This is a genomic window from Deinococcus sp. KSM4-11, assembly GCF_004801415.1.
In the GTDB taxonomy this organism is placed as follows: domain Bacteria; phylum Deinococcota; class Deinococci; order Deinococcales; family Deinococcaceae; genus Deinococcus.
The window spans coordinates 171,591-229,261 of record NZ_SSNX01000006.1 but is presented as its reverse complement, the minus strand read 5'-3'; the positions used below and the strand labels follow the sequence as shown (position 1 = coordinate 229,261).

The 57,671-nt window shown below is 67.7% G+C and carries 50 protein-coding genes (2 of these 50 cut by a window edge); 18 read left to right on the top strand and 32 right to left on the bottom strand.

Annotated elements, in window-relative coordinates:
* Positions 1–616, top strand: a protein-coding gene (locus tag E7T09_RS16695; RefSeq protein WP_205747041.1) for an IS630 family transposase; it begins 502 nt to the left of the window's first position. Within the gene, positions 1–616 belong to an annotated coding region that runs on past the window's edge; the region does not span the whole gene.
* 54 nt (positions 617–670) lie between these two features.
* Here the strand turns inward: E7T09_RS16695 and E7T09_RS16690 are convergent.
* Complete coding sequence (locus E7T09_RS16690; RefSeq protein WP_168734900.1) at positions 671–1,354, bottom strand: 4'-phosphopantetheinyl transferase superfamily protein; 684 nt, start codon at positions 1,352–1,354, stop codon at positions 671–673.
* Positions 1,355–1,601: 247 nt separating this feature from the next.
* Between E7T09_RS16690 and E7T09_RS16685 the strand changes: the two genes are divergently transcribed.
* The gene (locus E7T09_RS16685; RefSeq protein ID WP_136390321.1) at positions 1,602–2,351 is read left to right on the top strand and encodes a DeoR/GlpR family DNA-binding transcription regulator; all 750 of its coding nucleotides are present in this window, start codon (positions 1,602–1,604) and stop codon (positions 2,349–2,351) included.
* A 72-nt stretch (positions 2,352–2,423) separates the two neighbouring features.
* Here the strand turns inward: E7T09_RS16685 and E7T09_RS16680 are convergent, their stop codons facing one another.
* The 20 genes from E7T09_RS16680 to E7T09_RS16585 form a co-directional block, all read right to left on the bottom strand.
* Complete coding sequence (locus tag E7T09_RS16680; protein ID WP_136390320.1) at positions 2,424–3,395, bottom strand: ABC transporter permease; 972 nt, start codon at positions 3,393–3,395, stop codon at positions 2,424–2,426.
* Entirely contained in the window at positions 3,370–4,869 is a 1,500-nt protein-coding gene (locus E7T09_RS16675; protein ID WP_136390319.1) for a sugar ABC transporter ATP-binding protein, read from the bottom strand. The genes E7T09_RS16680 and E7T09_RS16675 overlap by 26 nt, the downstream gene beginning before the upstream one ends.
* Positions 4,870–4,944: 75 nt before the next feature.
* On the bottom strand, positions 4,945–5,937 hold the full coding sequence (locus E7T09_RS16670; RefSeq protein WP_136390318.1) for a substrate-binding domain-containing protein: 993 nt from the start codon (positions 5,935–5,937) through the stop codon (positions 4,945–4,947).
* A gap of 59 nt (positions 5,938–5,996) precedes the next feature.
* A complete protein-coding gene (locus E7T09_RS16665) occupies positions 5,997–6,863 on the bottom strand; it encodes a PfkB family carbohydrate kinase (RefSeq protein ID WP_136390317.1) in 867 nt (288 codons plus the stop codon).
* Positions 6,856–7,821 carry a sugar phosphate isomerase/epimerase family protein gene (locus tag E7T09_RS16660; RefSeq protein WP_136390316.1) on the bottom strand — a complete coding sequence of 322 codons (966 nt, stop codon included), beginning with the start codon at positions 7,819–7,821 and terminating at the stop codon, positions 6,856–6,858. The genes E7T09_RS16665 and E7T09_RS16660 overlap by 8 nt, the downstream gene beginning before the upstream one ends.
* Before the next feature lie 446 nt (positions 7,822–8,267).
* Positions 8,268–8,747: a cytochrome c gene (locus E7T09_RS16655; protein WP_136390315.1), complete on the bottom strand. Its 480-nt coding sequence runs from the start codon at positions 8,745–8,747 to the stop codon at positions 8,268–8,270.
* 281 nt (positions 8,748–9,028) lie between these two features.
* Positions 9,029–10,783, bottom strand: a complete 1,755-nt coding sequence (locus E7T09_RS16650) for a GMC family oxidoreductase (RefSeq protein ID WP_136390314.1) — start codon at positions 10,781–10,783, stop codon at positions 9,029–9,031.
* Between the two features lie 33 nt (positions 10,784–10,816).
* Complete coding sequence (locus E7T09_RS16645) at positions 10,817–11,569, bottom strand: gluconate 2-dehydrogenase subunit 3 family protein (RefSeq protein WP_136390357.1); 753 nt, start codon at positions 11,567–11,569, stop codon at positions 10,817–10,819.
* Between the two features lie 463 nt (positions 11,570–12,032).
* On the bottom strand, positions 12,033–12,224 hold the full coding sequence (locus tag E7T09_RS16640; RefSeq protein ID WP_168734899.1) for a fibronectin type III-like domain-contianing protein: 192 nt from the start codon (positions 12,222–12,224) through the stop codon (positions 12,033–12,035).
* Positions 12,225–12,253: 29 nt separating this feature from the next.
* On the bottom strand, positions 12,254–12,448 hold the full coding sequence (locus E7T09_RS16635; RefSeq protein WP_136390312.1) for a hypothetical protein: 195 nt from the start codon (positions 12,446–12,448) through the stop codon (positions 12,254–12,256).
* Positions 12,441–14,324, bottom strand: coding sequence for a glycogen debranching N-terminal domain-containing protein (locus E7T09_RS16630; RefSeq protein ID WP_136390311.1), 1,884 nt, complete (start codon positions 14,322–14,324; stop codon positions 12,441–12,443). Before E7T09_RS16630 ends, E7T09_RS16635 begins: the two co-directional genes overlap by 8 nt.
* Positions 14,325–14,473: 149 nt before the next feature.
* Positions 14,474–16,015, bottom strand: coding sequence for a carbohydrate ABC transporter permease (locus E7T09_RS16625; protein WP_240741845.1), 1,542 nt, complete (start codon positions 16,013–16,015; stop codon positions 14,474–14,476).
* Positions 16,012–17,109, bottom strand: coding sequence for a carbohydrate ABC transporter permease (locus E7T09_RS16620; protein WP_136390310.1), 1,098 nt, complete (start codon positions 17,107–17,109; stop codon positions 16,012–16,014). Before E7T09_RS16620 ends, E7T09_RS16625 begins: the two co-directional genes overlap by 4 nt.
* Before the next feature lie 88 nt (positions 17,110–17,197).
* Complete coding sequence (locus E7T09_RS16615; protein WP_136390309.1) at positions 17,198–18,430, bottom strand: extracellular solute-binding protein; 1,233 nt, start codon at positions 18,428–18,430, stop codon at positions 17,198–17,200.
* Between the two features lie 59 nt (positions 18,431–18,489).
* Entirely contained in the window at positions 18,490–19,443 is a 954-nt protein-coding gene (locus E7T09_RS16610) for a LacI family DNA-binding transcriptional regulator (protein WP_136390308.1), read from the bottom strand.
* Between the two features lie 524 nt (positions 19,444–19,967).
* Positions 19,968–20,744: an ABC transporter permease gene (locus E7T09_RS16605; RefSeq protein ID WP_136390307.1), complete on the bottom strand. Its 777-nt coding sequence runs from the start codon at positions 20,742–20,744 to the stop codon at positions 19,968–19,970.
* A 58-nt stretch (positions 20,745–20,802) separates the two neighbouring features.
* Entirely contained in the window at positions 20,803–21,003 is a 201-nt protein-coding gene (locus E7T09_RS16600) for a hypothetical protein (protein WP_136390306.1), read from the bottom strand.
* A 1-nt stretch (position 21,004) separates the two neighbouring features.
* The gene (locus tag E7T09_RS16595; RefSeq protein WP_136390305.1) at positions 21,005–21,214 is read right to left on the bottom strand and encodes a molybdopterin-binding protein; all 210 of its coding nucleotides are present in this window, start codon (positions 21,212–21,214) and stop codon (positions 21,005–21,007) included.
* 41 nt (positions 21,215–21,255) lie between these two features.
* Positions 21,256–22,017: a molybdate ABC transporter substrate-binding protein gene (gene modA, locus E7T09_RS16590; RefSeq protein ID WP_136390304.1), complete on the bottom strand. Its 762-nt coding sequence runs from the start codon at positions 22,015–22,017 to the stop codon at positions 21,256–21,258.
* Between the two features lie 41 nt (positions 22,018–22,058).
* Complete coding sequence (locus tag E7T09_RS16585; RefSeq protein WP_136390303.1) at positions 22,059–23,201, bottom strand: substrate-binding domain-containing protein; 1,143 nt, start codon at positions 23,199–23,201, stop codon at positions 22,059–22,061.
* A gap of 270 nt (positions 23,202–23,471) precedes the next feature.
* Between E7T09_RS16585 and E7T09_RS16580 the strand changes: the two genes are divergently transcribed.
* Positions 23,472–24,227 carry a C39 family peptidase gene (locus tag E7T09_RS16580; RefSeq protein ID WP_136390302.1) on the top strand — a complete coding sequence of 252 codons (756 nt, stop codon included), beginning with the start codon at positions 23,472–23,474 and terminating at the stop codon, positions 24,225–24,227.
* Here the strand turns inward: E7T09_RS16580 and E7T09_RS16575 are convergent.
* Positions 24,219–24,677, bottom strand: coding sequence for an anthrone oxygenase family protein (locus E7T09_RS16575; RefSeq protein WP_136390301.1), 459 nt, complete (start codon positions 24,675–24,677; stop codon positions 24,219–24,221). The two genes, E7T09_RS16580 and E7T09_RS16575, sit on opposite strands and share 9 nt — an antisense overlap.
* Before the next feature lie 92 nt (positions 24,678–24,769).
* On the opposite strand from E7T09_RS16575, the gene E7T09_RS16570 reads away from it, so the two are divergent.
* Positions 24,770–25,345 carry a TetR/AcrR family transcriptional regulator gene (locus E7T09_RS16570; RefSeq protein WP_136390300.1) on the top strand — a complete coding sequence of 192 codons (576 nt, stop codon included), beginning with the start codon at positions 24,770–24,772 and terminating at the stop codon, positions 25,343–25,345.
* Positions 25,346–25,426: 81 nt separating this feature from the next.
* Here E7T09_RS16570 and E7T09_RS22485 read toward each other — a convergent pair whose 3' ends face one another.
* Positions 25,427–25,552: a hypothetical protein gene (locus tag E7T09_RS22485; protein WP_255578442.1), complete on the bottom strand. Its 126-nt coding sequence runs from the start codon at positions 25,550–25,552 to the stop codon at positions 25,427–25,429.
* Between the two features lie 473 nt (positions 25,553–26,025).
* Between E7T09_RS22485 and E7T09_RS16565 the strand changes: the two genes are divergently transcribed.
* Together E7T09_RS16565 and E7T09_RS16560 are read left to right on the top strand one after the other, a co-directional pair.
* Positions 26,026–27,297 (top strand): FAD-binding protein, encoded by a 1,272-nt coding sequence (locus E7T09_RS16565; RefSeq protein ID WP_255578446.1) that lies wholly within the window; start codon positions 26,026–26,028, stop codon positions 27,295–27,297.
* A gap of 1,486 nt (positions 27,298–28,783) precedes the next feature.
* Positions 28,784–31,030, top strand: a complete 2,247-nt coding sequence (locus E7T09_RS16560) for a 3'-5' exonuclease (RefSeq protein ID WP_136390299.1) — start codon at positions 28,784–28,786, stop codon at positions 31,028–31,030.
* Positions 31,031–31,322: 292 nt separating this feature from the next.
* Here the strand turns inward: E7T09_RS16560 and E7T09_RS16555 are convergent, their stop codons facing one another.
* The 4 genes from E7T09_RS16555 to E7T09_RS16540 form a co-directional block, all read right to left on the bottom strand.
* Positions 31,323–31,979, bottom strand: coding sequence for an alpha/beta hydrolase (locus tag E7T09_RS16555; RefSeq protein WP_136390298.1), 657 nt, complete (start codon positions 31,977–31,979; stop codon positions 31,323–31,325).
* Positions 31,976–32,848, bottom strand: coding sequence for a VOC family protein (locus E7T09_RS16550; protein WP_136390297.1), 873 nt, complete (start codon positions 32,846–32,848; stop codon positions 31,976–31,978). The genes E7T09_RS16555 and E7T09_RS16550 overlap by 4 nt, the downstream gene beginning before the upstream one ends.
* A 59-nt stretch (positions 32,849–32,907) precedes the next feature.
* Positions 32,908–33,552 carry an NADPH-dependent F420 reductase gene (locus tag E7T09_RS16545; protein WP_136390296.1) on the bottom strand — a complete coding sequence of 215 codons (645 nt, stop codon included), beginning with the start codon at positions 33,550–33,552 and terminating at the stop codon, positions 32,908–32,910.
* Between the two features lie 225 nt (positions 33,553–33,777).
* Positions 33,778–34,230, bottom strand: a complete 453-nt coding sequence (locus E7T09_RS16540) for a MarR family winged helix-turn-helix transcriptional regulator (protein WP_136390295.1) — start codon at positions 34,228–34,230, stop codon at positions 33,778–33,780.
* Positions 34,231–34,929: 699 nt separating this feature from the next.
* Here E7T09_RS16540 and E7T09_RS16535 point away from each other — a divergent pair.
* Both E7T09_RS16535 and E7T09_RS16530 read left to right on the top strand, forming a co-directional pair.
* Positions 34,930–37,029 (top strand): NPCBM/NEW2 domain-containing protein, encoded by a 2,100-nt coding sequence (locus tag E7T09_RS16535; RefSeq protein ID WP_136390294.1) that lies wholly within the window; start codon positions 34,930–34,932, stop codon positions 37,027–37,029.
* 324 nt (positions 37,030–37,353) lie between these two features.
* Positions 37,354–38,223, top strand: coding sequence for a helix-turn-helix domain-containing protein (locus tag E7T09_RS16530; RefSeq protein WP_136390293.1), 870 nt, complete (start codon positions 37,354–37,356; stop codon positions 38,221–38,223).
* 69 nt (positions 38,224–38,292) lie between these two features.
* Here E7T09_RS16530 and E7T09_RS16525 read toward each other — a convergent pair whose 3' ends face one another.
* The 4 genes from E7T09_RS16525 to E7T09_RS16510 all read right to left on the bottom strand — a co-directional run bounded on the left by E7T09_RS16525 (position 38,293) and on the right by E7T09_RS16510 (position 44,289).
* A complete protein-coding gene (locus E7T09_RS16525) occupies positions 38,293–38,589 on the bottom strand; it encodes a DUF4242 domain-containing protein (RefSeq protein ID WP_136390292.1) in 297 nt (98 codons plus the stop codon).
* A 177-nt stretch (positions 38,590–38,766) separates the two neighbouring features.
* Positions 38,767–41,361 carry an AAA family ATPase gene (locus tag E7T09_RS16520; RefSeq protein WP_136390291.1) on the bottom strand — a complete coding sequence of 865 codons (2,595 nt, stop codon included), beginning with the start codon at positions 41,359–41,361 and terminating at the stop codon, positions 38,767–38,769.
* Between the two features lie 138 nt (positions 41,362–41,499).
* Positions 41,500–42,858 (bottom strand): diguanylate cyclase domain-containing protein, encoded by a 1,359-nt coding sequence (locus tag E7T09_RS16515; protein WP_136390290.1) that lies wholly within the window; start codon positions 42,856–42,858, stop codon positions 41,500–41,502.
* Positions 42,859–43,257: 399 nt separating this feature from the next.
* The gene (locus E7T09_RS16510; protein WP_136390289.1) at positions 43,258–44,289 is read right to left on the bottom strand and encodes a site-specific integrase; all 1,032 of its coding nucleotides are present in this window, start codon (positions 44,287–44,289) and stop codon (positions 43,258–43,260) included.
* 282 nt (positions 44,290–44,571) lie between these two features.
* On the opposite strand from E7T09_RS16510, the gene E7T09_RS16505 reads away from it, so the two are divergent.
* Genes E7T09_RS16505 through E7T09_RS16480 form a run of 6 tightly spaced genes read left to right on the top strand, consistent with a single transcriptional unit; the run spans position 44,572 to position 52,164 of the window.
* On the top strand, positions 44,572–45,765 hold the full coding sequence (locus E7T09_RS16505; protein ID WP_136390288.1) for an ROK family transcriptional regulator: 1,194 nt from the start codon (positions 44,572–44,574) through the stop codon (positions 45,763–45,765).
* Positions 45,747–46,619: a carbohydrate ABC transporter permease gene (locus E7T09_RS16500; RefSeq protein ID WP_136390287.1), complete on the top strand. Its 873-nt coding sequence runs from the start codon at positions 45,747–45,749 to the stop codon at positions 46,617–46,619. Before E7T09_RS16505 ends, E7T09_RS16500 begins: the two co-directional genes overlap by 19 nt.
* Positions 46,616–47,491, top strand: coding sequence for a carbohydrate ABC transporter permease (locus E7T09_RS16495; RefSeq protein WP_136390286.1), 876 nt, complete (start codon positions 46,616–46,618; stop codon positions 47,489–47,491). Before E7T09_RS16500 ends, E7T09_RS16495 begins: the two co-directional genes overlap by 4 nt.
* 34 nt (positions 47,492–47,525) lie before the next feature.
* A complete protein-coding gene (locus E7T09_RS16490; RefSeq protein ID WP_168734898.1) occupies positions 47,526–48,731 on the top strand; it encodes a sugar ABC transporter substrate-binding protein in 1,206 nt (401 codons plus the stop codon).
* The gene (locus E7T09_RS16485; RefSeq protein ID WP_136390284.1) at positions 48,728–49,813 is read left to right on the top strand and encodes a glycoside hydrolase family 15 protein; all 1,086 of its coding nucleotides are present in this window, start codon (positions 48,728–48,730) and stop codon (positions 49,811–49,813) included. The genes E7T09_RS16490 and E7T09_RS16485 overlap by 4 nt, the downstream gene beginning before the upstream one ends.
* A complete protein-coding gene (locus E7T09_RS16480; RefSeq protein WP_136390283.1) occupies positions 49,810–52,164 on the top strand; it encodes a TIM-barrel domain-containing protein in 2,355 nt (784 codons plus the stop codon). The genes E7T09_RS16485 and E7T09_RS16480 overlap by 4 nt, the downstream gene beginning before the upstream one ends.
* 237 nt (positions 52,165–52,401) lie before the next feature.
* Here E7T09_RS16480 and E7T09_RS16475 read toward each other — a convergent pair whose 3' ends face one another.
* On the bottom strand, positions 52,402–53,361 hold the full coding sequence (locus E7T09_RS16475; protein WP_136390282.1) for a LysR family transcriptional regulator: 960 nt from the start codon (positions 53,359–53,361) through the stop codon (positions 52,402–52,404).
* 92 nt (positions 53,362–53,453) lie between these two features.
* On the opposite strand from E7T09_RS16475, the gene E7T09_RS16470 reads away from it, so the two are divergent.
* From E7T09_RS16470 to E7T09_RS16455, 4 genes are all read left to right on the top strand, one after another.
* On the top strand, positions 53,454–54,665 hold the full coding sequence (locus E7T09_RS16470; protein WP_136390281.1) for a hypothetical protein: 1,212 nt from the start codon (positions 53,454–53,456) through the stop codon (positions 54,663–54,665).
* A 138-nt stretch (positions 54,666–54,803) separates the two neighbouring features.
* Positions 54,804–56,000: a hypothetical protein gene (locus E7T09_RS16465; RefSeq protein ID WP_136390280.1), complete on the top strand. Its 1,197-nt coding sequence runs from the start codon at positions 54,804–54,806 to the stop codon at positions 55,998–56,000.
* A 144-nt stretch (positions 56,001–56,144) separates the two neighbouring features.
* Positions 56,145–57,359, top strand: a complete 1,215-nt coding sequence (locus E7T09_RS16460; protein ID WP_136390279.1) for a hypothetical protein — start codon at positions 56,145–56,147, stop codon at positions 57,357–57,359.
* 241 nt (positions 57,360–57,600) lie between these two features.
* Positions 57,601–57,671: the start of a GDSL-type esterase/lipase family protein gene (locus tag E7T09_RS16455; protein WP_136390278.1), read on the top strand. Its footprint extends 985 nt past the window's final position; 71 of the gene's 1,056 nt are visible here — the first part of the coding sequence; its start codon is at positions 57,601–57,603; its stop codon lies off the right edge, out of view.

Sequence of the window (57,671 nt, the reverse complement as noted above, 5' to 3'; positions counted from 1 at the left end):
AGATGTACTCGACCTCTACGAGCAACCTTACGACCCATTTCATCCGGTGGTGTGCTTCGATGAACGTCCTTGCCAGCTGATGGGTGACGTCCGGACTCCCCTGCCGATCAAGCCTGGCAGTGCCAGGCGGGTGGACTACGAATACGAGCGGCATGGCATGGGGAACGTGTTCGGGTACTTTGAGCCCTTACGCGGTTGGCGGGAGATGGAAGTCACCCAACGGCGCACGGCCATTGACTTCGCCCGCTGTCTCAAACGCTTAGTGGACGAGCTCTACCCAGAAGCCATAAAAATCCGCGTGGTGCTGGACAATCTGTCCAGCCATACGTTGGCCCCGCTGTACACGGTGTTCGAGCCCGCTGAAGCCCGGCGGATCGCACGCAAGCTGGAACTGCACTTCACGCCGAAGCATGGCTCGTGGCTGAATGCCGTCGAGATCGAGTTTTCTGCCCTCTCCCGGCAGTGCCTGGATTGTCGGGTCGGGAGCCTGACTATGCTGCACGACGTCGTGAGCGCGTGGACACGGGCGAGAAATCAAGAGCCCCAGGCATTGAACTGGCAGTTCCGAACCCCAGACGCGCGCGTCAAGCTCGCCCGTCTCTATCCATCAATCTGAACTGGACAGCGGACTAGGTGGCTGCGACAGGCGATTGGCACGGTTTGGGCTGGGTCATGTACCGTCCTGGCCTTCTCCGACCTCCTCCAATGCCCTCCAGCGCAGGAGTGGCCTAGAGGTGTCGTCCTTCCGCTCCGCCACCACGGCGGCATGGATCTTCGGCGCGGGGCGCAGACTCCACCCCCACCACTCCCGCCGATCGCCGGCGAGAGATTGCCTGACTTCGATCTCCTCCCCGGCAACTTCGACCGTGATATCCAGCAACGGCACCGCGAGGCCCTGCCCGCAGGCTTTCAGGTACGCTTCCTTGGCCGTCCAGAGCGAGTAGAACCGCAGTGGGCCATCCAGGGTCTGCCGCTCCGCTTCAGAAAACGCCACCTGGGCGACACCCCGCCAGTCCACCTCCGGCCTGATGCGCTCGACGTCCACGCCGACTTCACTACCCTGAACCATGGCCAGCACCAGCACATCTGCCGAATGGGCCAGGTTGAACCGCCAGTCCAGAGGGTTCTGAGCTCGGGTCACCGACGGTTTTCCTCCGGCCGTCACCTCGAAGGCCACGTCCTCGGGGGCCACGGCCAGCACCGTACTCAGAACGTGCCGCCGGAACCACACGCTGGCCTCGTACCAGCGGCGGAGGTGGGGCGTGGCGAAGGCTGCCGCGCGTGTCCGCTCGGACGTGGTGACTGCCGCTGGTGGCGTCCAGCCCGGCGGGATCTGCCAGAACCAGACGGTCACCTCGCTTGGGGAGAGTGTAGACATTCTCGTTGCACCATAAACGCCTCTCCCGCTGTCGGTGGCATCACCAGCTTCGTCCATGGCCGGGCCAGGCCACTCCGACATCCGGCACTGGCGTTCGCTGCTAACTGCTGTTCGGTGGGCAGGGCGCCAGCTAAGCAAGCTGCCTGCCGACACTTCGCCCACCATCCTCGATCAAGGAATGGTGCTGGTACAGGCTGCGCGAATGTGCGTATGATCTGTGCATATGCTTCCACTTGAGCGACAAACGCGCATTCTGGATCTAATGGACGCGCACGAGACTCTGCTCACGCAGGAGATTGCCGAGAAGGTCGGTGTTTCTGAGGCGACCATCCGGCGCGACCTTCAGGGCCTGGCCGAGCGCGGCCTGGTCTCCCGTACGCACGGCGGCGCCATGCGTCTGGAGCGGAATATCGCCCGGGAGCCCGCCTTCGCCGCGAAGTCCGTGCGGATGCCGGCCGAGAAGATGGCCATCGCGGATTACGCAGCGTCACAGGTGCCCGACGGCGCGACCGTCATCTTCGATGCCGGCACCACCATCCTCGAGGTGGCGCGCCGGCTGGCGGGCCGCCCCCTCACCGCGATCACGCTGGACCTGCCGGCGGCGCAGGCCCTCGCCATCGGGGAAACCGAGGTGCTGCTGCTGGGGGGCCGGGTGCGCAGCAACAGTTTCAGCATCACCGGTCCGTGGACGGAGGAGCATCTGCGCAATCTGCGCGCCGACCTGTTCCTGATGGGCGCGCACGCCGTGGACGAGCGTGGGATCTCGAATGCCGTGATCGAGGAGGCGGTGGTCAAGCGCCTCGCGGTCGAGGCCAGTCACGCGACGATGCTGCTGGCGGATCATACCAAGTTCGGCTGGCGCGCCATGACGCAGGTCTGCGCCCTCGACCGCATTGGGCGCGTGATCAGCGACCGCCGGACGAAGAAATATGACTGGTTGCGGGAGGCGGGTGTCACGCTGAACGTGGTGTGAGCGCCGCTCAATGATCAGAACGGCGCACCTGGGATCAGCGCTGCTGCCAGCGACCGTGTTCTTGTGAACGAATTACGGCCCGCGGGTATACCGGTCGATGACCATCGCGCCGATGATGATCAGTCCAGTCGCCAGGAGCTGGTAGAAGGCCTGCACGCCCAGCAGGGTCAGGACGTTCTGCAGCATGCTCAGCAGCAGGGCGCCGAGCAGCGCCCCGACCACGTTCCCCTTGCCGCCGGCCAGGCTTGTGCCCCCCACCACGGAGGCGGCGATGGCGCTGAGTTCCCAGCCACTGCCGAGGATCGGCTCCGCGGCCCCCAGCTGCGCGATCAGCACCAGGGCAGCGAACGCGGCCAGCACGCCCGAGATGACGTAGGTGAGGGTGATGAAGCGGCCCACGTTGATGCCGCTGAGGCGCACGGCCTCCGCGTTACCGCCGATCGCGAGGATGTACTGCCCGGTCTTGGTGTAGCGCAGGATCAGCGTGAACGCGCCGACCAGCAGCAGTGCCGCGATCAGCGGAATCGGGAGGCCGAACACGTCCCCGCCCAGGGCATTCTTGAAGCCGTCGGGCAGCGACAGGATCGGCTGCCCGTTGGTGTACGACAGCGCCAGCCCCCGGTAGAAGGTCATGGTGCCGAGCGTGACGATGAACGGTGCGAGTTGCACCCTCGTGATCAGCAGGCCGTTCACGAGGCCAGCCAGGGCACCCACGCCCAGAGCGACCACCACCGCCAGCAGGGGCGGCAGCCCACGCTGCATGAGGTCGGCACCGATCACGGCGGACAGCGCGGCGGTCGAACCGACACTGAGGTCGATCCCACCGGTCATGATCACGTAGGTCAGACCGATGGCGACGATGGTGTTGATCGCCGCACTCAGTCCGATCCCCGTGATGGCGTTGTCGACGGAGAAGAACGAGGGAACGGTCAGGCTGAACACGACCGCGCCGAGCAGCAGGATCGCCAGGATGCCCGCCTCGCGCAGGCGTTCGATGACCGCCGCGCGGCTGGCGGCGTTAGGCGTGGACTGGATTTTCTGCATACGCATTCGCTCCGGTGGCCAGCGCCAGGATGCGCTCCTCGCTGGCGTCTTGGCGTGAGAGTTCACCAGCGACCCTGCCCTCCCGCATCACCAGGACGCGGTCGCTGAGCCGGAGGACTTCCGGGAGTTCCGAGGAGACCATCAGAATCGCGACGCCCCGCGCGGCGAGATCGTCGATCAGGGTGTAGATGTCGGCCTTGCTGGCCACGTCGATGCCGCGCGTCGGTTCGTCGATCAGCAGCAGGCCGCAGCCGGCCGCGAGCCAGCGGGCCAGGATCACCTTCTGCTGGTTGCCGCCCGACAGCCGGCGGATCACCTGCTGCGGGTTGTTCGGCCGGATGCCGAGTTGCGCCATCTGTGGCTCGACCTCGCGGCGCATCTCGCCCTGCTTCACGCCTACCCGGCCCTTGGCCCAGCTGGTGAGCATCATGTTTACGCTGACCTTCGCGTCGGGCACGATGCCCTGCTGGCGGCGGTCTTCGGGAATGAAGCCGGTGCCGCGGCGCATCATGCTGGCCGGCGTGGGATGACCCACCGGCTCGCCATCGAATTCGACCTGTCCGGCGTTCGCCGCGTCTGCGCCGTAGACCGCGCGGAGCACCTCGGTTCGCCCGGAGCCGATCAGGCCCGCCAGGGTCACAACCTCGCCGGAGCGGACGCTGAAGGACACATCCTCGAAGGCGCCCGCACGGCCCAGCTGGGTCACCTTCAGGCGGACAGCACCGGGAGCACGCTCGGGTGGGGCATGCTGCGCCGCGAGTTCCCGGCCGACCATCATGGTCACGAGCTGCTCGCGGGTAACGCTGCGCTGCTCGACTGTGCCCACATACTGACCGTCGCGGAGCACCGTCACGCGGTCGGCGAGTTCTTCGATCTCGTCAAAATGATGGCTGACGTAGATGATGCCCACGCCGCTGGCCGTCAGTTCCCGCACCACGGTGTACAGCTGCTCGATCTCCTGGGTGGTCAGACTGGACGTCGGCTCGTCCATGATGATGATGCGGGCCTGCCGGGCGAGCGCGCGGGCGATCTCGACCATCTGCTGCTGGGCAATGGTGAGGCGCTTGACGGGCGTGCCCGGCGCGACCTTCAGGCCCACCCGGTCGAGATACGGCTGCACCCGGGCGTTCATCTGCGGGTAGTTCAGGCGTTCCCGGCCCTCATTGCCGAGCAGCACATTCTGCGCGACCGTCAGTTCTGGAATCAGCGCGAGTTCCTGGTGGATCATCGCGATGCCCCGGTTCTGTGCGTCACGCGGACTGTGCAGGATCACGCTCTCGCCGCTCACCGTCAGGGTGCCGCTGTCCGGCTGGTGCATTCCGAAGAGGGTCTTGAGCAGGGTGCTCTTGCCGGCCCCGTTCTCACCGAGCAGGGCGTGCACCTCACCCTCCTGCAGCGAAAAGTCGACGTCGCGCAGCACCTGGACGCCACTGAACGACTTGTTGATGTGCTGGGCGTTGAGCAGCTCTGCCACGACACCCTCCTTTGCTGGGGAATGATCAGCGGAGGCCCGGCCACAGCTGCACGGGGCCTCCGACGCGATCCGGGCTTATTTCTTGAACTGCTCGTACTTGGCCATGTTGTCTTTCATGACCAGGGCCTGTGGCGTGGCGACCACGCGCGGCAGCGTCTGGCCCCCGAGCAGCCGCACGGCGACCTCGACCGCCACCTCGCCCGTCAGAATCGGGAAGGAATCCACGGTACCCGTCAGTTCGCCCTTCTTGATGCTGTCGTAGGCGGCGTTGATGCCGTCCGTCCCGAAGACCAGCGTCTTGCCCAGGCGGCCGGACGCCTTGACGGCCTCGACCACGCCCAGCGCCATGGTGTCGTTGTTGCAGTAGAAGGCGACCAGGTTCGGGTAGCGGCGCAGCAGGTCGCGGGCCGTGGTGAAGGCCTTCTGGCGATCCCAGTCGGCGGGAACGCTCGCCACGATCTTGAGGGCCGCGTTCTTCGCCAGGGTCGTCTTGAAGCCCAGGGTGCGCTGCCGCGCGGCGTATACGCCGGCCTGGCCCTCGATCACGGCGAATTCTCCGCCTTTCGGAAAGGTCTTCAGCAGGTAGTTCGCGACGCTCACGCCGTTGTCGTATTGGCTGTTGCCCACGAAGTGCTGTGCTGAGGGCGCGACGGCGTCGTTGACGTTCACGACCAGGCTGGTCTTGCCCGCCTTCTGGATGCCGGGCAGCAGGTTCACGTCGCTCTGCGGGGAGATCAGCAGCGCCTTGTAGTCCTTGCCGAGCATGGTGTTCATCATGCTGAGCTGCCCAATCTGGTCACTCTCGTTGCTGGGCGCCTGGGCGTCCACCTTCACGCCGTACTTCTCGCCGCCCTTCAGGTATCCGCTGCGCAGCAGCTGCCAGTACTCGTTGGAGAGGGCCTTCATCACGCCGCCAAACTGGGTGCCGGCGGGCAGCTTGGGCACAGGCCCGAACTTCGCCTCCAGCTGAGAGGACTCGATGCGGCTCTTCTCGGTGTCGGGCGAGAAGGCCTGCGCGGTGGCGACGCTGGCGACGGCGAGCAGGGCGGACAGAATGGTCGTTTTCATGATGGGCCTCCTGAGGCGGGCGAAGGGGTGAGGGGACAGGGGTCGGCACGCGCCGTGGATCACGGAGCAGAGGGATGCTTGTGCAGGAGCTGGACGAAGTTGGCGGCGGAAGCCACCGCGCGCCGAAGCGCGTCCGGCAGGGACGCTCCCAGCGCCAGGTGGCCGGCCAGAACACCGACGAAATGATCACCGGCTCCGTGGGTCGAGCGGGCCTGGACGGCCGGGGCGAACAGGTCTGTGGTGAGCAGACCATCCGAGTAGTGCAGAACGCCGCTTCCACCGAGGGTGACCACGACGCTGGAATGACCGAAAGGAAGGTGCGTGGCCCTGACCAGTGGATCGGTGCCGATCCACGCCAGCGCCTCCACGGCGTTCACGACCACGTGATCCGCCAGGGCCAGCGTCGCGTGGTAGGCGGGATCCGCGTGCCAGGGGGCGGCATTGAGCAGGGTCGGGATGCCCGCCTGCCTCGCGCTTTCCAGCAGGCGGTGAAGGGTCGGGGCGGCGGTTTCCCACTGGCAGACCAGCAGTTGTGGCGGTGACGCCCTGAACGTGGAAGCCACCCCGTCGACCTGCAGGTCGATGTTCGCTCCCGGCAGCACCACGCCGACGTTCTCGCCGGCGGCGTCGAGCAGGGCCACGCTCGACCCCGTGGCGAGCGTCGCGCTGACCTGCAGCGCAGGCAGCACGCCCAGGCCGGTCAGGGTTGCCGTGGCCCGGCGCCCATCCGCATCGTCGCCGACACAGGCTGCCAGCGTGGTACGGGCATAGGGTGCGGCCGCGACCGCCTGGTTGGTGGCCTTGCCTCCGAGTTGAGACCAGCTGCCCGTGGCGATGACCGTCTCGCCGGGCACCGGCAACTGCTCGACCTGCACCATGTGGTCGACGTGCAGACTGCCCACCACGAGCACGGCCGGCTCAGACATGCACGCGCTCGGGGAAGAGCAGCTTCTCGACGACGGAGGTGACGTTGAAGGCGTCGTGTCCCGCGCCGATGCGGGAATCGGCGGCAATGTCCTTGGCCAGGGTGAGTAGGCGCTGGGTGACGCGGATGTTCCACTCGCACTCGCGCACCGGATCCTCGCGGACCGGGAAGGTGTCGAAGTAGATGGTGCCCGGATAGCCGCCGCGTTCGACCAGCACGAGCAGTTCCAGGGTGGTGACGAGGCTGGCAGTACCGACCATCAGGCCGTCGTCCTGACGGCCGTACCCGTCGTTCAGGTGGACGCCGAACAGCTTCTGATGCCGGAGCGCCAGCGCGGCCGCCTTCGGGGCGTGTTCGTTGGCCATCTGGGCGTGGCAGTAGTCGAGCACGACGCCAAGGTTGTCGGCACCCACCTCCTGCACGACCAGGAGCGCCTCGCCCATGTTGCCGATCAGCGAGTATTTGCGCGGCTCCCAGGGCTTGTACTCCAGCCCCACGCGCATGGCTGGGTCATGCGCGGCCAGCTGCGCGAATCCCTCGACGGTATGCGCGAACATCCGCTCGTAACTGTCCTGAAAGGGGTAGTCGAACCCGTCGAAGCCTGGCCAGACGATGACGTGGTTGCCGCCTAGGGCGGCGCAGGCGTCCAGCGCCTGGCAGCTCAGGTCGATGGCCTGCTGGCGGACGGCCGCGTTCGGATGGGTGAAGCCGCCGTCTCCGAAGGTGTCGGCCGGATAGCGGATGTTGAGGCTGTCGACGCTGAGGCCCAGCGCCTCGATGGTGTCGCGGGTCGCGCGCAGGGTCGCTGACGTGAAGTGCTCGGGGAAGTTGAGGCTCAGGGAGTTCAGGCCCTGGATGTGGGCCGCCCGCCTAAGAAGGTCGTCCGTGCCGACCGATCCAGGTTCGAAGAACAGTTCCGGCCTCGACTTGAGTGAATTGAGACGCGTGGCAAACAGCATCCAGACCTCCTGAGTCAGACGCCTGCGCGTCTGTGCGTGTTTTAAATTTCGACTCTGCCAGTATGCGCAGATACAGCCTGTTCTGTCAAGCGTTTGTGATCATATGAGCGTAAACGATCAATCCCGGTCGTGGGTCGGGTCTCGGTACCGCTGGTGTCATCCCGAGCCTGTCCCGCTGGACGAGCCTGAAACACCAGGACGCCAGTTCGTGGTGCAAAGGGGTGCAAGACACTCCTGCCTGTGCCGCGACAGGTGGCCGCGCAGGTTCGGTCGCCTCGTTGTTGCGCAGGCTAGGGTCAGGTGCAGACTGGCCGGGAGCTCAGGTACTGGCCTCGTCGTGTGGCGGCACAGAACTGCAGGCGGCCTGAGATTCAGGCCGCCTGCAGTTCTGGATTGTTCCTGCTTTACAGATGCCAGCTGCTCGCCATGAGCTTGCTTCAGCCGGACTATTTCAACGTGGCTGGTCTGAGATCGTGCACCTGCTCGGTTGTCTTTTTGGCGGCGCGTTCTGCTTTCACTTCGTCGGCCGTGTAGGGCTTTTGCTTATCGGGCAACGCGTTCTTCCAGCTGGTCGAGACCTCGTTGAGCACCGCCGCGATCTCGGCGTCACTCAACTGTGCGAACCCCGGCATGACGCCGTTGTACGTCTTGCCATTGACCTTGATGGCGCCGTTCAAGCCGTTGAGGACCACGTTGATCGTGTACTTCCGTCCATCGGCTGCCAGAATCTCCGAGAAGTGTCCAGCGAGTGGTGGAAAGGCTCCGGGAACGCCCTTGCCTGTCGCCTGGTGGCAGGCTGCGCAATTGGCCGTGTAGAGGCTTTTGCCATTCGGGGCCGCCGCCGGAGCGGTTGGGGCCGCCGAGAGCGCGTGGGGAGCTGCCGTGAGGGCGAGACTGGCGATGAAGGTCGGGAGCAGATATTTCATGGCTTCTCCAGTGCGGAGGGCTAGGACGGGTCGGGTGCGCGACTGCTGACTATCGGCATTATGGAACAGAGCCAGGGCTTTCGAACTACAGATGCCTCGCTGAACACACTGTCTCCGTCCACCTCAAGTCGTGTGGCGCTGCTCGCGCGGCGGATCGACAGGGCGTGGACGTTGGCCCCTGACTTCCGGGAGGTTCGCAACGGTGGCAAGCCGGCCACCGGAGCTGGCAGCAGGGGAACCAACGCTCCGACTTCAGATCAATCGGATGCCACCGGCGGGGATCACATCAGAGAACCGGGCTTTTTGACATACCGGTTGACGATGGCGTCGGCCAGGCGGTAGGTGACCGCCCCGACCGTTCCAGTCGGGTTAAACCCGCTGTTGTGCGGGAACGAGCTGGCCCCCACCACGAACAGATTGGACACCTGATGGTGCTGCATGTAGGGATTGACGACACTGGTCGAGGGATCCAAGCCCATGATGGCCCCGCCCTGGTTGTGGGTGCTCTGGTAGGGCACGATGCTGTAATGCTCGGGAAGGGCGCGCCCGGTGACATTTTTGGCACCCATCTCGGTGAGGATCTTGGTGGTGATGCCCGTCAGGTAGGCGCTGCGTTTGCTCTCGTTCCCCCGATAGTCGAAGGTCATCCGCACGAGGGGAAGGCCGTAGGCGTCGCGGTAGGTCGGATCGAGGTCGAGATGGTTCTCGCGGAAGGGCAGCGAGGACACCTGCGCGCCGATGCCCACCGACGTGTTGTAGGCGGCGGCGGCGGCGTGTTTCCAGGCGCTGCCCCAGGCCGACCCACCAGGATTGCTCTGAATGGGTCGCGCTCCACTGGACGACGCCGAAATGGAGCCGCCGTGAAGGAAACCCAGTCCGGTATGGTCGAAGTGATCCCCGTTGAAGTCGTCGATCACCACGCTCTCTGCGCCTGCTCCGGCGAACACCTTGAGATCCTTGCCAGTGATGGTGCCGCCCGCTCCGGCACTCAGCTGATAGGTGTAATTCTTCCCGACGGTGCCTTTGTTGGTGGTGGGATTGTAGATCTCACCGATCCCGGACACCATCAACAGCTTGACGTTGCCGAACGTGAAGCTGGTCAGGAAGATCATTTCGGCGGGCTGCTCGATCTCCTCACCGGTGATCAGATCGATGTAGGTCACGCTGACCGCCCGCTTGCCACTGCTGTCCATATTGACCCGCACCACATTGGCATCGTGGCGGATCTCAAACTTATTGGTCGCCAGCGCGGTGGGCAAGACGGTGTTGTTGGGACTGGCCTTGGCGTTGTAATCGCAGCCGAAGCGCTCACAGAAGCCGCAGTACATGCACGCCCCGAGCGCCTGGCCATCGGGGTTGGTATACGCCTGGGTCATGTTGGCCGATGGGCCAGGAAACGGGTGGTACCCCAGACTCTGGGTGGCGGTCTGGAACAGGTCGCCAAGTTGCGAGCGCTTCATCGGCGGGTTGGGGTACGCGCGGGCCCGTGGCCCTTCGAAGGGATTGCCCCCGGGCTGTACCTTGCCCTGCAGGTTGCCCGCGGTGCCGCCGATCCCCGCGGTGTACTCGAAGCGGTCGAAGAAGGGCTCCAGCTCCTGGTAGGTCAGGCCCCAGTCCTGAATCTGCATCCCGTCGTCGATGGCACCCTTGCCATACCGACTGACGGTCTGGCTGTAGATTTCAAAATCGTAGGGCGTCCATCGCCAGGTCTGGCCGTTCCAGTGGGCGCCCGCGCCGCCCGTGCCGTCGCCGAGCAGGAACGAACCCAGCTGGCGCATGGGCAGCGCCGTCTGCTCCGCGCTGTTGCGGAAGGTCAGGGTATCCCGGCTGACATCCTGCGCCAGACCGAAGCGGATGCCGTATTTGAGCTCGTCGCGAATCCGCGGGAACGCGAAGGCCACATTCGAATCACGGTACTGGCCGCGCTCCAGGCCGACGACCGACAGCCCCGCCTTGGTCAACTCGGCAGCCAGAATCCCGCCGGTCCAGCCCACTCCGACCATCACCGCATCTACCGAAGGAAGCTTTTTTGCCATTTCAATTCTCCTTGAAGGGATGCAACCTCGGTATCAATGCGAGTGGGACAGATCATCGGTAAAGCTGGCGATGCTGGTGGGCGGCGCGGTGAACGGCGTGTTGTACTGGTCAATGACCTGACTGTAGGAGGGCTGGACGCCGGGGTAGCCGATGAGCTTCCAGCCGACCATCTGGGCGTTGCCGCCGTAGGTGGGATCGGCGAAGAAGCCTTCCTTGGTGTTCTGGAGCAGAAATGCGAAGAAGGTGCGGGCGGGCAGGCGGCCCAGGTCGATCTCGCCCTTTTCCAGTCCCGACAGCACCTTGTCCTGCTGGTCGGCGGTCAGATCGGCGAAGTCGGCCTTGTACTGCTTCTGGGTCGCGGCATTGACGAGTGGAATGCCTGTGCGGTAGATCTCGCTGGGTTTGAGTGGCAGCTGGTAGCCCTGCTGCGGCGTTCCCTGGAGCCAGGGCCCCTGCCAGTACCAGCGTCCCGCCTCTCCATACCAGCCCGCCAGCTGCCCATCGATGTAGTACGAGACGCCCGCCTCCAGCGCTCCTGGCCCAAGGTCATCCTTGGGAATGAGCCGCGCCACGGCCGCCTCGACGAACGCAATCTCGGCGGAGTTGAAAAAGACGTAGGTGTAGGCCGTGGCGCTGTCTGTGGCGGCGGGCATCGCCGGCATGGGAGGCGTGGCGGGCGGGGTCGTCTGCGCCTGGGCGACCGAAGCGGGTGTGCCCAGACCCACCGTGACCGCCACAAGACCGAGGCCCTTGAGAAAGTTCCGCCGTTCGTTCGTATCTGACATGAGGCCTCCTGCGAGGGACAACACTGAGGACAGACCAGAAGAGAACGCTGAATTGTGTATCGAGCTGGTCACCACAGCACAACCATGCCTGGGTCAGCCTCAATTCAGCGGAATTCCAAATGGTGTTATCGACCTGAAACGATGCAGCTCCACGAAAAACCTGGCCCGGCTTTGTTGGAATGCTTAAAATGTACGCAGACAGGGAAATTTCTTGAACCTTACGACTCTGATGAAAGCTTGTCAACGTCGCGTGATAGGTAGATACCTTTGTCTCCGACACTCTGGGGGACGTTCCACCCGATCAGGGACAGCGCTCAGGGACAGGGAGAAGCCAGGGCGGCTTTCCAGTCCAGCGAGGTCGGGGAGAATACGCTGGCACGGAGGCTTTCTCAGACAAGCAGAATTAGTCCTCAGGCCGCACGGTGAAGGTGGCCGCGATCATGGCGCGACTATCGCTGCCCGCTCACAGCAGAACATCGCCCGGCTCCAATCGGGGCTGGCCCTGATTGTCGTAGAAGGTCAAGTCCGTCGGGCCGAGCCGGAAGGTCACCCTGGATGCGGGCGACGCATCCAGGGTGATCGGATCGAAGCCCTTCAATTCGCGTATTGGGCGGGTTCGGCTGGCCTGAAGATCACAAAGGTACAGCCGAACCACCACCTCGCCGCGATTCGCTGCAGCGCGTTCTATTCGGCCGCGCGCACCCGTTCCGGACGGGCGTTGCCCGCTGTGGCGCTGGTGGCGACGATGGCGGTGCCCACCCGCACCTCGTCGTGGTCGGCCCGTCCCAGCCCGTGCGCCTGGTGGAGCTGCCCGACTTTCTCCGTGAGCGTCATCTGCGCCAGCAGGGCCTCGACCTGTGGCGTGGTGGGATCAGTCACGCGGTGCGGGGGGATTCTGGCGCACCGGCGAGGCCAGCAGGTGGGCCAGCGCGAGGGGAATCGCGGCGTCCCAGCCCTGCGGGTGGCACGCGGCAGGGTAGGGCACGGGGGGTGTACCAGGCTCGCGTCCAAAGCCGGCGAACAACTCGCTCAGGCGCGCGTCAGGAGCCGCTCGGGCCGCGTCGAAGAGCGCCCGGGCCACCTGTGTTGCCTCGGCGTGCAGGCCGTAGCGCTGCATGCCCAGGGCCGCGGCGGCCGTGTCGTGCGGCCACACCGAGCCGTTGTGGTAGGACACCGGGTTGTAGCGGATCTCGTGGGTGCCCAGGGTGCGGATCCCCCAGCCGCTCCACAGTTCGGGCCCGAGCGCCGTGCGGGCGACCGCCGCGGCGTACTCTGGCGGAATGATACCGGTCCACAGTGTGTGGGCCGGGTTGCTGACCAGCACCCGCAGGGGCTTCTTGTCACCGTTCAGGCCGTGCACGTAATAGCTGCGTTCGGGCCACCAGAACGCCGCATGGAACTGTGTGCGCAGCTGTGCCGCGCGCGCTTCCCACGCGGGCGCTTCGTGCGCCTCGCCCAGCGCGCGGTACAGCTCGGCGGCCGCGAGGTAGGCGGCGTAGGCGTAGCCCTGCACCTCCGCCACGGCGACGTGCCCGCTGACGTCCACGCTGTCCTCGGTGAACGTCGAGTCGCCCGAGTCTTTCCATACGGCGTTGGTGATGCCACCGGGATCCGGGGTGTACTCGATGAAGCCGTCACCATCCGGGTCGCCGTCGGTCGCGCACCACCGCAGCGCGGCTTCCCAGTGCGGGCGCAGTTCATGAACGAGTGCCGGGTGCGTCCGGCTCAACTCACCCACCAGCCACACGAACAGTGGCGTGGCGTCGGCCGTGGCGTAGTACGGACGGTGAGGGGTTCGTCCGGTGCGGGTCAGTTCGCCGACCCGCAGCTCGTGCGGGATCTTCCCTGGCTGTTCCAGGGTCACGGGGTCGTAGCGCTGGCCCTGATGGGCAGCGAGGTAGCGCGCAACCGTGACGGCCAGGTCTGGCAGGTGCTCCCGCACCATCAGGGCGATGATCATCGAGTCGCGGCCAAAGGGCGCCACGAACCAGGGCAGGCCCGCGGCGGGAAACGGCCCGGCCTCGGTGTGGAACGACAGGCTGCGCAGATCCGAGACGCTCTGCTCCAGCACGCGCTGGTCGAGTGGATCGGGGAGCTGCTGCGCGCCGCGCACGCGGGCCACCAGCGCGTCGTACTCGGCCGCCAGGGCCGTGGGATCGCCGTCTACGGGCTCCTCGTCGCCCTCGAGCAGGGAGACCGCCACATCGATGACCGTGACGTCCCCGTTGAGTGTCCATTCCAGGTGGGTGCCAGTCCAGGTGGGCGCGGGTGTGGCGCGCAGCACTGCCCGGCTCCGCAGGCCGTCGAGGGCAGTGTAGGCGAAGGTCACACCGCGCTCAGTGGGCTGCACGTCCACGTTCCTCTCACCCAGGCCACTGGGCCACCCGCGCACCTCGAACATGTCCAGGAAATCGGCGGCGACCTCCAGAGCCAGTCGATGCACGTCCTCACTGCCATAGCGGGTGACCGTGAGGTGGTCGTGCAGGCCGCCGGCGTGCACCTGCAGGTCGCGGCGGAGGCCGAGCTTCATGGTGTAGCCCACGTCCCGGTTCGCGGCCTGCTCGTGCAGCCAGAAGGGGTAGGGCGCGTGCAGCAGCAGGGCCTGGGGAGCATCGCCGTCGAGCGTCCACGCGTAGCGGGACAGAAAGCGGGTATCGCGCCGGTACACGCCGGCCTCTGCGCTGCCGATGCGGTACTCGGCATCGGCGACCAGGTAGATGTCATTCTCCTTAAGAACGGTTCGGGTGCTGAGCATGGCTGATCCTTGGTTTGACGCCCGCGCCAGGGGGCGGGCAGGAGCGGATATGGGCCGGCGTGGATTCCGGATCATGGGGATGGAGCCGACGGGCCGTACAGCGACCGCAGGGCCACCTGTATTGCTGTGGTTCTCGCAGGGCCAGCGCCTCAGCCCTTCACGGCGCTGTCGGCTCCGGTATCCACAAAGTAGCGCTGGAACACCACGAAGACGATGATGACCGGGATGGCGCTGAGCACCGCGCCGGCCAGGATCAGGCCGTAGTCGCCCTGTCCACCATACGCGGAGCGGAAGTTCGACAGCCCCACCGTCAGCGTGAAGTCGGTGTTCTGCCGCAGCAGCACCACCGGCCAGAAGAAGTCGTTCCATGCCCCTTGGAACTGCGTGATGGCGAGCGCAATCAGGGCCGGGCCAGCCTGCGGCAGCATGACCCGCCAGAAGGTCGTGAACGGGCCGGCACCATCGATGCTGGCGGATTCCTCCAGCTCACGCGGCATGCCCTCGAAGAACTGTTTCATCAGGAACACGCCGCCGGCCGCGACCAGGCCCTGGAGCCACAGGCCCCAGATGTTCAGCAGGTGCAGGTCGCGCAGCAGCACGTAGTTGCTGACAAGGTTGACCTGACCGGGCACCATTTGCACGAACAGCACACCCACCACGAAGATCACGTTCTTGCCGGGAAAGTCGAGCCGCGCCAGGGCATAGCCCGCCAGCGAGCAGAACAGAATGGCGGCCAGCACGCGCAGGGCCGCGTACAGGAAGGAGTTGCCCACCCAGCGCAGGAACAGGCTCTGCCCCGTCTGTGGGTTGGTCGTCTCGTCGAAGGCCCGGCGGTAGTTGTTGAAGGTGTAGCCCAGCACGCCGGGCGTGATGTTGCGGTAGGCGAACGAGCGGTCGAAGTTCTGCTGGTCGCTGGGCGGCAGCGTGCTGGCGGTGATGCGCTGGCCGCGCTGCACGTCCACCTGCAGCGGCGTGCGCTGGAAGACCGGCCCGAGCAGCAGGTATTTGCCGCCGGATTTCACCAGTTCCACCGGCTGGGTTTCCGAGAGGTCGTACTGGTGAGACTGTGCCTGTGGCGTGTCGAGCGTCACATCCACGCTCTGCCCGCCGGGCAGCAGGGCCGTGAGGTGGTCGCTGACTGGGCCGAGTTTGGCTTGCACGACCTCGCCCGTCTGTGTGGTCAGGGGCGGATACGTGACAGTGGTGCGGTAGGTGTGGACGGTGCCGCTCACGCCGGTCTGCTCGGTCTTGACCTGCGCGTAGTCGCGGGCCTGGGCCTGCTTGGCCAGCGCGACCAGGCTGGTCGGCTGGTAGGTGAACAGCGCGACCGACGGCGGGGCCTGGGGCGCGCCCTGCGGCGAATCCACGCTGACGTCGAAGGTCACGCTGCGGCCCGGACGCAGACCGCCGTTCCAGCCGTCGCCGGCACCCTGCACGCCCTGTGTCCACGCGCGGGAAATGGAAGCGGGGCTGAACTGCGGGATGATCAGGCGGGGCGGGTACTCGTTCGGGTTGTCCTTCACGCTGCTGAGCACGCCCATCAGGAAGGGCCCCAGGAAGAAGAAGCTCATCACGATCATGAAGGTGTACAGCCAGCCCGCCCGCGCCCAGCGGCGGCGGGCCAGCCAGCGTTCCTGATCCTGCGGCGAGGTGAAGCGCGCGCCGCTGCGGGGCAGGGCCGGGGCGCTCACACGGCCTCCGGCGCGACGAAGAAGCGGCGTTGCAGGTAGACCATCAGCAGGATGATCAGCGCCAGGAGGATGGCGGCGGCCGAGGCCATGTTCACGGGAGCCGCGCCGGACTTGAAGGTGTTGGTATACACGTAGTACGCCATGGTGATCAGGGTCTCCTGGGGAGCGGCCGAGCCGATCACGGCCACCTGGTCGAACATCTGCATGGTGCCAATCAACGAGACCGTCAGGACGTAGAAGGTCACTGGGCGCAGCATCGGCACGGTCACGCCGAGCAGCTTCTGAACCGGCGTGGCCCCGTCGATGTCGGCGGCCTCATACAGCGTCCCCGGAATGTTCTGGAGGCCTGCCAGGAAGAACAGCATCAGGGTGGGAATGGTCGTGAAGGTGTTCATCACGATCACCACCAGCAGCGGCATGCTCAGGAGCCGCACGTTGCCGATATGCACCCAGGTGTCCGAGAAGTACTGGAAGTCGAAGGGCTGCACGGCGCGGGGGTGGAGCACGCCGAGGACGGCCAGGCCAGCTGTGACGGCCAGCGCGACCAGCGCGCTCGCGGCGGCCAGGGCCGGATCGAACCAGCCCGCCGGCAGCCTTCGGGCCCGTTCGAACATGACCTGCACGACCTGCGCGGCGATCAGCACACCCAGGAAGGTCAGGATCAGGGGCTGATAGGCCTGCCACTGCGTGATCAAGTAGTTCGCTACGCCCCGGCGCTGGAACAGCCACAGGAAGATCAGGGTGATGACCACGGAACTGGTGATGCTCGGCATGTACCACGCCGAACGGAAGAATGCCTGGCCCTTGATCTTGTTGTTCAGCGCGACTGCCATGAGCAGCGAGCCCACGGTTTGCAGGATCGTCACGGTGATCGCGAAGACCAGGGTATTGGCCAGGGCGCGGCGGAACAGCGAGTCGCCCAGCACGTCGAAATAGGGCTTGAAGCCGATCAGGTGCGGAGTGTTGAACAGGTTGTAGTCGGTGAACGAGTAATACACGGCCCGCGCGAAGGCATAGAAGAAGAACACCACGATGGTGATCAGGAACGGGGCCAGGAACAGATACGCCGTGGCCGATTGACCTTTTCTGTGCATGGCAGCCTCCCGCCGGTGGGCGTCAGGGTGAAGGGCGCCGGGGATGGAGGGGCAGTACTCTGACCCCTCCATCCCCGAGCCCGGTGACTCAGCGGCTTTGCAGGGTGTTCATGTCCGCCTGTGCCTTCTTCAGGGCGTCAGCGGCGCTCATCTGTCCGCTCAGCACGGCCGCCAGGGCGGTGTTGATCGGCTTGGCCCAGTCGGGGCCCTTGGGGCCGAAGGCGTAGCCGTACACGGTGCCGTCGGACGCCCCCTGGAACACGGCGGCCGAGTTCTGCGCGCCGGCGTCGGTCTTCTTGAAGAACGCGTTGTTGCTCAGGGCCGAGCGGCTGGGAATGGCGAGGCCCTGTTCGAGCACGTACTGCTGCACCTGCGGACTGGTGAGCAGGTTCAGCACCTTCAGGGCCGCGTTCTTGTTCTTGGTGTTCGCGTTGATGGCCCAGCCGACGGTGTACAGGAAGTTGCCGCGCTTGCCGGTCTTGTCGTTCTTCGGCATCAGGGCGGTGCCATACTTCAGGTTCGGGGCGTTGTCCTTGAGGAAGCCGACGATCCAGTTGCCCTCGATGGCCACGGCCACCTTGCCCGTCTTCAGGCACCCGCCGGACCAGTCCTGCGAGATCTCGCTGGGCTGGATGCCGACCTTGTCCTTGGCCAGGCCCGTGAAGAAGTTAAAGGCACTCTGGAAGTTCGGGTCGAGCAGGTTCGTCTTGCCCTTGGCGTCGAAGGCCTTCCAGCCAGCCGAGAAGGCCAACTGGCCCATGCGGGCGTAGTCGGGCGCCAGGCAGATGCCGTAGTAATCATTGCCGAGCGCCTTTTTCACGCCCGCCAGTTTGGTCTGCAGGCTGGTCCAGGTGTCGTTGTTGTCGGGGTAGGCGACCTTGGCCTCATCGAAGAGGTCTTTGTTGTACACCAGGGTCAGGGTGTTGAAATCCTTGGAGATGGCGTACAGGCGGCCGTTGCGGGTGAAGGTCGTGTTCAGCGTCTTGATGAAGGGGCTGGTATTCACCAGACCGTTGAGCGGCAGGATCTTGCCGGTGGCCACATAGGTATCGAGGGTTTCGGCAGGCAGGTAGAACACGTCACCGGCGGTTCCCGACGCGAGCTGGGTGGTCAGCTGCTGGTTGTAGTCGCCCTGGAGCGGCTCGTAGGTCACCGTGATCTTGTCCTTGGCGAGGGCGGGTTTCACGAAGCGGTTGATCAGGTCTCCCACGATGGCCGGATCCTGGCCGGCGTAGCCGTTGATCTTGATGGTGGTCTGCGCCAGGGCAGACTGGCCGAGAAGCGTGAGGGCGAGCACGGACAGACAGGTGGTGCGTTTCATAGAACCTCCGAATACGGGGTGAAAGGGCCTGAATTGGACGGAACAACGCCGATATGGCGCTATGGTGGCCGCGCCACCGTCTGACCCGGCTGCAGGCGCACGGGCACGTACTCGCCGCGGGGTGGCTCACCGGCCAGCGCCTCCTGTACGAGGCCCAGCGCCACCTCCGCGATGCGGTCGATGTCCTGGGAGACGGTGGTGAGGGGAACAGGCAGCGGCAGCTCGGGCAGGCCGTCAAAGCCCACCACCGACACCTGGCCCGGCACGTCCAGCCCGAGGTCTTCGAGCGCCGCGACCACACCGACTGCCTGCTCGTCGGTCTCGGCGAAGCAGCCGGTGAAGCGCAGCCCCTGTTCCCACGCGCGGCGTACCGTCCGGTACCCGTCAAGGGCGGTGTACCCGCCGGGCAGGGTCGCCACGGCCGCGTTCACCGCGCGGGCGGCCTGCAAGAAGCCCTCCTCGCGGTCGCGGGCCACCTGGCTCTCGCCCGCCCCCACGAACAGGAGCTGGCGGTGTCCGGCCTCCGTGAGCTGGCGGGTGGCGAGGGCGGCGCCGGCGCGGTCATCCGGCGCGACCCAGCTGTGCCGCTCATGGTGCCCGATCATGACCAGGGGCACCCCCCGTTCCTCCAGCAGCGTCAGGCGCGCGTCGCCGTCCTTGATGTGCATCAGTACCACAGCGGACGGGAGCCGGCCCAGCGGCAGGTCGCCGTGCAGGTCGATGAGCTGCACCCCGGCGGGCGAAGTACGCGCCTCCAGTGAGCGGCGAAAAAGCACCTGGTAGGGACTCAGCAGCGGATCTCCCGCCATGGTCGACAGGCCGACCGTGTGCCCCGTCCTCCAGGACAGCTGGCGGGCAGCTGGATCCGGCGCATAGTCCATGGCGCGCATGACCTGCTCCACCTGCTGGCGGGTGCGTACGGCCACGGTGTTGTGTCCATTGATCACCCGGCTGACCGTGCCCGTGCTGACGCCCGCCAGCCGCGCAATGTCATGAATGGTGGGACGGGACATACGCGACCTCCGGGCAGACACGCAGTTTGTAACCGTTTACAAAACATGCGGGCGTAGGGTTCTGACCTGGGCCAGAATGTGAGCGGTTACAAACCTGAGGTCTGAAGAATCGCACCCTGGCTTCTGAGTGTCAAGAACGCGAAGTTGGGCTGTTGTTCATTGAACGTGAAGGGTGCGCAGGCATGAAGCTGGGCGAAGTATGGGCCACAAGGCTGCTGAGAGGGGCGGGAAGACAGGCTGAACCGTCGTGAGCATGGCCTCCCGTGGCGCCCTGAAGGGCTGTGGAATGGCTTGGCCACTCTCCCGCTTTTCGGCAGGCAATACCGGCATTTCCACCATCGCCACATCGCGCCGCAGCTTGTCGAAACTGCTGAACCCCAAGGGCAGATGGTCATTACAGTCTGATGGGCAGGGACACCGGCACGGCGTTCCTCTGAACCTTCGTCGCTTTGCGGCGCGCAGCCAGACTCGACTGGGCCGCCTCCAGGCCCTCGCCTGCCATGTGTTGGGCTGACTGATCCGGGTCAGGCCATTTCAGCGCGGCGGGCGGCAAGCAGGCGCACCGCCAGCAGCACCGCGAACGAGAGCAGCACCATCACGGCCGACAGCACCAGCGCCGGGGCCAGATCGGACTCCAGCGCGCCGTAGATGGCCAGGGTGATCGTCCGGGTGTTGCCCTGGAGCGAACCGGCGAACAGGATGGTGGCTCCGAACTCGCCCAGCGCCCGCGCCCAGGTCAGCACCAGACCCTCGAGCAGGAACGGGAAGGCCAGCGGCCACGTGATGAAGCGGAACACGGCCCAGGCGTCGGCACCATCGGTGCGGGCCGCCGCCTCCACCTCACGGTCGACCGAGCCGAAGCCTGCCTTCGCAGTGCGCAGGTAGAACGGAGCTGACGTGAACAGTTGTGCCATCACCACGGCGGCCGGCGAGAACGCGATGCTGATCCCGGCCAGTTCGAGGGGCGGGCCGAGCAGTCCGCTGCGCCCGAAGGTCAACAGCAACCCCACGCCCGCCACGACCGGGGGCAGGACGATCGGCAGGTCGAGCAGCGTGTCCAGCACCGTGCGGCCGGGAAAGCGGGAACGGGCCAGCAGATAGGCCACCGGCGTGACCAGCGTGAGGGTTAGCAGCAGCGTGATTCCAGTGGTGAGCAGGCTCACCCGCAGGGCGTCGGTGACGGCCGGGCTGCCCAGCGTGGGCAAGAAGTCCGCCGTGAGCCCACGCGTGAGGAGCACCAGGGTCGGCAGCAGCAGAAAAGCGGCCATCAGCAGGCTGAGCAGCAGTGGCAGCGGTGCCATCTGCTGCTGGCGAGCGCGCCTCAAGAGCGGTGGTCCGCCGGAAGCCGCCGGATCACCCTCACTGGCCGCTGGGTGCTAGGAGCACCTGCAGGCTAATCAGGTTGCTCACGCAACGGCCTCCTTTGAGATCGCCCGTATAGGTCAAGCTCTGGCCGGCTGCCGTGTAGGTCGTGACCGGTTCCGGGGCCGGCGGTGTCTGGGCCAGCGTCGCGCCACTGACCAGGGCCACCAGTGCCGGGGCGGTCAGGAAGTGGCGCAAGTCACTCCACCCCGATCATCACGTCGCTGGACTTGACGATCGCGGAGGCAGGCTGGCCGACCGCGAGGCCCAGCCGCTCGGCAGAGTGGCGGGTGATGGTCGAGGTCAGCTCCACGCCGCCCGGAAGTTCCAGGACAATCTCGGCATTGACGTTCCCGAGGGTGATGGATTTGACAGTGCCGGATAGGGTGTTGCGGGCGCTGATCTGCATGGTGGAACTCCTTGGAAGGCGTATGGCTCAGGTGGAGCAGATCACTGCGGGCTGAGGAAGCCCCACTTCTTGAGAATCTTCTGGCCGGCGGCGGACTGCACGAAGGTCACGAACGCTTGGGCCGCCACGGGGCTGGCAGAGCCCTTGAGCACCCCGATGGGATACGAGGCACTCTGGTTGAAGCGGCTGGGCAGGGCGATCACGCGCACGAGCGGCTTCAGGATGGGTGTCACGTCTGTGGTGTACACGACGGCCGCGTCGGCCTCGCCGAGCTGCACCTTGAGGGCCACCTGACGCACGTTGGTTTCCTCGCTCACCACGTTCTTCAGGGTGCGGGCCGAGAAGTCCTTGCCGTAGGTGCCCGACTTGTCGATGGCCGCCAGCATGCGCCGGGTGTAATCGCCTACCGGCACGGTCTTGTCGGCGATGACCAGTTTCAGGCCCGGTTTGCTCAGGTCGTTCAGGGTCTGGAGGGCGAGGTTGTTCCTCGGCGCGATCAGGGTGAGCTTGTTCCGCACGAAGGGCTGCCCGGCCGCGATCAGCCCCTTGGTGACCAGTGGGGTGAACTGGGCGTCATTGGCGCTGGCATAGATGTCGGCCTTCGCACCGTTCTCGAGCTGGGTGCGCAGCGCCTGAGAGCCGGCAAACTGGAAGGTGGTCGTGTTGCCGCTCTGGGCGTCGAAGGCCTTTCCGAGTTCGGTAAAGGCGTCGGTCAGCGACGCGGCGGCGAACACCGTGAGGTTGGCGGCGGCGGCGGCGCTGGCAGTCAGGAGGACGGCGGTGAGGGCAACGGTCTTGAGCATGGGGACTCCAGGGGGAGGAGGCGAGCGCAGTGGGGTTCGGCTTAGCTGGTCGTCTGCCAGTGTTCTCCGGCGTGGGATGGGTCGTAGCCGCCCAGGGACGCGATCTCGGCACGGAAGGTGGGGTGCTGCACGACGCTGAGCAGCGCAGCGATGGCAGGGTGGGTGAGATGTTCGTCCGGGACGGCCAGATCGAAGCGCTCGGTCTGCAGGGAAATGAAGTCCAGCCCCAGTGCCTGAGCCGCCGAGCGTGGGCCGGGGGCCACGTGGGCGTGGCCGGACGCCACCTGAGCGGCCGCGTCCAGGTGGCTCTGGGCTTCGTCGTGATACCCGGGCAGGCGGCGGCGCGCCATGGGCGGGAGCTCGAGTTCCGCCAGCCACGCGTCGAGCAGCACCCGGCTGCCCGAGCCGCGCTCCCGGTTCACCATCCGCAGTTCGGGTCGCTGCAGGTCCTTGATGCCGGTGATCCCGTGGGGATTGCCCCGGGCGACCAGCAGGCCCTGCTCCCATGACCACAACGTGTAGAGGTGAACCCGCCGGCCAGGGAGTTCCTGCTGGACGAACGGCAGGTTGGACACGCCAGACCGGGCGTCCCAGAGGTGGATGCCCGCCGCGTGTGCCTCGCCGCGGGCGAGCGCCTTGAGGGCCTGCAGGCTCGACGCTGACTGCCACAACAGCCGGGTGTCCGGATGCTGGCGGCCCACGTGGCTCGACGCGACCCCTAATGAAGGATCACACCCGATCAAGACGGCCGTTCTCCGGGCCAGCCCCTGCTCGGTGAACAGCTGGACGGACACGTGCCCGGCTGGCAGGCCCGGCGGCGTGGAGATCGTGCCGTCTGCCGGATGGCCCCAGCCGGCCTCACCGGACACCGGGAACGCCAGCAGGCGTTCGCCCACCCACGCGAGCTGCACCCGGCTGCCGTCCAGGGGCGGGGGCTTGAGGACCTGGGCGGTGACCTGATCCTCGACCAGCGTGAAGAGGTCTTCGACCCGGCACGACAGCGCCTGGGCAAGCCGCAGGGAGACGACCGTGTTCGGCGCGTAGACGCCCGTTTCGATGGAATGCAGCGCCTGACGCGTGATTCCGCACTGCGCCGCCAGCTCGCCGGATCGCAGGTGCAGCGCTTCGCGCCGGGCGCGAACCTGGCAATGCAGTGGCACGGCGCTCTGAACCGGGGAGGGCATGCCCGAGGGTAAATCAGGGGTTACGGGACGTCAAGGCAGCGCGACCACCCGATCCGTCGATTTCCGAAGTGAATCACCTCGCCTATGCGAAGTGGGTAGAGCAGCTCACGTGTTCGTGCCCACCGTCTGGAATGAGAACCAGGTGCCCTGGTTGGATTGTCCCTCCGGAGCATTGCCGGAAGGAGCAAGTCCGGGCAGACCTGCGGGCCACCGGCACTCACTCCATACGACTGCGTCCCAGGGCCTCACGACCCTTTATGATTCACCTGCATGCCTCATTCCAGTGTGTCCTGCGGCCAGCCCGCCATGATGGCGATCCACGTGTGGGGCCGGCGCAGTGCGGCGCTCTGTCTGCTCGGCTGCGTCATGATGGCGTCCGCGCGGTCGAACACCGGCCTTGTCCTGCCGCGTCCTGATCCGACCGGCGTCTCGGGCCCCGTGGCGTGGAGTTCACCCCCCGCGGCCACCGTGGCCAGTTTCATCGGCTGGGTGCCCCTCAGTGAGTGGCTGCCGGTCGGCGACGCCCTTCCGGTGAGAACCTATCTGCAGGGCCTGAGCTTCGATTTCCAGACCTACAACAACTGCGGGCCCAGCGCCCTGTCCTCGGTTCTGGGTTTCTACCGTGTTCACATCGGTCAGGACGTCATCCAGCGCACCACCCGCACCGGTGACGCGTTTATGCAGATCAGCGCCATCGCGCCTGAGCTGGCGCGCTTCAAACTCAAGACCATCGCCGTCCGGCAGGGCCAGCCAGCCCAGGTCAAGCGCCTGCTGTCGCTCGGGATTCCTGTGATCGTCCTGCAATGGTTCGATCGTCCAGGGCACATCAACCACTTCCGGGTGGTACGCGGCTATGACGATCAGGCCCGGGTGTTCTGGGTAAGTGACAGCATGGTGGGGCCCCTGGCGTATCTGAGCTATCACAGCTTTGAGGTGCTGTGGAACACGCAGGCGCGGCAGATGTTCCCGGTGTATCCCGAAGGGTACGACGCCGTAGTGCGCAAGTTGATCGGAAAGTCAGGCTGAGTGGCTGACGCCCGAAAGAACCAGCAGTGTGAACGCGATGACGAGGATGGCCACCCGGAGGACGTGAAGGCGGTCCCATCGTCCAACCTGCTCCCGCCAGTTCGCCGGGGCGCCCGTGGATGACCACTGCGCCACCTGTGAGTTGATCGGCACCAGCAGCATGACCGACAGGACGACGCTCACCACCAGCAGGGCAGCGGCCACCACCACGGTCAACGCCTCCGGACGACCCCAGGTCTGCACGGCCCACCCGACGCTGCAGAGGACGGAGCCGACGTACCAGACCGGCATCACCCGCCCCAGCACCCGGGCGCCGTCGCTGCGGGCAGCCAGGCCGCCGCCATTCGGGAGCCGGTCAAAGGTCGGATTCACGAAGGCCGCGACGCAGACCTCCACGCCCACCATCAGGCCCACCAGAACAAGGGTGACAACCGCCAGTCCTTCCTGCATCCTCCACCTCCCGTAGTTTCTAGCAACGCTAGATTGCTGAGCCATGCTAGTTCTAGCGTTGCTAGTATGTCAAGCGGTGCTAGGATTTCCGCATGACTGTCCAGGAGCGCAAGGCACGTGAGCGCGCGGATCGCCACCAGTCGATCATCTCGGCGGCACGCACCCTTGCCGAGACCGAGGGCTGGGACGCCGTCACCACACGCCGACTCGCCGAACACATCGGGTACAGCCAGCCCGTGCTCTACAGCCACTTCCGCGGGAAGGACGAGATCGTCGGGGCCGTGGCCCTCGAAGGGTTCGCCGAATTGACGGCGGCCCTGCGCAGCGCCGTGTCCAACGGGACGACAGGGCGTGTTGCGATAGCCGCACTGGCCGAGACCTACGTCGCCTTCGCCGGGCGCCACCCCACCGTATACGACGCCATGTTCAGTCTCAGCAGCAGCCTTCCCTTCGCCGATACAGCCACGCCGCTGCCGCTCCTCGAGGCGTTCGCAGCGTTGCTGGACACGCTCGGTGCGGTGGCGGGTACCGCCGATCCGGAGGTCTTCACCGAAGTCGTGTGGGCGGCGTTGCACGGACTGGTCACCCTCACCCGCTCGGGTCGGCTGCCACCACAGGGCACATCACACCGGCTGGCCGTGCTGGTGGATCGACTCGTCGCTGAATGACGCCATCATGGCCGCGAAGTTCACGCTCTGATAGCTCTGCGATGCGAGCCGCCTGCCCGCGTATCGGCGGAAGTGCGGCCGTCATGGCGAGGCGCTGAGGCCCTGTACGATCAGGCTCACGAGCAGAAGCAGCGCCACCACGATGAGGACGATCAGCAGCCACGTGGGCGCGTCACCGAAGGGCGGTGGACGCGGATCCTTCGACATTAACGGATCGTGCCATGCGAGTCCTGACTTGACCAACGAGATCCATGAGGGCCGACGAGGAATTCCGCCTGCATTCTCACCCACGTCAGTGGCCACAGCACGGCAGTTCCCAGGTTCTCCAGGAGGTGATGGTCGACGGGTGGTGCCGCAGAACCTCCAGCGGTGCGATCACCTGATCAGCCTTCAATGCCCCGTAGCTCAGGCGCCAGCCGGGCACGGCGAGGAGATCCGGCCACCTGTGTCGGGTCAGTCTCACGGACACCACCTGACGAGACTTGTGAATGGATGGGCACGCCCAAGCATCGAGACCGGCTGAGGTGTGACACCGGGCTTTGGCTGCCTTGACGTCTGATTTCAAAAGAAGGAGGCTGACCTATGGTTCGACCGCACGCCCGTAGCGACCTCCTCAATGGAGCCCCCTGCATGACGTGGGCGTACCCCTCGCCCGTCCGTTGGGTGGCCGGGATGCCCGGGTGACCCTGCGGCCGGAGCGGCAGGTCTCCGAAACCAACTGGGGCGGCAACGTCACGTACGGCGCGGAGCGGGTTCATCGGCCAGGCACCGTCGTGGAACTGCAGGCGATCCTCGAGCAGTCCGTGCGGGTCAAGGCACTCGGCACCCGGCACACGTTCAACCGGCTGTCCGACACCGTCGGCGACCTGGTCTCCATGGAGCGGTTCAACAACGTTGGAGAGGTGAACACTGCGGATCACACCGTCCGGATCGAGGGTGGGGTGCGCTACGGCGAACTGGGTGCGTCGCTGCATGCCCAGGGCTTCGCGCTGCCCAACCTCGCATCCCTGCCGCAGCTCTCGGTGGCGGGAGCATGCGCGACGGGCACGCACGGCTCCGGCACGACTGCGGCAGTGCTCGCCTCGGCGGTGACACGCCTGGAATTGCTGACCGCCAGCGGGGATCTCAGCATCCTGTCGCTTGAACACACTCCCGAACTGTTTCCCGGCGTGGTGGTGTCGCTGGGGGCGCTCGGTATCGTGACCGCACTCACCCTGGCCGTCGAGCCGACCTACGAGGTGCGCCAGGACGTCTACGAGCGCCTGGCGCTGGCAGAGGTGGCCGAACACTTTGACGCCATGATGACGGCGGCGGACAGCGTCAGTCTGTTCACCACCTGGCAGGACGACACTTTTCATCAGGCGTGGCTGAAACGGCGCATTGACGGAACGGGGCGCCCCGCGCCGCGGACGTGGTTCGGAGCCGCTCTGGCAGAGCACGATGTCCATCCGGTACCGGGGCTGTCGGCGACACCGTGCACCCCACAGGGGGGCGTGCCGGGCCCCTGGTTCGAGCGCTGGCCGCACTTTCGTATGGGCCACACGCCGAGCAGTGGGGAAGAGGTTCAGAGTGAATATCTGATTCCCAGGCAGCATGCCCCCGCCGCGCTGCGCGCCCTCTTCGCGCTGGGATCGCGCCTCGCGCCGCTGCTGCTCGTCTCGGAAGTCCGAACCGTGGCCGCCGACACCTTCTGGCTCAGTCCATGTTTCGGACGGGACTGCGCCGCGGTGCATTTCACATGGCGACGGGATGAACAGGCCGTCAGGGAAGTCCTTCCAGCGATCGAGGCGGCGCTGGCTCCGTTCGGGGCCCGTTCCCACTGGGGGAAAGTGTTCGTCGCGCCGCCAGACCTGCCCAGACTGCCGGACTTTCGCGACCTGATGCAGACGTTCGATCCCGGCGGGAAGTTTCGGAACGCGTTTCTGGACACACACCTCATCGGCTCGGCCTGAAGCACTGGCGGCGTTCCTCTGCGCAAAGGTGAGGTGCAACGGTCATGGCACCCCCGCTGCATTGGCGCCACCTCAAGGTCAGGCGGGGTTGGCGCTGACAGGCAGGCTTTCGTTGCCCAATGCCCTGGGATACGATGCGCGCAGGAACAGCCGTCAGGCCCGCCATGGCGCTCTTGCGCGCCCTGACCTGGCCCCATGAGGAGGTGAGCGGTGCGCTGGAACAACACGCTGGTGATCTACCCGGTGGCCGTGGCGGTCGCGCTCGCCGTCGTGCTGCCCGATGCCGTCCGGGCCCGGTGGAGCGGCGGTGATGCTGGCCTGCACCACGCGCCTCCAGACAACCGCGCGGCCGCACCGGAAGCCACCCAAGAACCGGGCGGGGTGCCCGGGATTCCCGCGCCGCTGTTCCAGGTGAGGCACCACCCGGCTCCACCGATTCCCGCCGCTCCGTCGCCGCGGCCATCCGTCGCCAGCCGCGCGCCGGCCCTCCCCACACCTCAGATCGGCGTGATCCGTCCGGTGAGTTCCGTGCCGCCGCGCACGGCGACGGTTCGTACCCCTCAACCTGCGCCGTCCAGTGCGGCGAACCGGGCGGCGCGTGTGGTGCCGGCACCCAGCCTCCCGGTTCCGGTGGTCGCCGTGCTGCGGCCCCGCAGGCTGGTCGCGGTTCGCTCCACCCACGCTGCAGAGGTTCATCCACAAGCCCTACAGACTGCGGTGGTGCCACCACCGGTTCACACTCCCGCCGCCGCAATACCACGCGCCCCGTCGGTGGCACAGCCCGTGGCCGGACACAGGGTGGTGGGCCACGTCACAGCACAGGTTCCCGTCAGACCTCCTGTGCCGGTGTCCCGCCCGGTCACCGTCGCAGTGCCGGCGTCCCCTCGGATATCTGCGGCCGTCCCAGTGGTGGTCGCGACCCCCCGTTCCACGCCGCCTGCCGCCCAGCCCCCGCCAGCCGAGGTCGCGCACTCCGAGTGGGTGGTCGCCATCGCCGCGCCCTCCGTGGAACCCCACGACCCGGAAGGCGTGGAGCCAAGGCCCATGCCGCCCGTCCCCCCCAGCCCGGCACCGTCACCGCTTCCCGTGCCGGAGCCTGCGCCCACCCCGGAGCCACCGCCAGCGCCCGACCCAGTGCCCACCCCTGCCCCCGCGCCCCAACCGGCGCCTGCACCTGTGCCCCAACCGGCTCCTGTGCCTCAGCCCAGCCCGGCGCCCCGGCCCGATCCTGCTCCGGCTCCCACGCCAGCGCCGCCACCCCCGGTGCAGCCTGGAAAAAAAGACCCGCCAGGCCAGGCCAACACGCCCCCCCCGCACGATGACCGGGGGAAGGGCAAGGGGAAGGGCAAAGGCAAAGACAAGTAGACCGCGCGGCAACCAGAGCAGGGCGGTACCCATGAACATCAGACTTGTCCCGTGATGGCCGACGTAAAGACGCAGCTGAACCTTCGTCGTCACGCGCTCCCTTCTACACTGGGCACCACACATGCCGGCCCCAGACCCACTGCTGTACGGACACCACCCCACGCCGGGCATCGTGTCCGTCCACGCCGACCTCTCGGGACGCGCCCTGGTCTGGCGCCGGGTGGACGGGCAGGTCACCCTGGAGCGGGTTCAGTTCCGGCCGTGGCTGTACGCGCGAGACCTTGCAGACGTCGAACACCTCGGATCCCGGCTCGCGTACGACGATGCGGGGGCGGCCTTCAGCGTGCAGGAATTCCCAGGCCCTGCCGGCAGCCTGCGATACCTGCTCACCGGCGCGGACGGGCGTGCCCTGAGGGAAGCGGTGTTGAGTGGCGCGTCCCGGCGGCTGGGGCGGCGCGTCACCAGCCTGCATGACCTGCGCGGCTACTACGCGGTCGGGGCAACCGAACAGTACCTGATGGCGTCCGGACGCACCTCCTTCGGCGGGATGGGATTCGACGACCCGCACCGCCTGCAGTTCGACCTGGAAACGACCAGCCTGAGCCCCGACACCGGGCGCATCTTCATGATCGCCGTGCGTGACAACCAGGGCTTTCAGACGGTGCTGGAGGCGCGGCGGGCGGCGCAGGAACCGGCGCTGATCCAGCACCTGCTGACGGTCATCCAGGAGCGCGATCCGGACATCATCGAGAACCACAACATCATGGGCTTCGACCTGCCGTTCCTGCTCGGTCGCGCGCAGGTTCACGGCTTGGCGGTGAACTTCAGTCGCCCAGGTGGCCCGCCTGGGCTCTGGCGGGTGCAGGATGGCCGCAGCGCCCCGCACTGGGCCTGCGCGGGACGGGAGATCGTGGACACCATCGACGCGGTGCGCCGCCTGGATCTGCCGAGCGCCAGTCTGAAGATCGTCTCCCAGTTGTACGGCATCGCCCCGCCAGGCCGGGTGTATATCGAGGGCGCCCAGGTGGCCGAGACGTACCGCACGGATCCGAACCGCGTCCGCACCTACGCGCTGCAGGATGTCGAGGAGGTCGATGCGCTTGCCCGGCGGGTGCTCGCGCCGGCCTTTGTCCTGGCGACGATGGCCCCACGGCCCTACCATCGCCTGCCGTATGCGGGTACCGCGACGGGCATGCTCGAACCGATGCTGGTGCGCGCGTACCTGCACGCCCGGCACGCCCTGCCCGGCGACGTCGCAGGCCCGGGCACGCCCCACCAGGGGGGCGCGGTGCATCTGTATGCCGAGGGTGTCCTCCGGAACGTGGTGAAGGCCGACGTGGCCAGCATGTATCCCAGCATCATCCGCCACGAGCGCATCGGCCCGTCGAGTGACCCGCTGGGCGTGTTCCTGCACCTGATGGATCACCTGACCGCCCTGCGGCTGCACCACAAGGCGGCCGCCAGGCGGGGAGACCCCGGCGAGCACGAGGCCATTCACACCGCCATGAAGCTCGTCGTGAACTCCGGCTACGGGTACCTGGGCGCCGGACGTCTGGCCCTCTTCCAGGATCCGGCCGCTGCCGATCGCGTGACCAGGCGGGGCCGTGAACTGCTCGGACAGGTGGTGGAGGCGCTGCGGGTGCGCGGCGTCACGCTGATCGAGGCCGATACGGATGGCGTGTACTTCTCGACTCCGGACCACTGGTCGGAAGCCGACGCCAGGACGCTGATCGCCGAAGTCGACCGCCTGCTGCCGGATGGTGTGGCCCTGGAGTACGACGGCCGCGCACGCGCGATGCTCAGCCACGAGATCAAGAATTACGCCCTGTTGCGGTACGACGGAACGCTGGAAGTGCGCGGCGCGGCCTTCGAATCCAGTCGCACCGAGCCCTACGGCCGGGCCTTCCTGCACCGGGCCTTGCGGTGCCTGCTCGCTTACGATCTGCCGGGCGTGCAGGCGGCGTACCGTGACGCCCGGCACGCCCTGGAGTCCCGCGGGTGCCGCAACGCGGACGTGGCGAGCCGTGTGCGGCTCACGAAGACGCCCGAGCAGTACGCGGCCACCCGCACGGCGCGCCGGGAAGGAGCGTATGAAGCCCTGCATGTCCTCGGGCGCGGCTGGCGGGCCGGGGAGCGGATCAGCCTGTACCACCGCGCCGGACACGGCCTGACGCCACTCGACGTGAATCCGGACGGCCGGGATTACGACGTCCCGCATTACGTGGCGGCCCTGACGAGTGCGTACGCGACCCGGCTGCGCAAGGGGCTCACGCCACAGGATTTCCGGCAGCTGTTCGAGTCCGGCGCCCAGCCGGGGCTGTTTGACCAACCCGTGGACACGATGCGCCCGGTCTGGACGCCGCTCTGAATGGCCCCACCAGCACAGGTGCAGGCGGCCTGGACAGACGGAAGGCCTCAACGCACCAGGAACTGCGCTCGGGAGGAGTCAGGCAGCTATGCAGGTGGTGCATATGGCTGGAAGGGGCGGTGCCGGCTGGGAGGGCACATTTCCGATCGGGCCGTCCAGTTTGACTTTCTGTGAATACCGCTCTATATTTAAGGAATCAAGGCGGCCGGAAGGCCGTTTTTCCATTTTCAAAGTGGCGCCCATCCTCCGGCAGCTTCACCCGTTCCCTCTTCTGGCGTCAGAGCCGGGCCGGTCAGGCCGGAGGAGCGAGCCGCGATTCCAGCCACGCGTTCACGTCACTCAGTTCCTGCGCGGTGATCTCGTGGCCCATGTCGTACTCGCGGTACGTGAAGGTGGCTCCCAGGTCGCTGAGCAGCGCTCGGCTCGCGCGGCCGTGATGAATGCCGAGTTTGGCATCCTGACGGCCATGCGCCACGAAGACCGGCGCCTCCCCGAGCGCATGGGCTGGCGCGAAGGTGGAACGCGCCTCGGGCAGGATGCGCCCCGAGAGCATCACCAGACCGGCGACGAGGTCGGGGCGGGACAACGTGACGCTCGCGCCGATGATCGCTCCCTGCGAGAAGCCCAGCAGAAACACGCGCTGTGGGTCAAGACCCTGCTCCTGCACGAGGCGCGGCAGAACATCGATCAGGGCCGTGCGGCTCGCTTCGGCTTCCTCGGCGTTCGGGACGGGTTCCGGCGTGAAGCGCACGTTGAAGAAGGCAAAGCCGTCGGGTGAGACCTGGAGCGGGCCACGGACGCTCAGCACGGCGAAACGCGGATCGAGGGCGTCCGCCACCGGGAGCAGGTTCCGCTCGTTGCCACCCACACCGTGCAGCAGCACCAGCAGGGGTGCGCCCTGCATGGGGCCGGTGCGGGGCGGCCGTAGCTGAAAGGTCAGGGCACTCACGCAGGCCGCTCCGCGTGGAAGTGCAGGGTGGTGCCAGCCGGGTCGCGCACGTCGAGACTGGCGCCGTTGCGTGTGAAGGCCACCGTCGCGGCGCGCAGGCGGACGTCGAGCGCGTCAAGATCCTTCCGCTCTGGCAGGTGGACGTGCACGCGCAGCAGTTGACTGGTTCCCTGAGGAGCTGGTGCGCCCCCGGTGCTCTGCCAGGTGTTCAGGCCGAAGTGATGGTGGTACCCGCCCACCGAGACGAACAGGGCGCCCGGCCAGCGCGAGACGACATCGAACCCCAGGACGTCGCGGTAGAACCCCTCCGTGGCGGCCAGATCCGTGACCCGAAGATGCACGTGGCCCATGGTGGTGCCCTCGGGCAGGGTGGTGAAGGGCACGTCGGCTCCCGGTTCGGTCATCAGGCTGCCCATGTTGATGGGATCGCCGGCCATCTGCACCTGTCCGGCCTGCCAGCGCCACTCGGAGCGGGGGCGGTCGCGGTAGACCTCGATGCCGTGCCCATCGGGATCCTGCAGGTAAAACGCCTCGCTGACCAGGTGGTCGCTCTGCCCGACACGGAGGCCGAGGCTCGCCGCGTGCTGCACCCAGCGGGCGAGGTCGGTGCGGCTGGGGAGCAGGAGCGCGAGGTGGTACAGCCCAGGCGACGAGGGCCGGGAGGGCTGCGCGCCCGGGACTTCGGTGAGCATGACCAGGGGCCGGTTCGGCAGGCCGAGTGTGGCCGTCACACCGTTCCGATCCAGGAGGTTCATGCCCAGCACCCCCTGGTAGAAGGCGACGCTCCGGGTCAGGTCAGCGGTCGTGAGTTCGACCGGGCCGAACGTCAGGTCGGTGCTGGTCAGGGTGGGGAAGGTGGACTGGGTCATGCGACGTACCTCGTGTGGAATGCGGGAGCGGTGTGGCAATCAGGCCGGTGGGGTCTGGATCAGGCGAGGAACTTCCAGCTGCTGGCGAAGTTCGTGTGCTGCGTGAACTGGAGCTGGATGCCGAGATAGCCAAGGCCTTCGAGCTGTCGGGCGCGTTCCAGCGGCCCCACGTCGATTGCGCGCAGGCCCCCGGCCGTCACCACGGCGGCGAGGATGGCTTTGGCGTCTGCGTCGTTCCCGGCGATCAGCACGTCCAGCGGCTGACCAGCCACCTGCCCGGCCACGAGGGTGCCGGCAAAGGTCGTGTTGAAGGCTTTCACGACGTGGGCACTCGGGATCACGGCCGCGAGTTCCTCGGCGGCGCTGGTGGTGCCGCCGATGGCGAGCCCGCTGAAGTCAGGGGTGAGGGGATTGCTGATGTCTACCACGACCTTGCCGTCGAGCCGGTGTCCGAGCTGCCGGGCGATGTCCTGTGCGTTCGTGTACCACGTCGCGAGCACCACCACGTCACCGAGTGGGTCGTCGAGGGTGCCCGCCCGTACGGCGCTGCCGGCCTGTGCGGTCTGGAGTTCGCTGGCGAGGGCCTGCGCATCGTCTGCGCTGCGGTCGACGATGGTGACCGTGTGGCCGCCGCGTGCGGCGACATGCGCGATGCCTCGGCCCATGTTGCCGGCGCCGATGATGGTGATGGTTGGGGTGGTCATGGTGTTCTCCTGAGAGTGTGACGAGAGGTCGGAGGACGGGGCTAGGTCGGTCGAGGTCGCATTACCACTGGAGGTCAGCGGAGCAGAGGGTCGGCGGGTGACTGCCCACACGGCAGTTCCGAGAGCAGCGGCGAGCAGGGCGAGGGTCAGGGTGGTCATAGGTACTCCTATAGGCGGGAACGATATTCGTGATAACGAGTATTGGATCGAGAATGGGCGGTCGGGTCAGGCTCCCTGCGAATTTGCCGCCTCCCCGAGCAGTTCAAGCAGCAATTCCAGCCGCTTGGGCGGCAGATGGTGGAACTGACGCCGGTGCAGCTCCATCAGTGGAGCGTCGAGGCGATCGACGGTCTCTCTGCCCTGTGAGGAGAGGCGGGTGAGCAGCACGCGACGGTCATGTCCACTACGCGCCCGTTCGATCAGGCCGAGCTTTTCCATGCGGTCGAGCAGTCGGGTGACGTCGGGATCCTTGTTGATGAGGCGCCCGGCGATGTCGCCGCAGGTCAGGGCATCGTCGCCCGCGCCCCTCAGGATGTGCAGCACATTGACCTGGGTGCTGGTCAACCCCTCGGGTTTGAGCAGGTGTTCGGTCTCGTCCTTGAGGCGAAGCGCCAGGATCTGGAGGGCGAGGTACGTCTGATGCTCAACGGAGGAAGGGGTTGTGGCGTGCAGCGTCATGGATACCAACTCCTGTAAGCAACGATAGTCGTTACAACGAACAATGTCAAGAAGTCGGCTGCTCCATCGCCCATCACCTTGTCCCGGACTCGGTCGAGGACGGAGGAAAATGGCAACAGGCACAGAACACCCGCTGTCCTACAAGTGCCGGTCACGCGACGTCCGTTGAATCGGAACGGGCCTGGCTAACCTTCCTACGACGCTCCGGCACAGGGAAGGGGTGGCGATTTGAGCCCAATGAGGAAGGGAGTTTGCCAGCCGCGCAGGTGGCCACGGTTCGCTCGCTGCCTGAGTCGTCAACCATGCCGTCGCGCCGAACGATCTTTTTCCGGTGACGACCACCCGACGCTGGGGAAATCAGGCGACCTCCGGGTCGCTTGCTTCGATTGACCCTCCTGCCTGATCCCAGTCCGACCGGTCTCGACATCGGCGGAGACTCCATGCGATGGCACAGCCCCAGCTCCGTCCCGCGCAAAGGGCGTCGAATATCAGGCAACAGGAATGCCGGGAACTTCCAGCAGCGTCGCCACCGGTCATAGCTCGCAATGGCCAGCTGGCGAGCATGTAACCAAATGTAAACGATGACCACAGTAGGCCTGGAATTGATCGCGGTCTGACCACAGAATGCCGGAACGTGAAAGGTTTCTGAGCTCAGGTTCCCGGACGGGTGAGGGTGCCGCGTGGGCGGCCGGAGGATGAATGACGGAGCACAACCTGGCCTCCGGATCGGCAACAGGCCGCACGAATAAAGACATCAGGGCGTCACGGTGGCGACAGGCCGCGCAGGTGGCACTGGGTCTGCTGGCCATGACTGCCTGCGGCCACAGTGATCCTGCAGGGCCGGGTGGCAGCTCTCCGGGCGCCGCACACCTGGACACGCTGACGATCGATCCGGGCGACAACACGCTGAGTAATGAGCCGTTCGTCGCCGTCAGCAACGGCTGGGGCCCGGTGGAACGCAACCGGAGCAACGGCGAGACCGGCGCGGCCGACGGTCACCCGCTCACGGTCGACGGTGTGGTCTATGCCCGGGGATTCGGCGTCCATGCCGCCTCGTCCATGACCTTCGCGGTGCAGGGCATGTGCCGAACCCTCACAGCGACCATCGGGATCGACGATGAGGTCGGCTCCCGGGGGAGCGTGGTCTTCCAGGTCTACGGCGATGGCGTCAAGCTCTACGACAGCGGCCTGCTGACGGGAGCCAGTGCGGCGAGGCCGCTGACCGTGGACATCAGCGGCCGCTCTGAACTCCGGCTCGTGGTCACGGATGGGGGAGACGGCAACGCCTACGACCACGCCGACTGGGCGGGCACGATGTTGAGGTCGTGCACGTCGGCACCTGGCCCGGTGCCAGTCGCGTCCGGAGCGGCGCTGCGCCTGAATACCGGCGGGCCCGCCCAGACCGTCGATGGCACACCCTGGGTTGCCTGTACCGCCGTCACGGCGTGCTCCGGCTACGTGACCGGGGGCGCGGCGTCCACGCCCGTGCCGGCGCCGACCATCACCGGCGTGACGCCGCCGGCGAACCCGACCATCTACCAGTCGGCGTGGATCGCGGCCGACACTCAGGCACTTCCCGCCGGTTCGTCCGCCTTCAAGATTCGCGTTCCTGTGGCCAACGGGCGGTATCAGATCCGGCTGCACTTCGCGGAGTGGATCAAGACCGCTGCCGGGCAGCGGGTGTTCGATGTCCGGCTGGAGAACAGCGTCGTGCTCGACCATTTCGACGTGTTCAGGGAGGCGGGCGGGGCCGGGCGGGCGGTCGTGCGCTCCTTCGACGTCACCGTGCAGGACGGTGCGGTCGACCTCGACTTCCTCCGCGAGGTGGACACGGCGAGCCTGAATGCCCTGGAACTCCAGCCGCTGGGCCTCGGCTGGACGAACCGCGCCGCCGCCCCCAGCACGCTGTACGAGGCGCAGGGCGCGGCCGTGAATGGCAAGTTGTACGTGTTCGGCGGGTTCTACACGAATCTGAACGGCACGAAGCCGGCGGCCACCCGCAAGGCGTGGGTCTACGATGCCAGTGCGGATCGGTGGGCGCCACTGCGCGACATCCCGGACGCCGTCACGCACGCCGGAGTGGCCGTGAACGGCACGGACATCTACCTGGCCGGCGGCTTTCTGGGCAACCACCCTGGCCCGCAGACCGATCACGTGTGGCGGTACGACACGCTCACGGACACCTGGACGGCCCTGCCGCCCCTGCCAGGCGCAAGGGGCGCGGGCGCACTGGTGCTGCTGGGCCGTGACCTTCACTACTTCGGCGGCACCGAACGCACCTCTGGAGGCAGTTACCTGAGGGACGACGGCGACCACTGGACGCTCTCCCTGGACGCGCCGACCACGTGGCGTTCCCTGGCGCCACTGCCGGTGCCCCGCAACCACCTGGGCGGAGTGGCGCTGGGCGGTCTGATCTACGCGGTGGGGGGCCAGCACCTGGGGGATGAGGCGCACGGGGACCTGACGGACGTGCACGCCTACGATCCCGCCACCAATACGTGGCGGGCTGTGGCACCGCTGCCCTTGCCGCTGGGCCACATCACGTCCTCCACGGTCGCGTGGCAACAGCGGGTGGTCGTGGCGGGCGGCGTCACCCTGGCAAAGACCAGCGGCGCCATCGAGGGAGCGGAATCGGACACGATGCTGTCCTACGACCCGGTCACGAACCGCTGGTCAACCCGGACGGCGTTGCCGGCGGTGCGGCAGTCTCCCGTGGCCGACGTGATCGCCGACCGACTGGTCGTGACCACCGGCTCGAACTCGGCGGGCCCGACAAATACCACCTGGCAGGGCCAATAGCGCTGGTAGCGGCGCCCACCGCCTGCCCGTCGTGGGCGAAGCGCTGATTCCCCGGTCATTGCCTGTCACACCCCTGTCAGTGGTCACTCCCTGGGGCAGGGACATGACGACTCACCGTGAGGGTGGACGCGACGAGTCCGCGCCCTGGGGTGCGAGACCGTGCAGGGCTTCCTGACCGGCGGTCCGGAGTTGCCGGACGCCGTGGTAGAGCGCTGGTCGTCCGCGCTGACCGCCACCCGTCTGCTCTCCAGGGTCGGACTCCCACAGGCCTCCTGACACGTTGATGCTTGTTCTCTGAACCACGCGGCCTGTCACAGTGGAGCCATGCGCTTCCGGCACCACGCTCCCCACCCGCGTCTGCGCGACCTGGTGCAGGGCTACTGGGAGCTGGAGGACATGCTGCTGGCGTGGCCGGAACAGAACTTCAACCTTCCGGAGCGCACCCTGCGCCTGATGTTCTCTTCAGAAACAGCGCTGCTCGGGCCGAGTCTGGACGCACTGCGTCCCATCTCGCCCGTCGTGCTGACTCCATTCAGCATTCAACCTCAGCGCACGGCAGGACGGGGTCGGCTGCGCGCGCTGGTGGCCGAACTCTACCCCTGGGGCGCCCGGCAACTGCTGGGGTGGACTGCCCAGATGGTACCGGACGCGCTGGACACGGCCCTCAGCGCCAGCGCCTGGGGCCGCGAGGTGGTGGCGCTGGTGCAGCACGGCGAGTGGGAGACCGCCCGCGAGGCGCTTGAGGAGTATCTGCTCCTCCTTGCCGACCAGTCGAGCGAGCCGGGCGCAGGGGTGCAGGCGGCCCGCCAGATCTACCAGTCGTTCGGCAAGGTGCGGGTGGCGGAGCTGGCCGAGGAGCTGAACCTCAGCCCGCGCACCCTGGAGCGTCAGTTCGCGCAGCAGGTCGGGGTGAGCGCCAAGACGCTGGCCCGCGTGGTGCGCTTTGATGAGGCGAACATCCGGATTCGCACGAACCCGGGGGTACCGATGGCTGACCTGACCTTCGAGCTGGGCTTCTTCGACCAGGCGCACCTGATCCGTGAGTTCAAGGCCCTGTCCAGCATGACCCCCGGCGCCTTCGCCTCCATCGCCGCCCGAAGGCGGCACCGCGTCGACCTCGATCTGTTGCGGGTCGGCGGGGATCAGTACCTCGACCTGGCCGTGCCGCCCGAGTTCGAGCTGGGCCAGGCCTGAACCTGTCGCCTTGTTTTCCGGCGTTCCGTCCGCTCAGGGGATGAACGAAGGCGCATCGTTCTGGATAACTTACCCCTGGGACGCAGCGCCGCTCGAGCGGTAGAAGTATGGATCGAGCACGCTGACCAGCGTGATCCGATCCACGGGCAGGCCAGTGCGTTCGGCGGCCTGCCGGATGGCCTCGGGCGAGGGGCCGTCGTAGACGCAGTAGGTCTTGCCGTGATCCTCGGACACGTAGGAATGCACCCAGGTCACGCCCACATCGGCGTTTCTGTCGACCACGCTGAGGCAGGCGGCGGCCCCCTCGGCGGTGCCGGGAATCTCGAGACCAGTGGGGAACGTGCGTTCGATCAGGTAACGGGGCATGGTCATCCTCCTGGGTGGCGGGCCGTGGGCCACGCGGTGATGGGCGTCATCGGGGCGGGCTTCCCTGGCAGGGAAGGGTGGAACAGCACGTCGTATCCGGGCCGGATGCAGTCATGGTGCGCTCGGAGGGCCGGGGCCCGCATCGGCGGAACGCCCCAGATTGGACGTGGCGACGCCCTACTTCAGCGCGCCCAGCCCCAGGCGGCGGGCGGCCGCCGCGGCTTCTCCCCGGGTGTTCAGGTCGAGCTTGGCCAGGATCGCCGAGACGTGATGGCCCACCGTCTTGACGGACAGCTCCAGGTGCCGGGCGATCTGCTTGTTCGACTGGCCACCGGCGAGGAGGTCGAGCACCTCCAGTTCCCTGGTCGTCAGGCCTGCCGGATTAGCGAGGGTGGATGGCCTCGGCCCCCGCGTCACCCCCCGGACGCCCAGCGTGCGCAGTTGCCGGGCCACCCGCTGGGCCATGGGGCGCGCGCCCAGCCGTTCGAAGACGTCCAGCGCCTCCTTCAGCGGGTCTTCCTCACCACTGTCCGCCAGGGCCCGGGCGGCCTCGTAGGGGCAGGACAGGGCCTGCCACGCGGCGGCCGCCCCCGCCCAGTCTCCCCGCATCTGGAGGGCGTATGGATGCGCGGCCGCTTCCGGAACGGCCCCCAGATCACCGGCCTTCCATGACCAGTACGCCAGTTCTCCCACGAACCAGGGGTGCCGGTGCGCCGTGGCCAGCTGGTAGGTCGCCCTGGCGTCCGACGCGGCGGGATGGCCGGCACTGGCCAGGTGGGCCGCCTCGGCGCGGGCGGCATGCACGGGCCCCAGGCGTTGCAGGGTGCCGGTCGTCGTGGCGAGGGTCAGCGCCTCGTCGAGCACTGGCCAGACTTCAGGATCCCCCCGGCGGGCCCGGACCCGACCCAGCGCCACCAGCGCCATGATGCGGCTGATCGCCGCCACCCTCGGCTCGCGGAGCACGCCCGCTGCCGCGCCCGCCCCCTCGGCCCAGCGGCCCTGGTGCACCAAAGACAGCGCCCACCACGCTTCCATGTACAGTCGGCCGGCATCGAGATCACGCTCGCGGCAGTAGGTGATGCCCTCGGTCAGGTACCGGTCGGCCTCCACAAAGCGGTACATCTCGCCATAGCCGCTGCCCAGGTTGACGTAGGCGGTCGATGCCCGCCCATCAAGCCCCGCGTCGAGGGCGAGGTGCAGACTCTGTTCCAGCAGGGCCCCGCCCCGCTCGAAATCGGCGGACAGGAGTCGCGAGGTGCCCAGGGTGTTGTAGGCGCCGATGACGACCGGCAGGTACTGCCACTGCTGGGCCAGTTCCAGGGCCTGCTCTGCCAGCAGGACGGCATCTGTGTGATCCCGGTTGAGCATGTGAAGATGGGCCTGCATCTGGTACGCACGGGCGTGTTCCACACCGGGGGGCAGCGCGCTCAGGACGTCCAGGGCCGCCCGGATCGCGGCCTCGCCCTGGGCATTCTCGCCCGCGTTCAGGTACAGCCCGGACAGATGGCTGAGGTTCTCGCCCACCTTCAGCCGGTGTCCCTCCTGCCGCCACAGCGCCGCCGCCCGGTGCCGCGCCTGAATGGCCTCCTGGAGGTGATCGATCAGGGCACACTCGACGGCATATGCCTCCAGCAGCGAGGTCATCCGGCTGGTGGGCACGTCCTGCGCGAACCGCAGGGCGCGGGCATACTGGGCGGCGGCCTCGCGGTGGGCCCCCAGCCCGGCGGCCCGCTCCGCTGCCCTGGGGGCGAACTCGAGCACGGCCGCGCCGTCGCCGGCCGCCTCAGCATGGTGGGCCAGCCGCGCCAGGTCAGGTGCTGCGGAAGCCCTCAGGGCGTCCAGCACCAGCGCCTGCATGACCGCCTGCCGATGGGGAGCCAGGGTGCTCAGGACGGCCTGCCGGGTCAGTTCGTGCCGGAAGGTGAAGCCGCCCTCCTGCGCCACCAGCAGGCCCACCTGAAGACAGGCGTCGAGGGCGTCCAGCTCGGCCCCCACCACCCGTGTGAGCAGTCGGGCGTCCACCTGCGGGCCGATCACAGCCGCCGCCCCGAGCACGGCCTGAGCGGAGGAGGACAGGCGGGCCACCCGTGCCAGCACTGCGTCTCGCACGCTGGTGGGGATCCGCCCGTTGCGGGCGGCCAGCACCTCGGTCACGAAAAAGGGATTGCCGCCGGTTTGCCGGTACAGGCGCGCGGTGTCCAGATCGCTGCCCTCGGCCAGCTGGGCCACGGCCCGCTCGGACAGGGGCGGCACAGACCAGTGGCGCACGGCCCCCGACGTGGCCAGATCGCCCAGCATCACCTGCATGGGATGCTGCGGGCCGACCTCGTCGTCGCGGTACGTGGCGATCAACAGGGCCGGCAGCGAGCCGATCCGCCGGCCGAGAAACCGCAGCAGATCGAGGGTCGCCTCGTCCGCCCAGTGCAGGTCTTCCACGATCAGCAGCGTCGGCTGTGGGTGGGCCGCGAGGGTGGACAGCAGCGACCCGTACAGCTGGTCGCGGTGGCCCGCCAGCCCGAGCGCCCCTGGGCCACCCAGCGCGTCGGCCATGTCCAGCAGTGGGCCCAGGGGCCGCGGCGTCGAGAGCGGATCACAGTGGCCGGTGGCAATCCGGGCAGACGGTGCGGTCATCCGGCCCAGCTCCTGAACGAGCGAGGTCTTGCCTACCCCGGCCTCCCCACCCAGAACGACCATGTGGCCGCGCCGCGCGGTGGCCTCCGCCAGCAGACGGACGAGGTCATTCAGGATGGGAGTGCGCTCGAGTAGCGTCACGCCATCACTGTAGGTGAAGGAAGAACCCGTCGCACAGGGGGATTCCTGGTGGTTCGGTCACGCTGCCGGAGGCGTTGAACCGGTCGGATTCCCTCCCACACCGTCGGGCGTATTCCTCACCCGGTTCGCCCTCGCACCCTACCCAGGTTTGCGGGTTCCTGTCCGGCCCGTCCGTTCCTGACGCGTGGCCTTGACGTGGTACATCCGCTGGTCGGCGAGATGGAGCAGGGCGCTGCCGGTGGACGCTTCGTCCGGGAATACGGCGCCGCCGCCGCTGGCCCGGACATCGGGGAACCCCTCGTACCTCAGCAGTTCCAGCGTCCGTTCCAGCCGCGTGAGGAGCGTCGGGATGCTGTCCTCGCCCACGGCGGGCAGCAGAACTGCAAATTCGTCTCCCCCCAACCGGTAGCAGCGGTCACCCTCCCGCAGCACGGCCCGCAGCGCGGCGGCGAAGGTGCGGAGCAGCTCATCGCCGCGCTCATGCCCCTGCGTGTCGTTCACGGCCTTCAGGCCGTCGATGTCGGTGATCAGCAGGCCCAGCGGCCCCTGCTGCCGCTCCGGGCGGCTGAGCGCATCAGCAAGGTCCTGGTCGAACGCGCGGCGGTTGGGGAGCCGGGTCAGGGGATCGGTCAGCGCCGCCTCCTCAAGGTCATGGAGGTGCTGGCGCCGCGCCTGTAGCACCGCGATGCTGCGGACGGCCGCCTGCAACAGGGTCTGCTCCTGGAGCGTCCAGGGCGGCCCCTCCTGAAGGCGGTACGCGCACAGCAGGGTCGGCGTGTCGGCCACTCCACCAGGCAGCGGCAGCACCGCGATACCGGTGACGCCCAGCGCACGGAGCGCTGGCGGCACCTCCTCATCTGTCAGGTACGTGCCGCCTGCCGTGCGTGTCCACCGCAGGGCGGAGGCAGTGGCCACGCCCTGCCGGGCGTACGCGCTGACGGCCTCCGGGAGAGGGCCATACCACGCGGTGGCCCGGTACTCGCCGTCTTGGGGAGCCCAGAGGATCAGGAAGTCGAGCGGCATGAAGTCCGCGAGGGTCTTCAGGGCGGCGCTCAGGGTCTCGCGCAGGGTGGGCCGCGAGTGGGCTTCGTCCAGCATCTCGGACAGCCGCAGCAGCGCCTCGGCCTGCCGGGTGGCCTGCACCTGCGGCGTGATGTCGATGGCGACGCCGGTGATCCCAATCTGCTGCCCGTCCGGTCGGAGGAGGGGCTGGATCACCAGTTGATAGTGCCGATCCGCGCGCATGTACGTGCCCGACACGACGCCACCGTCGAAGGCCCGATCGATCAGGCTGCCGACGTCACCCCATGGTGCCGTGCGACTGCGGATGTTCTGCCCGACCATTTCATGCGGGCGGATGCCCAGGGCGTGAAGGCCCTGCCCGGTGGACAGGGTGATGCGTCCATCGAGATCCGTGGCGAACAGGATGACCGGGGCGTGCTGCAAGACCAGGCTCAGGGACGCCACGTCAGCCACATCCGCCGGATCGGGGGACATCGTTTCATGTTAACGCGGAGGTCAGGACAGCCACAAGAATGGCGGCGTGATCCCACACACCGGCCATCCCCGACGTGGAATTCCAGACGTCCGATGTGTGGACGTGAGTGAACAGGGTGGTGCGGGGGGCGGCGCGGCAGTCTACTGGGCCTGCTGGTGGCCGCCCAGCCCATGGCCGCGTGCCCGGCTTGTGCGCGGCGCTGCTTCCCTGCATGGCCCACCCCGCGGGGCAAGGGCTCGGAAGCGGGTTCCCGTAGTGTGCGCCTGCCAGGTCTGGCGCGCCACTGCCCACACCCTTGACCTTTCCCCACCGTGCCTGGCCGCGCGCGACGAAAGGTCGGGGGCGCGCCCTGGGATGCTCAAGCTCCGGCACGTCCAGAGAGGACGGCCGAACGCCGGTTACCAGTCCCGCATGACCTTCCCGGCCCGTCCGCCGGAAATCCGGACATAGGATCTCGTGACGTTGATGTCCGCGTGTCCGAGCACCTCTGCCACCGCCGCGAAATCGCCCAACGCCTCGTACAGGCGTGTCCCGGTGGCCTTGCGGAACGCGTGGCAGCCCCGCCAGTCGGACACGGGTCGCCCGGAGGCGTCCACTTCGTCCCGCTCGAACAGGGGCCTCAGGAGATTCGCCGCCGCTGCCCGCGTCCGGAAGGGCAGCACCATCGCCGCCGCATGCGACCGTCGCCGCGGCAGTGCCCGGTAGGTTCGCAGGGCCGAGGTCAGCCGGTCGGACAGGCCCACGTCCCGGCTCTTGCGACCCTTGCCGGAACGCACCGTGATGAAGGGCTCGTCCTCGTCCAGGTGCACGTCGGCCCAGGCGAGGTCGAGCGCTTCCTGAATCCGCAGCCCCGTGTGGGCCAGGATCAGCAGGAGCGTCCGGGCGCTGAGCAGCCGGGTCCGTTCCCGCCCGCGGGCCAGCGGCAGCGCCTCGTCCACCCGCCCGAACACGCGGCGCAGCACGGCGGGCGAGTACGGTGGGTTCTTCGTCAGCGGATGCTCGTGATCCTTGGGCACGCGTACGCCCGAGAAGGGCGTGACGTCCGTCGCGCCGGCCCAGCGCAGCGCCTTGTACAGGGCGGCGGCGGCGGCCACCTTGCCGCGCACTGTGGCGATCTTGCGGCGTTCGAGCAGGTGCAGGGCGTACGCCTGGGCGTCGTCCAGGCTGGGGTGAAGCACGTTCAGGGCGCGCTCCTGGGCGTAGAGGACGTACTGCGTGACGCCGGTGCGATACGCGCTCAGGGTATGTGGACTGACCAGGATGCCGCTCGCGCCATACAGGCCCAGGTGCGCCTCCGTCAGGCTCCACAGGGTTCCGGCATCCTTCTGTGCGCAGGCCTCCACGGCGCGTCGGCGGCGCTCGTCTGGATGAAGGGCCAGCCAGCCGCGCGTCCGGTCGCCCAGCGCCGAGCGGTAGACGTCCAGCGTCATCGGGTCGCCACCGCGCTCGACGTGGCCACGCCAGGATTCATGGCCGTCACTATAGGGTCGATCGGCCGCCGCTCCGGCGGGGCATGCCAGTGAGGCTGGACAGACGCCCAGACGTCTCTCGGGCGCGTCAGAGCAGTTGGGGAGGTGGCCGTCCAACGCGTCATTGGAGTGCGTCTGTCGAGACGGTGTGCGCCTTCTGTGCAGCCAGACCCACCATCTTGACAGACCCCTGGCCGGAGCGTACAACTTACTTAAGTCAGTAAATTAAGTAAGGAGGAGCGGATGCGCTCACTTCGTGGAAACGATCAGAGCGTGGTGCGCGTTCTGAACCGCAATGCCATCTTCAACACCCTCCACCGCGAGGGACCGCTCAGCCGCGTGCAGCTCAAGGAACGCAGCGGGCTCAGTGGCGCGGCCATCACCGGCGTCGTGGGCGACCTGATGCGCGACGGTCTGGTCGAGGAACGCGAGGGCGGCGTGAGTTCCGGCGGACGCCCCCCCGTGCTGCTGGCCGTCAACTACCGGGCCCGTTCCGCCGTCGGCATCAAACTCATGGAACGCCGCCTGGAGGCGGTGCTCACCAACCTCGGTGGGGAAGTCCAGCGTCACCTGCAGGTGGGGTTGCCCGATCACCGGCCTGAAACGGTGGTTCGCACCGTGCAGAGCGCCGTCGAGGCCCTCCTGACCCAGTCCGGCACCCGCAAGGAGCAGCTGATGGGACTCGGCATGGGCCTTCCTGGCGTCATCGATGACCGGCGGGGCGTGTGTGTGCACTCGGATTACCTGCAGTGGCACGAAGTCCCGATCGGCGCCCTGCTCGAGGAGGCCGTCGGTGTGCCCATCGCGCTCGACAACGACGTGAACGCCTTCGCGGTCGCCGAGCGCCTGTTCGGTCATGGCAAGGCCACGTCCAACCTGATCGTCATCACCGTCGGGCGCGGCATCGGGGCCGGGCTGGTCGCCAACGGGCAGCTGGTGCGCGGGCGCGACGGCGGCGCTGGTGAGTTCGGCCACGTCGTCAGCGAGACGGGCGGCCGCCGCTGCGAGTGCGGTAAGGCCGGCTGCCTGGAAGCCTACGCCAGCGAGCCCGCGCTCGTGGCCCGCGCCCGCGAACTCGCCAGCGACCTGGAGATCACGCAGGCGGACGACCTCCTGCACCATCTCGATGACCCCCGGATCGCCGGACTGCTGCGCGACGCCGGACAGCGCATCGGCATTCAGCTGGCCAACCTCGTGAACCTCCTGAACCCCGAACTCATCGTGGTCGGTGGCGAGGGCGTGCGCTTCGGCGACCCGCTGTTCACACCCATGCGGGAAGCGCTGCGCGAGCACAGCTTCGCGTCCCTGGCCGTCGACCTGCCCGTGGTGATCGAACCCTGGGGCGACGAGGTCTGGGCGCGCGGCGCGGCGAGTCTGGCGGTCAGCCACGCCTTCGACCTCGACCTGCAGGAGGACGCATGTACGAGCGCGGACTGAACCGGACGCTTACCCTGGCGCTGTTCCTGGGCCCGGCGCTGGTCGGGGCGGCCCTCTTCCTGGTGGGCCCGATCCTGGCTTCCCTGGTTCTGGCCTTCATGCACTGGGATCTGCTGACGCCCATGCGCTTCGCCGGGCTCGCCAACTTCCAGCGCCTGCTGCACGACCCGGACTTCTGGGGCGCGCTGCGGCACACCCTGACCTTCATCGTCGGCTATGTGCCGCTCGTGATGGCCGTGGGATTCCTGGTGGCCCTGGGCCTGAACGCCCGCATTCCGGGCCGGGGTCTGCTGCGCGCCCTGTACTTCCTGCCGGTGGTCACCAGCTGGGTCGCGGTCGGGCTGGTCTGGAAGTGGCTGCTCAACCCGCAGTACGGGCTCCTGAACAATGCGCTCGGGGCTGTCGGCATCCAGGGACCGGCGTGGCTGTTCGATCCGCGCTGGGCGATGCCCGCCGTGATCCTCACCAGCCTGTGGAAGGACACCGGGTTTGTCATGACCATCCTGCTCGCGGGATTGCAGAACATCCCGCCGGAATATCAGGAGGCCGCCGCCATCGACGGGGCGAGCGGCGCGCAGCTCCACCGCTTTATCACCCTGCCGCTGCTCGCCCCGGCACTGTTCTTCGCGCTGACCATCAGCCTGATCAACTCCTTCCAGGTGTTCGACCAGGTCTACGTGATGACCGGTGGCGGCCCGGCGGGCGCGACCACCGTCCTGATCGAACGCATCGTCAAGGGCGCGTTCTCGTACAGCCAGATGGGGTACGCCGCCGCCATGTCGTGGGCGCTGTTCCTGCTGGTCTTCGGCACGTCCTTCGTGATTTCCCGCCTGCGCGCACGGTGGGAGCCATGACCGCGCAGCTTCAGCAGGTGCACGACCGGCCACGGTTCGCCCGCCTGCGCCGCTCCCGCGCCAACTGGCCCGCCTTCGTGCTGCTGGCCCTGGGGGGGCTGGTCATGGTGCTGCCCTTCCTGTGGATGGTCAGCACGTCCCTCAAACCGTCCACGGACGTCCTGACCCTGCCGCCCCGGCTGATCCCGGCGCAGCCCACCACCGACGCGTACACCCAGGTCGCGCAGAGCTTCCCGCTGTGGCGGGCGCTGCTGAACTCCTGCGTGGTGGCGGCCCTGACTACCCTGGGGCAACTCGTGATCAGTTCCATGGCCGGCTACGCCTTCGCCCGCTTCCGCTTCCGTGGGCGCGACGCGCTGTTCACGGTCTTCCTGGGTACCCTGATGGTGCCGTTCGCGGTGACCATGACGCCGCTGTTCATCATCGTCAAGGAGCTCGGCTGGACGAACTCCTACGCAGGGCTGATCGTCCCCGCCATGTTCAGCGCCTTCGGGATCTTCCTGATGCGGCAGTTCTTCCTGGCCCTGCCCGTGGAGCTCGAAGAGGCGGCCGTGCTGGACGGCTCCAGCACCCTCACGACCTTCTGGCGCGTGATGCTGCCCCTGTGCGGCCCGGCGCTGGCCACGCTGACGGTGTTCTCGTTCATGGCGTCGTGGAACAACTTCCTGTGGCCGCTGCTGATCGTGAGTACCCGCGACCTGATGACCCTCCCCCTGGCCCTGGCGACCCTCCAGGGTGTGTACCCCGGCCAGACCCAGTGGAACCTGATCATGGCCGGCACCGTCGTGACCGTCGCTCCCATGATCCTGGTCTTTTTGCTCGCCCAGCGCTGGGTGGTCGAGGGCGTGACCACCAGCGGTCTCAAGGGCTGATCCCATGCACTCCCCGCGTCCCAAGGAGGACACCATGAAGAAGTTGCTCACGCTCGCCCTGCTGACCGCCACCTCCGCGCTCGCCCAGACGACCCTGACGTATTCGTCCTTCACGACCGACGCCACGCACCTGGACGACATGAAGGCCTTGATCGCCGCCTTCGAGAAGGAGAACCCGGACGTCAAGGTGAACCTCGTCACCGCGCCCTTCGACTCGTACTTCACCAAGCTGCAGACCGACATCGCCGCCGGCAGCGCCCCGGACGTATTCGACCTGAACTACGAGAACTTCGTGACTTTCGCCAGCAAGAACGCCCTGCGGCCCCTGGCGGCCAGCCTCGCCCCGGCGAACACCTTCTACCCGGCCGCGCTGAACGCCTTCAAGTATGGCGGCAAGCAGTACGCCCTGCCCATCAGCTTCAGCACCGTGGTGCTCTTCTACAACAAAGATCTCTTCGACAAGGCAGGCGTGAAGTACCCCACCGCCAGCTGGAAGTGGGCGGACGTGCTGGCCGCCGCGCAGAAGATCAACAACCCCACGGCCCGCGTGTACGGCATCCATCAGCCCATCCAGTTCTGGGAGTTCTACAAGGTCGCCCAGCAGGCGGGCGGCGGCCTGAAAGTGGGCGACAAGGTCGAGATCGACACCCCGGCCAACCGCACCGCGCTCCACTACCTGGTGGACAAGGTGCGCGTCCAGAAGGTCATGCCCGACGCCGCGCAGATGAGCGGCGTGGCCAGCGAGGACATGTTCCTCAACGGCCAGCTCGGCATGCTGGTCAGCGGGGTGTGGATGTTCGACAAGTTCTCGCCGGCCAAATTCAAGTGGGACATCGCCGTGGAGCCCGGCAACGCCAGGAAGGCCACGCACTTCTTCTCGAACGCGGTGGCGGTCAGCGCCACCAGCAAGAACGCGGCCGCCGCCGAGAAGTGGGCCAAGTTCCTGTCGAGCAGCCCCACCGTCGCCGCCCGGCGCATCGCCTCGAACTGGGAACTCCCGGCCCTGTCCCTGTCGCAGCGCACGCTGATCGCCCCCTACCTCGCCCGGCCGCTGCCCAGCAACCGTGAAGCGGTCTTCGATTCCCTCCAGTACGCCGTCACGCCGCCCGTGGTGGATCAGCAGTCGCAACTGCAGGACATCGTCAACCAGGAACTCGAGGCTGCCAGCCTGGGCACCAAGACCGTCGAGCAGGCGCTCGCCAGCGCCCAGCAGCGGGTGCAGGCGCTGCTCGGCAAGTGAGCCCCGATCTCCGGGCCCTCGCGGCCCCGCTGCTGGAGCACCAGGCGCCCAGCGGCGCCTTCCCGGCCTGCCCGACCTTCTCGCAGTACCCGTATTCGTGGCTGCGCGACAGCACCTTCATCGCGTACGCGCTCGACCGGGCCGGGGAGCACGCGGCTTCGGGCCGCTATTACCGCTGGGCGGCCCAGACCATCGCGGAGCGAAGTGAGCAGGTGTCGGCACTGGTTGCTCTGCGGCAGCGGGGCGAGGCCATCCCCGAGCACGCCTTCTTGCCGTGCCGCTTCGCCCTGAACGGCGAGGCGCTCGACGATGGCTGGCCGAACTTCCAGCTGGACGGCTACGGACAGTGGTTGTGGGGCCTGGGCGAGCACCTCAGGGCGCAGGGCCTCCGGGCCATGCCCGAGGTCTTCCGGCCGGGCGTGGAGGTCACCCTGGCCTACCTAAAGGCGTTCTGGCGCGAGCCCTGCTACGACTGCTGGGAAGAGTTCCCGTACCGCTGGCACACCAGTACTCTGGCCTCCCTCGCTGCCGGCCTGCGCGCCATGCAGCCGTTCATGCGCGGCCTCGAACCCGTCACCGCCGACGTCCTGGCCTTCATCCGTGACCACCTCGTGCAGGGCGGCCAGCTCGTCAAGTTCGCCGGATACCCTGACGTGGATGCCAGCCTGCTGTGGGTTGCCGTACCTTTCGGCGTCCTCGCGGTCGATGATCCCGTCTACACCCGGACGGTGCAGGCCATCGAGCAGACCCTGCTGCGCGGCGGCGTCCACCGCTACGCCCGCGATACCTACTACGGCGGCGGCTCCTGGGTGCTGCTCACCGCGTGGCTGGGTTGGGTGTACGCCCGCCAGGGTCGCCCGGAGGAGGCCCACGCGCTCCTCGGGTGGATCCGGGATCAGAACCGGGGGCGTGGCCTGCCCGAGCAGACCACCGATGGCGTGCTCAATCCCGTCTATGTCGATTACTGGCGCGGCCAGTGGGGCGAGAGTGCGCGCCCCCTGCTGTGGTCGCACGCCATGCACCTGATCCTTGAGGCCGAAGTGGCCGCCCACGCCTCGCCCCTCCCTGGAGTTCCCTCTTGACCACGTTGCAGCACACCCCCCACGGCATCGACGATCCCTACAAGATCCTGCCCACCGAGCGTCACCCCCGCGACCCCCAGCCCGGCGAACGCGTCCACGTCGGCGTGCAGGCCGGTGATCAGGCCCGGGTACACGTGGATCTCGACCATGACGGCACGGTCACGCGCCTGCCCGCGCAGGCCCTCGGCGGCGGTCACCACACGGCGGATCTCGGCGCCGTCCAGACCGGCCACTACGCGTACACGTTCGTCCTGGAGGACGGTTCGTCCTCCGAGCGCCACGACTTCACGGTGGGTCGCTGGCAGGCCGTGACGGCCATCGACGGCGTGCAGGTCACCGACACCGGCGTGATCCTCACGTGTCTGACAGGGGAGCGGGCCGCGCCCGCGTACATCACCGTGGCTGTCCCGGCGCCCGGTGTCTGCACGGTGACCTTTGATGCCGATACTGCGGTGGTTCCCGAGGGTCTGGCGTGCCAGGCCCACATCCAGGGCCGGACGACGGTGCTGACGGCTGAGAACATGACCGTGACCCTCGACCTGGACGGGCTGAGTATCAAGGTGGCGGGGCACGGATCGGTGGCCCGCGCCTCGCTGGCCGTCCGCTGGCTGGAGGGCGGCAGCGATCTCACCCGGATCGAGGGCCGCTTCGGCCTGGGGGACGCGCCCCTGTACGGTCTGGGCGAGCGCTTCGACGCTCCGGACAAGCGCGGGCGCAGCCACGACGTCCGGGTGTACGAGGAGTACAAGGAGCAGGGCGCGCGAACCTACCTGCCGGTTCCACTGGTCGTCTCTGCGGAAGGTTGGGGAGTCTGGCTGGAGGCCGACGAGCCCAGCGACTTCGACCTGCGCGGCCCGGACGGCGTCATCCGCGCCCAGAAGCTGCCGGACGCCCCGACACGCCTGGTGCTGCACCTGATCGTGGCGGACACCGCGTATGGCGTGACCAGCGCCTTCGTCGGCCTGAACGGGGGGCTGGCCGTGCCGCCGAAGTGGGCCTTCGGGCCGTGGATGAGTTCCAACGACTGGAACAATCAGGCCCGCACCGAGGAGGTCGTGCGCCGCACGGTGGCCGAGGACATTCCCGCCACCGTGCTGGTGCTGGAGGCGTGGAGTGACGAGCACACTTTCTACATCTTCAACGATGCCGGCTACACGCCAAAAACCGGGGCCGAGGCGTTCCGGGCCTCGGACTTCCAGTACGCCGGCCGCTGGCCTGACCCCAAGGCCATGATCGACGAATGCCACGCCCACGGCATCCGGGTGGTGCTGTGGCAGATCCCGGTGCAGAAACACGTCCCCGAGGAGCACGCCCAGCACCACGCGGACGAGGCGTACATGCTGGACCAGGGCTACGGAGTCCACGACGCCGACGGCCGCCCCTACCGGTGCCGCGGCTGGTGGTTCACCGACGGCCTGGTCATGGACTTCACGAACCCCGCCGCCCGCGAGTGGTGGTTCGCCAAGCGCGCCTACCTCTTCGACGACCTCGGCATCGACGGCATGAAGACCGATGGGGGAGAGCACCTGTGGGGCCGGGGCCTGCGGATGCACGATGGCCGGCGCGGCCTGGAGATGGTCAACGCCTACCCCAACAGCTATGTCGGCGCCTACCACGACTTCATCCAGGAGCGTACCCGGGGCGACGGCCTGACCTTTTCCCGCGCCGGGTACACCGGCGCTGGCCGCTACCCCGCGCACTGGGCCGGAGACGAGAACAGCACGTGGAGCGCGCTGAAGTCCAGCATCCAGGCGGGGCTGTCCGCCGGGATCAGCGGCGTGTCCATGTGGTCGTGGGACATCGGCGGGTTCAGCGGCGAAATCCCCACCGTCGAGCTGTACCTGCGCTCAGTGGGCTTCGGGGCCTTCAGCCCGATCATGCAGTACCACAGCGAGTGGAACCCGGCCAGCGAGAACCGCGACCGCACGCCCTGGAACATCGCCGAACGGCATCAGGACGACCGCGCGCTGACGGTCTACCGCCGCTACGCCCAGCTCCGCATGCGCCTCCTCGACTACCTGCACGGCGAGGCCCTGGCCCTCAGCGCTGAGGGTCTGCCCATGATGCGCTACCCCGGACTGGAGTTCCCGATGGCGCGCGCCTTCCTGGAAGAAGACCCCCACGCCTACCTGTTGGGCCGTGACCTGCTGGTGTGCCCGGTCGTCGAGAAGGGCGCCCTGGCCCGCCCCGTCCACCTGCCGCCCGGCGAGTGGGTCAACCTGTGGAGCGGCGCCCATCTGAGTGGACACCGAACGGTGGTGGTTCCATCACCGCTCGACACCATCCCCGTGTTCGTCCGGGCGACCTCGCCCCGTCTCGACCTGCTCCTCGCCGCTGCAGCGCAGTTCTGAACGGCCAGGAACGGTTTGCCCTGCAAGTTGGCGCTGGATCGCGTGGCGTTGACGAACCGCCTCGCGCCGAACGATCCGGGTTGAACTCGACCTCCTCGCCCGGACTTCTACCTCGACGGTGCGTGGAATCAGTCGGTGAACGGCAGAGCCGACCTGCCACATCGCACGCCTGGCCGTTGAGCCGATGACGCTCCACCCTGATGCGCGGTGGACGCACCCACGAGACTCAGGACGCCATCAGCGCGGCAACGCACCCAACTGATCCGCAAACCGCAGCAGGCGTGCCACCCCACCTGCCCTGGCGCCGATCCCCCCGGGCGTGAGCGCCAGGGCGGTAAAGGCCGTGACCAGCGGGTGAAGGGCGCCTGCCTCCGTCGTCACGGTGCCCGTGGTGCGCCACAGGGGAACGGGCAGGGACTCGGTGCGCAGGCCACGGGGCAGGGGCGTGACCACCAACCTGCTCAGGATGGTGAATCCATGGCCTTCGGCCACGAGCCCCAGGGCGACGCCCGCGTCGTGTAGCCGGATGGCGGGGTGGGGGGCCCGGGAATGCCGGGCGATGTGGGCGGCGACGTAGGGCGCGCAGTCTTCCTCGCACACGATGAACCGGGCCGCGTGCAGGTCGTCCCAGGTGCGCAGCGGCGGCGCAGTGGCGGCGTTGACCAGCAGGTACTCGTCGGCCACCAGCGGTGCCGTGATCAGGCCCTGGGGCATGGGCAGGCGTCCCAGTCCCAGGTGTACATCCCCACTGCGCACGAGGTGGGCGACCTCGTCGTGTTCGCCCCGGGTGTCGATCACCACCACCTCGACCTGTGGGTACGAGTCGTTGAAGGCCCGCAGGGCCGGCGCCACGACATGGGTCAGGATGCTCCGGCACGCGGCGAGCCTCAATGTGCCCCGGAGTTGACCGTGCGCGGTGAGTTCCATGGCCTGGATCGACAGTGCGGCGTGGCGGGCGTGCACCATGACGGCCTGACCGGCGGGCGTCAGCCGGGCGCCGCGCCGTCCGCGTTCAAAAATGACGACCCCAAGCGCGTCTTCCGCCTGTTTCACCGCGTAGCTCAGGGTGGACTGGGCGAGGCCCAGGCGGGCCGCCGCCTCGCTGAAGCTGCCGGCCTCGGCCACGGCCAGCAGGGCCGACAGGGGAGTCCGGAGCAGCGCAGAGGGCCCGTGACTCCGGGAGTGGCGGGAGGCCATGCCGTGATTCTATCGATCCGCTCGATAGGTCGGTCACGGCCATCCCGCGCCTGCCGTTGTGCGGGCGGCCGACCCGCTGAATACTCAGCTGAATGACGACAGTAGCGTGCTCCGGCCGGATCGTCCTTACCCGGCTGTGCCGGGTTCTCCTTGCGGCTGTGGGTGTGGCGACCTGCAGCAGTCCGGTGTCGGCCGGTGGCGGCGGCCCGGCCCCGCTGTTCCCGCCACCGCTGCCGAGGGCGCCCGTGCGCGAACTCCGGCTGGCCGCCGCCCCGAACGGTGACCTCATCCTGGCCACGCTGGTCGACTCGGTCCGGGCCCACAGCCGCAAGGGCGTGTTCACGGCGCGGGAAGTGTTCGCTTCCCGCTGGACGGCAGGGCGCTGGGTTCCGCTGGGGGGCGCGCTCAATTACGACCGTCCCAGGCCGGCGTCGACCCTCGATCTGGCGCTGGATCGACGTGGAACGCCAGTACTGGCATGGAATGAGAACTATGGCGACAACGACATCATCGTCTTCCGGGCCTATCAGGGCGGGCACTGGACGGACTGGCGGGCGCGCTACATCGGCGATGACCTGCCCTACGCGGCCCGCACCCGGGGCGTCGCGGCGTGGAACGGCGAGCCGGTGATCGCCTTCGGCGAATGGCTGCGCAAGCCCGACGGCAGTCAACTCACGGTTCGCACGTGGCAGACCAACACGTGGCAGCGCGGCCCGCGCTTCAACGATGTCCACGCCTTTTCCCGCTCGCCCGCGATCGCCCTGGACGCCGCGGCACGGCCAGTCGTCACGTGGATTCAGGGCGACGTCCTGAGCAGCAATCTTCTGGCAGCCCGCTGGACGGGGCAGGCCTGGGCCCCGCTCGGCGGCCCGCTCAACCGCCGCGCCCGCACCTACCTGGCCAGCCCGCGCCTCGTGCTGGACGCCGGCTCCAGGCCAGTGGTCGCGTGGATGGAAGACCAGGGCGGCCAGGACACCCTGTACGTCTCCCGCTGGACCGGTCGGCAGTGGCTTCTGCTGGGTGGCGCCGTCAGCCAGGGCTTCTCGTCCGCGCCGTCTCTGGCGCTCGATCCGCAGGGCCACCCGGTGCTCGCCTGGGTCGAGGAGCACGGCAATCTGGGCCGGATCCGCTGGGCCCGCTGGAATGGTCGGGCATGGCAGGGGAGCGCCGTACAGAACCTCGACGCCCAGCATGACGCGCGTTCCCCCGCCGTGGTGGTCACGCCGACCGGCCGTGTCCTGCTGGCCTGGCGTGAGGATGTGGGCGGACGCTATCAGGTGCAGGTGCGGGCAGTCCGCCCCTGAACGAAGCGGGAACCGTAGACGCGCCAACTGGCCGCGCCTTCAAGCGCGCAGCAGATCCATAGTTCCTGTCGATACGTGGCGGCGCAGCACCCTGTTCCGGCGTTGTTCACAGGGGTGTCGTGGCGCATCATCCGTGGTGTGAACCTGCCAATCGACCGTGCCGTCCGGCGATCGTGTGTGGCCATTTTGCTGGCCCTGTGGTGCGGGCCGTCCGCCACCGCCGGCGGAGGCGCCGGCCCGGCGCTCCTGCGGCCCCCGGCACTCTCCGCCGATCCCGTCCGGGAACTCAGGATCGTCGCCACGCCCTCGGGCGACCTGCTGCTGGCCACCATGCAGGACCACGGCGGTGGGCACAGTTGGCGCGGGAAGTTCAAGGCGAGGGTGCTGCGGGTGTACCGGCTCTCGCAGGGGCAGTGGCACGCGCTGGGCGGCATCCTGAACTACAACCAGCCGAGACCGATCTCGAACCTCGATCTGGCCACCGATGCCCAGGGCACTCCCGTGGCCGTCTGGAACGAAAATTACGGCGACAACGATGTGGTGGTCTTCCGGGCGTATCAGCAGGGCGCGTGGACGAACTGGCCGGATCGCTACCTGGGCGTCAGCTCCCCGGCGGCCGCGCGCACCCGCGCCGTCGCGGCCCGGGCGGGCGAACCCGTGCTGATTCACGGCGAGTACCGTGGCAATCCGGATCGTCAGACCTGGCTGACCTACCGCGCGTGGGATGCCGCAGCCCAGACCTGGTCGCGCTCGGTGCCCGTCAACGACCTGACCCAATATTCCCGCAGTCCGTCCGTGGCACTGGACGCCCAGGGGAGACCGGTCGTGGCCTACCTGCAGGGGGACGTGCTGGGCAGCGCCGTGCTGGTGAAGCGCTGGACCGGCACGGCCTGGGAGACCCTGGGTGGCCCGCTCAACCGGGGCGGACCGCGGTACCTCGCGTCGCCTGTCCTGACGCTCGATCCGGCGGGCCGACCGACCGTCGCCTGGATCGAGGATCTGGCCGGCATGGACGCCCTGTACGTCTCCAGCTGGAATGGTCAGCGGTGGACGGCGCGGGGAGGCCGGCTGAACGCCACCTCCGCCACCCAGCCCACGCTGACCCTCGACCGTCATGGCCTCCCCGTCGTTGCGTGGGTGGAAGACACGGGTTCCATCGGCCGGGTGAACGCGGCGACGTGGGCTGCGGGAGCGTGGCGCCGCCTGGAGGCGAACACGGCGCACGACCGGGACGCCCGGTCACCGTCCCTGACCAGCAGCGCCGCCGGTGTCATGCTGGCCTGGCGCGAGGACAGCGGCGGACGGTACCGGGTTCGCCTGGCCCGCCTGGACTGAGGGCGCGCCAGGCCCCGATGCCCATCTTCATCGGGGACGTCCACGCTGGCCGGGGAACCACGGCGTGGCCGGATGCGGTGAAGTGTGAAGCAGGCTCCAGGGGCGCCCTTCATGGCGTGATCACCGTGGCCCCCTACCGTGCAGGTGGTTCCCACACTCACGCCCACGCTGGACAAGGAACCGATCGCCGTCGACGGTCGCCTGTCTGTCGAACCCGATCCGGGCGCTGGAGGGAACATGCTCAACCCGGTACGGAATGCCCTCGCTCGGCCACTGGCCGCCGCCCTCGGTCTCACCGCCCTGCTGATCGGGTGCGCCCAGACGTCGGTTCCGGCCCCGACACCGCAGCTGTTCACAGTCGAGAACGTGGACAGCGGTTCCGACGGCACCCGGCTGGTGTTCAACCGCATCGGCGCGCTCGCCAGTCCACCAGCTGTGGGCGTTCACAATCGCGGCACCCTGCGCCTGCACAACACCGGCACGGACACGCTGCACCTGAGCAGCCTGGGCGTGGACGGCCCGTGGACCGTGACCTCCACGCCTGCCCTGCCCACCGACGTGACGGCAGGCGCCTCGGTCGATGTGACGCTCACCTTCACCGCCGAGGCGACCCTGACCACCCCGACGACGCTGTTTGCAGGCACCCTGACCATCAACTCCGATGACCCCGGCGCGTCCGCCTTCCCCGTCACCCTGAGCGGACTGTGGCAGCCCTACCCGGAACGCGATCCGAACGGGCAGTACACCGAACCCACCCTGCAACAGATTCACGACGCCATGGGGTGGACCTTCGCGCTCAACACCGCCTCGGACGCTGCGGCACTGTCCGGGGTCAACAACGGCAGCAATGTCCCGATCAACCAGCGGGGCTGGGTGCACGCCCAGGGGGACGAGGTGCTCTCCGCGTACTGGCAGGCGGCGGATGCCGCTCAGCCGGTCACGGTTCAGGAGGTCGGCGCGTGGTCGAGTTCCGACGCGTCCACCCTGTATCGCTACGCGCGTGGAACCTCGACCCTGGTGAAGGTGCTCACCCATTCGGCCACCGACTACCAGTCGCTGTTCCCACACGCGGACGGCTCCACCACCAAGTTTGCGCAGGCCAGTTTCACGCCGTCCGGAGCGTTCGGGTTCAACATGGATGGGTACGAGTACAGCGACCCGGCCAACAACGATCAGGCCAAGGACAGGGCGAACGGCTGCCCCGGCCCGTGTGGGCAACACCTGCGCTTCTGGCCACTGACCGCCGGCGGACAGGTGATGCCCGGCGCGTACGTGATGGGTGTCGACTACCAGAGCATGAACGACGATTACCAGGACGACCTGTTCATCATCCGGAACATCACGCCCGCCACCCCCTGAATCCAGACGGCCTGCTCGCTGAAGACGCAGGTTCTTACAGGGGTAGGGTCTCCTGACCCACCGCGTCGCCGGAATCGTTGCGGTGTGCTCACGTGCCTGTTCCTGAGCCACCCATCGACCCGGCACGCGCGCCACTGCGTCTATGGGCAGACGTACGGTTGACGGTTCAGGGTGACCTTATCGTGTTGACTTCCCGGTCACGCAAGCCGGGTACCGCCCCATTGTGCGGTCGAGGAGCGTCATGAAACGTACGTTGCTTCTGCTGACCTTGATCCTCGCCTCGTGTGCGCCGCAGTTCGTTCCCCGTCCGGA

Coding starts and splice junctions, on each gene's coding strand:
- E7T09_RS16685 (WP_136390321.1), top strand. CDS start 1,602: ATGCTTCCACTTGAGCGACAAACGCGCATTCTGGATCTAATGGACGCG.
- E7T09_RS16680 (WP_136390320.1), bottom strand. CDS start 3,395: ATGCAGAAAATCCAGTCCACGCCTAACGCCGCCAGCCGCGCGGCGGTC.
- E7T09_RS16670 (WP_136390318.1), bottom strand. CDS start 5,937: ATGAAAACGACCATTCTGTCCGCCCTGCTCGCCGTCGCCAGCGTCGCC.
- E7T09_RS16665 (WP_136390317.1), bottom strand. CDS start 6,863: ATGTCTGAGCCGGCCGTGCTCGTGGTGGGCAGTCTGCACGTCGACCAC.
- E7T09_RS16660 (WP_136390316.1), bottom strand. CDS start 7,821: ATGCTGTTTGCCACGCGTCTCAATTCACTCAAGTCGAGGCCGGAACTG.
- E7T09_RS16655 (WP_136390315.1), bottom strand. CDS start 8,747: ATGAAATATCTGCTCCCGACCTTCATCGCCAGTCTCGCCCTCACGGCA.
- E7T09_RS16650 (WP_136390314.1), bottom strand. CDS start 10,783: ATGGCAAAAAAGCTTCCTTCGGTAGATGCGGTGATGGTCGGAGTGGGC.
- E7T09_RS16645 (WP_136390357.1), bottom strand. CDS start 11,569: ATGTCAGATACGAACGAACGGCGGAACTTTCTCAAGGGCCTCGGTCTT.
- E7T09_RS16630 (WP_136390311.1), bottom strand. CDS start 14,324: ATGCTCAGCACCCGAACCGTTCTTAAGGAGAATGACATCTACCTGGTC.
- E7T09_RS16620 (WP_136390310.1), bottom strand. CDS start 17,109: ATGCACAGAAAAGGTCAATCGGCCACGGCGTATCTGTTCCTGGCCCCG.
- E7T09_RS16615 (WP_136390309.1), bottom strand. CDS start 18,430: ATGAAACGCACCACCTGTCTGTCCGTGCTCGCCCTCACGCTTCTCGGC.
- E7T09_RS16610 (WP_136390308.1), bottom strand. CDS start 19,443: ATGTCCCGTCCCACCATTCATGACATTGCGCGGCTGGCGGGCGTCAGC.
- E7T09_RS16605 (WP_136390307.1), bottom strand. CDS start 20,744: ATGGCACCGCTGCCACTGCTGCTCAGCCTGCTGATGGCCGCTTTTCTG.
- E7T09_RS16595 (WP_136390305.1), bottom strand. CDS start 21,214: ATGCAGATCAGCGCCCGCAACACCCTATCCGGCACTGTCAAATCCATC.
- modA (WP_136390304.1), bottom strand. CDS start 22,017: ATGCTCAAGACCGTTGCCCTCACCGCCGTCCTCCTGACTGCCAGCGCC.
- E7T09_RS16585 (WP_136390303.1), bottom strand. CDS start 23,201: ATGCCCTCCCCGGTTCAGAGCGCCGTGCCACTGCATTGCCAGGTTCGC.
- E7T09_RS16580 (WP_136390302.1), top strand. CDS start 23,472: ATGCCTCATTCCAGTGTGTCCTGCGGCCAGCCCGCCATGATGGCGATC.
- E7T09_RS16575 (WP_136390301.1), bottom strand. CDS start 24,677: ATGCAGGAAGGACTGGCGGTTGTCACCCTTGTTCTGGTGGGCCTGATG.
- E7T09_RS16570 (WP_136390300.1), top strand. CDS start 24,770: ATGACTGTCCAGGAGCGCAAGGCACGTGAGCGCGCGGATCGCCACCAG.
- E7T09_RS22485 (WP_255578442.1), bottom strand. CDS start 25,552: ATGTCGAAGGATCCGCGTCCACCGCCCTTCGGTGACGCGCCCACGTGG.
- E7T09_RS16560 (WP_136390299.1), top strand. CDS start 28,784: ATGCCGGCCCCAGACCCACTGCTGTACGGACACCACCCCACGCCGGGC.
- E7T09_RS16550 (WP_136390297.1), bottom strand. CDS start 32,848: ATGACCCAGTCCACCTTCCCCACCCTGACCAGCACCGACCTGACGTTC.
- E7T09_RS16545 (WP_136390296.1), bottom strand. CDS start 33,552: ATGACCACCCCAACCATCACCATCATCGGCGCCGGCAACATGGGCCGA.
- E7T09_RS16540 (WP_136390295.1), bottom strand. CDS start 34,230: ATGACGCTGCACGCCACAACCCCTTCCTCCGTTGAGCATCAGACGTAC.
- E7T09_RS16535 (WP_136390294.1), top strand. CDS start 34,930: ATGACGGAGCACAACCTGGCCTCCGGATCGGCAACAGGCCGCACGAAT.
- E7T09_RS16530 (WP_136390293.1), top strand. CDS start 37,354: ATGCGCTTCCGGCACCACGCTCCCCACCCGCGTCTGCGCGACCTGGTG.
- E7T09_RS16525 (WP_136390292.1), bottom strand. CDS start 38,589: ATGCCCCGTTACCTGATCGAACGCACGTTCCCCACTGGTCTCGAGATT.
- E7T09_RS16515 (WP_136390290.1), bottom strand. CDS start 42,858: ATGTCCCCCGATCCGGCGGATGTGGCTGACGTGGCGTCCCTGAGCCTG.
- E7T09_RS16510 (WP_136390289.1), bottom strand. CDS start 44,289: ATGACGCTGGACGTCTACCGCTCGGCGCTGGGCGACCGGACGCGCGGC.
- E7T09_RS16505 (WP_136390288.1), top strand. CDS start 44,572: ATGCGCTCACTTCGTGGAAACGATCAGAGCGTGGTGCGCGTTCTGAAC.
- E7T09_RS16500 (WP_136390287.1), top strand. CDS start 45,747: ATGTACGAGCGCGGACTGAACCGGACGCTTACCCTGGCGCTGTTCCTG.
- E7T09_RS16495 (WP_136390286.1), top strand. CDS start 46,616: ATGACCGCGCAGCTTCAGCAGGTGCACGACCGGCCACGGTTCGCCCGC.
- E7T09_RS16490 (WP_168734898.1), top strand. CDS start 47,526: ATGAAGAAGTTGCTCACGCTCGCCCTGCTGACCGCCACCTCCGCGCTC.
- E7T09_RS16475 (WP_136390282.1), bottom strand. CDS start 53,361: ATGGCCTCCCGCCACTCCCGGAGTCACGGGCCCTCTGCGCTGCTCCGG.
- E7T09_RS16470 (WP_136390281.1), top strand. CDS start 53,454: ATGACGACAGTAGCGTGCTCCGGCCGGATCGTCCTTACCCGGCTGTGC.